This window comes from Pleomorphovibrio marinus (assembly GCF_003347495.1).
GTDB classification, from domain to species: domain Bacteria; phylum Bacteroidota; class Bacteroidia; order Cytophagales; family Cyclobacteriaceae; genus Pleomorphovibrio; species Pleomorphovibrio marinus.
This window is the reverse complement of record NZ_QCXY01000012.1, coordinates 1-57,671: the sequence shown is the minus strand read 5'-3', so window position 1 is coordinate 57,671 and position 57,671 is coordinate 1. Positions and strand designations below refer to the sequence as shown.

Genomic DNA, 57,671 nt, shown 5'->3' with positions numbered 1-57,671 from the left:
AAAAAATGCCAGGCCTATATTGCTCCCTTCGATGTCCGGCTTCCAGTTAAGTCGAAAAAAGACGATAAAATTTTCACAGTTGTACAACCGGATATTTGCGTGGTTTGCGACTTAGACAAGTTGGACGAAAGGGGGTGTATAGGTGCACCTGATCTAGTGGTGGAAGTACTGTCACCCGGCAACAAACAGCTTGAACTCCAACACAAATATGAGGTTTATGAGGAATCTGGAGTAAAAGAATATTGGCTGATGGATCCCGAGGGGCAGACCCTCCTGATATACACGCTGATTCAAGGCACCTATCAACCCTCTCGCTGGATGACTTCCGGTGATACTGCCAAATCCTCGGTTATTTTAGGATTTGAATTGGATTTGGAGGCATTTTTTGATGAAATTAATTGAAAACCTTTTTATAGGTTGGAGTGGAGGAAAAAGTTTCCCCTGTTTTGTCTAAAACCTATAAGTATTCCTTCGAACTAACAGATGTCCCTGATTTAAGTGAAAATTCAAATCCTTTATCAGCGATTCTGTGAGTTTAGACTTTGCCTTGTCAATAATTAGATCAATACAGCGAAAGTGATTGGTCGTTTCAATAAGATAAATCAAGTATAATAATTTAAGTTGTTTGCCGATATTAATGACAGTGCCATTTGACCATTACAATTTACCTTATTCATTATTATCCTAAGTGTTGAAGATAAACCTGGGAAGGGATAAAAAATCAATATGCCCGTCGACGGACGATTTTGTCCGAATTGAATTTGTGTTAATTGATGAAATAAACCAATTAGGCGGTTTTTGGAATTTTTTTGATGGCATGAATGTAGCAGAAATGTTTTTGAAAAATAGATCAATAGAGAATGCTCAAAAACTACCTTAAAATCTCCTACCGAACTCTTTGGAAAAATAAAGTTTTCAGTGCTATAAATATTGTTGGATTGGCTATTGCCATGTCGGCCTGTCTGCTCATCCTCCACTATGTGAACTTTGAGCTGAGTTACGATAATTTTCGGAAACCGACGGTGTATCGCATAGCAGACTACGCTTACTTAAATGGAGAAATGGTCGGGAAACGGGCCCAGACACCCCCTGCATTGGCCCCGGCGTTCCAACGGGAGATTCCGGAAGTGATAGAAGCGGCCCGATTAGTTCATACGGCCCCTCTTATGTCGGATCCCGTTATGCAGGTGGGTGACCGGAGTTTTCATGAAGACAAAGTTTATTATGCAGATGCGGAATTCCTTGACATGTTTTCTTTTAATTTGGTTCACGGAAATAGGGACCTGGCACTTACCCAACCCAGCAACGTGGTAATTTCTAGGGAGATGGCGGAAAAGTATTTTCCCGGGCAAGATGGCTATGGGGAAGAACTTATGTTTTATATGGGGGAATGGGGGAATACACAATTAAAGGTTAGTGGAGTTTTTGAAAATATTCCCGAAAACTCCCATGTGCATACCGATTTTATCATCTCCTTCAATTCTATTCCATGGAACTTGGATGAAAACTGGGATTGGGGCAATTTTTATAATTATGTGGAACTAGCCCCTCAGAGTGATTTGGCAGTAGTTGAAGGAAAATTTTTGGAGGTACTGGAAAAATATCTGGGAGAGAGTTTGGCCGAATGGCGCAAAGCAGGATACACCTCCACGTTAAATCTACAGCCAATCCAGGATATCCACCTAGACTCCCATCTGGAGGCGGAAGCAGCACCTAACGGTAGCCGAAAGATGGTTTGGTTCCTAACTCTTATCGCTATTTTTATTTTGGTTATCGCCTGGATCAATTACGTGAACCTAACCGCCGCCAAATATGTGGAGCGGGCTAAAGAAATTGGCATTAGAAAAGTAGTGGGATCCAGTAAACGGCAGCTGATCGCACAATTTATGACCGACTCTTTTATGGTCAATGGGTTGGCAGCTATTTCGGCAATTATGCTTTCGCAACTATTAATGCCTTTTTTCCAAACACTTACGAAGGTAGAGTTTTCTCCTACTCCTTCCTCTGGAATGAGCATTGGCGTAGGAGCATTGTTTTTGACAGGCACTTTATTATCGGGTCTTTACCCGGCGTTTGTAATGTCTTCCTTTCAACCCTTGCAAATGATAAGGGGCCATTTAAAGAACCCAAGTCAGGGTGTACCAATTAGAAAAGTATTGACTATATTCCAATTTGCCGCCTCTATAGCCCTTATTGCGGGTACCTTGGGTGTAAGCCGGCAGCTTGGCTTTATGCAAGAGCAGGATAAGGGGCTGAATATGGAACGAACGCTTATCGTAAAGGGCCCGGGAATTAAGGATTCAACTTATCAACAGCATTTAGTCTTTTTCAAAAACGAAGTGAACAAGCTTCCCCAAATCCAAAAAGTAAGTGTTTCCTCTAATATCCCTGGCAAGGAACTGAGTTGGGCTAGGCAGTTTTACCAGCCAGCACAGCCAGAGAATGGAAAAGGCATAAATATCATCGCAATTGATGAAGATTTTTTCAAATTATACGGGGCAGATTTCCTTGCAGGCCGTAATTTTTCCCCTAAAGTTACTTCTGATCGTGGTAATTTGATCATTAACGAAACGGCAGCACGCCAGCTGGGGTTTGAAAATGCCGAAGATGCAACTCAAAACACAGTTATTTGGCATGAATCTGATGAAGATACATACGCCAAAATGATTATCGGAGTGATCAGGGATTTCAATCAGGAATCGCTCCATAAGGAAGTGGGACCGATGGTATTTGCTTTAAAGGAATACCTCAATGCACCATGGGCGGGCGAATATTATTCTGTGAAAATAAGTTCTGGAGACTATCCTACTGCCTTGAGCCTAATTGAGGCAAGATGGGAACAAGCCTTTCCCAATAGTCCCTTTGAATACTTCTTTCTCGACGATTATTTCAATAGTCAATACCTTTCTGAACAAAAATTCGCAAGGATTTTCAGCCTTTTTGCAGGTTTGGCCATATTTATTGCCTGTATTGGACTGTTTGGACTTTCCTCCTATATGACCTTACAACGAACCAAGGAGATAGGCATCCGTAAAGTTTTGGGGGCTTCCATCGTAAGCATAGTGGCCATTCTTTCCAAGGATTTTTTCGTGCTCATAGCTTCAGCAAGTGTAATCATATTACCTGTTATCTATGTTGTAATGAAAAATTGGCTTCAAAACTATGCCTATCAAATGGAAATCCAATGGTGGCTTTTGGGGCTGCCGATACTATTGGTTTGGTTTGTGGCCCTTCTTACCGTCAGCCTTCAAACCATAAAAACAGCGTTGGAAAATCCTGTGAACGCACTTCGGGCCGAATAAAATAAAATGGTGCGAACGAAAAGATGAATCTTCCCTTGATGGGAAAGCAGGTAAAATGTGTTGAATCTCTGCAAATTTCTAGCCATCAGCGGAAACTCAATGTAAAAACAGTTCTTTCTCCCGGGACCGAAGAAACCTCCAAGTTTCCTCTATGAAGGTTCATAATCTGCCTCGAAATGGCCAAGCCAATGCCAGAGCCGGATTTCTTCGTGGTATAGAAAGGTACAAATATCCTTTCCAAAGCCTCCGGTACAATTCCTTCTCCATGATCTATGACTTGGATGTAAGGTTGGGAATGGTTGTCTACGCCCCCCTTCAAGAGGATGGTCCTGTTGCTTGCCTTTGCCATGGCTTCCTTACCGTTTTTTACCAGATTGATAAGGATCATTTGTAGAAGTTCTTGGTCCCCTATGATTTCAAGGTCAAGTGGTGAAAGTTCACAGGTAAGGCTAATGTTGGAAATTAATAGGTCTTCGCTAAGTAAAATTCGTATGTTCTCAAAAAGAGATCGTACAGGGAATGCTTTTATGATTGGTTGGGGGATGTTTGTGTAATCCCTGTATGCATTCACGAAATCTACAAGGCCAATACTTCTTTTGGAAATGGTAGCCAAACCTTCGGACAGGTCCAAGTAACTTTCTTTATTTAGAAAGAGGGTTCCCTCTTCTTTCTCTGTGACATCCTCTTCTAAAATTATTCCCAGTGAACTCGCTAAGCTCGCTATGGGAGTCATGGAGTTCATGATTTCATGGCGAAGCACCTTGGTGAGGTTTTGCCAGGCTTCCAATTCATTCTTTTGCAGTTCCGATTTGATATTCTGAAAGGAAAGTAGCGTCCAGCTTTGACCCTCCATTTTAAAGGCTGCAGATTGGACATTCAGGTGGAGTTCCGAATCGATCCTTAATGAAAATGCCCCCCCTGGTTTGAGGCTAAGAACCTCATCCAGAAGCTCCATAGATAGTTTTCCCAGGTCGTGGATGTCTTTGAATTGGGGTATCTGCAGCAATTGCTTGGCGGTGCCGTTAATGACTCCAATCTTCCCAGTGCTGGTAAAAGAAATGATTCCAGTATTGACATGTTGAATCATAATTTGTAAAAAAAGCATCTGTTCCTCTTTTTGGGCCCTGGTTCTTTTAAAAGCTTCAATGACCTCATTAAATGACATGTTTAGTTCCTTAAAGGAGTTGCCCAGGTTGCTGTCCTTTGTAAAGGAACTGGAAAAATCAGAATACCTGATGGATTCCAAAAACCTACTTATTTTTCTATTGGTTCGCGATACGAAGGTTATTAGATTTAAGGATAAAAGAAGCACTGCTCCTGAACATAAAATGGACTGGGGAATGGAACCGTTCTGAACAAATAAATACGACCCTACTAAAGAGACGAGCACGATTAAGATTACCCTTATTGTTACCCCAAGAGAAAAAGATCTAAAGCCCATACCGTTCCAGTCTCCTATAAAGTGATGATCTTGTCAATCCCAATTCCTCTGCTGCCCGGGTGATATGCCCGTTGTGTTTTTGAAGTGCTTTGCGGATAAGGATTTTTTCCACATCCTCAATATTGAGGTGATCCAGAGAGACCAAGTCTTCCTGTTTTTCGGGCGTTTGGTGTTTCTGCATGAATAAATCCTCCGGCTGTAATACGCCGCGGGTGGTCATGATTACTGCCCGTTCAATGCTATGTTGGAGTTCCCGGATGTTTCCAGGCCAATGGTATTTTTGCATCCGCTTGATAAGGGCTTCCCCTGCTTTGCGAATGTCTTTGTTGTATTTTTTTGCATATACCTCTATAAAATGATCGGCAAGAAGGGGAATGTCTTCTAACCTTTCCCGTAAAGGTGGAAGCGTGACTTCAATGGTGTTGATGCGGTACAATAAGTCCTGTCGGAATTTATTTTCATATACCATGGTATGGACAGGCATATTGGTAGCAGAAATCAGGCGGATATTAATAGGAACTGTTTTGTTGGCTCCTACTTTTGTTACCTCTCTATTTTGTAGGGCGGCTAATAATTTGGACTGCAAGGCCAAGGGGAGGTTTCCAATTTCATCGAGGAACAGGGTACCCTTATTAGCCTGTTCAAACCTACCTATACGGTCGTCTTTGGCATCGGTAAATGCACCTTTTTTATGACCAAAAAGTTCACTTTCAAACAAGGAGGAGGTGATGGATCCAAGGTCAACTCCCACGAATGCTTCCCTGTGCCTTTTGGAGTTTCTATGTATGGCTCGTGCTATTAGTTCCTTTCCAGTTCCGTTTTCTCCGAGAATTAGGACATTGGCATCTGTGCCTGCCACCCTTTCTATGGTTTCAAACACCTTGACCATGGATGGGCTTTGTCCAATGATATCTTTGAATTTACTGTCTATATCCTGAAAGATCTGTTGTTGCTGATCCTTTAATTGGCTGATTTCCATTCTGGATTGCCTCAACTGAAGGGCAGCATGCAGCGTTGCCAACAATTTTTCGTTTTCCCATGGCTTTAGCACGAAATCAGTGGCTCCTTCCTTAATAGCCCTAACTGCGGTATTTACATCTCCGTAGGCCGTAATCAATACAACTACCGCCGATGAATCGAGTTCCAGAATCCTGTCCAACCAATAAAATCCTTCCTGTCCGCTGCTCACATCCTTGGTGAAATTCATGTCTAGCATGATGACATCATACTGTTCGTTTACCATCAAAATGGGAAGCAGTCCCGGGTTGGTCTCTGTGTCTACTTGGTAAAAGTGCCTTTTCAGAAAAATTTTGGCGGCCTTTAAAAGATCTTCGTTATCATCAACGATCAGGATCTTTCCTGGGTTTTGCTCTTTCATGCTATTGAATGTGGGGGTTGAAAGGTACGGTTAGCAGCTGAATCCGGGTCATATTTCCAAAGAATAAAAACGACCAATCCTCAATACCTGAATAGTGTCCTGATTTCCTTTTCTCTGCGTTCATGGTGTGATTTTTCAAAAGTATTTTATTCATCTTTTTTTTGTTACTGGGTGTCTTGCAATTCAGAGAAATCCAAAACTTGTACCGAAATGATACAGTCGAACAAGGTTTTCCCAAAAACGGGCAATCCTCTTCAAATGAGCAATTTTTATTTTTTCTTCCTGGGATATCGTACTTTTTTTGACCGCATCCTGCGTTGAATTTTGGTCGCTAGCGGACGATTCTGTTCGAAAATCTGCAGGCATTTTATGGTGAATTAGGCAATTTTGGCAATTTCAGGCTGTTTTTCTCATGGCATGTAATTGGCAAACAGGGAGGAGAGAATTAATGGAAAACATGGATAATGGATAGAAAGCTTGAAAAAAAGACTTGGACTCCCAAGTTCATCGCTCTGATTCTGGGAATTGCTTTGTTACTTGGTTTTGTGATCTACCAGTTGTTGCTAGCAGATACCAGGTCCTCCATGAATGTCAATATGGAAAGAGTGACCATTGCAACCGTAAAGGAAGGGGAATTTACCGATTATATTCCAGTGAGTGGGTCCATTGAACCTGGTGAGGTTTTCTACCTAGATGCCCTGGAAGGAGGCAATATTCAACACATTGTCAGAGAATCTGGCGCTGTGGTCGAAAAGGGCGACACCATACTGCTGCTTTCCAATTCCAAGTTGCAACTGGAGGTAATGGAAAGGGAATCGGGGTTATACTTCCAGATCAACAACCTGCGGCAGGTAAGGTTGCAGTTGGACCAAAATGACCTCAGCCAGCAGGCACAACTGGCGGAAATTGATTATCAGATAAGCTTGTTCAGGCCCCAATATGAAAGGTTTAAGGAGCTTCATGTTAAAAAGTTGGTTTCAGACCGGGAATTTGAAGAGGTGAAGGAACAATATGAGTATAATGTCAAGCGTAAGAAGCTAACCTATGAAGCTTACAGGAATGATTCTATGTCCCGGGCAATTCAGAAAAAACAATTGCAGGATTCGGAAATGAGAATGAACCAATCCCTGGATGGGGTAGGGCATATCCTGGATAACTTGGCATTGAGGGCACCGATCTCAGGCCAGCTTTCAACTGAACAGATTGAAATCGGTCAATCCATAATCCCTGGACAACGGTTTGGTCAAATTGATATTCTCGATAAATTCAAGGTAAGGGTTCAGATAGACGAACTTTATTTGCCTAGGGTTTATACAGGATTGAAGGGCACCTTTAGTTTTTCAGGTGGAAACCACGAATTAGAGATTTCCAAAATTTACCCCAATGTGACGGCAGGAAGATTTGAAGTAGATATGTCGTTTACCGGTGAGGTTCCCTCGGGCATTCGAAGAGGGCAAACTGTAAGGATTAGGCTGGAACTAGGAGAAAGCCAACAGGCAACTCTATTACCCACTGGGGGATTTTACAAGGACACCGGAGGTAACTGGGTGTTTGTGGTGAACCAATCGTCCGGAAAAGCAATAAGGCGAAATATCCGATTGGGTAGGAAGAATCCGGAATACTACGAGGTAGTAGAGGGGGTTCTGCCAGGAGAAAAGGTAATTGTAAGTGGGTACGAAAATTTTGGTAAAAATGAGGTGCTGAACCTGAAGTAACACAGGGGCCAAGGAAGTCGAAAAATTCCTTTCACCACACAATAGTAATAACTTCAATAAAATTTATATCAAGGAATATAACTTCTAACCTAATGGAAAACACCATAAAAACAGTAAATCTTAAAAAGCTCTACGCCACGGAGGAGGTAGAGACCACCGCTTTGGACGAGATCAATATTGAAATCAAAAAAGGGGAGTTTGTGGCTATCATGGGGCCTTCTGGATGTGGTAAATCAACCCTGCTGAATATCATCGGCCTACTGGATAACCCGGAGTCAGGGGAGTATTTCTTCCTCGGGGAGGAGGTGGCAAATTATTCAGAAAGAAAGCGTTCCCAATTGAGAAAGGGGAATATCGGTTTTGTCTTTCAGAGTTTTAATCTGATTGATGAATTGACGGTTTACGAAAATGTAGAACTTCCTCTACTATACCTCAAAACCCCCAGCGATGAGCGAAAAAGAAGGGTGGAGGAGGTGTTGTCCCGCATGCACATTATGCACCGAAGGGACCATTTCCCTCAGCAGCTTTCCGGTGGGCAGCAGCAAAGGGTAGCCATTGCCAGGGCCATTGTGGCCAAACCCGCGGTGATTTTGGCTGACGAACCCACGGGTAACCTGGACTCTGCAAACGGGGAGGAGGTGATGCGGCTTTTGGAGGAACTGAACAATGAAGGAACGACCATAGTGATGGTGACTCACTCACCCCATGATGCCAATTATGCCCATAGGATCATCAACCTTTTTGACGGTAAGGTGGTGACAGAGAATATTAGAGAGCAGTTTCATGTTTAGGGAGGTTGGATGTTAGGGTGTTAGGATGTTGGGAGGTTTGGGAGTTGGGATGTTGGGGCTTTGTGAATTGAGTAATTATTGTAGGGTTCATTGTTTCATTTGTTTTGATTCTTATCAGTTATGGAAAATTTTAAGTTTGAAAAATTGCGGATATGGAAGAGTGCAATGGATTTTGGTGAACAGATATTCATCTTGTCCAAAGATTTCCCCAAAGAAGAAATGTATAATCTGAGCTCCCAGATCTTAAGAGCCTCTGATTCCATTGCTCTCAATATTGCCGAGGGTGCTACAGGGCAATCAAACGCTGAATTCAATAGATTCATAGGATATTCCCTTAGATCCTTGGCTGAAGTAGTAGCTTGCTTACACAAAGCCATTCGAAGAAATTATATCACCAACGAGGTGTTTTCCAAAATTTACAACAACGCATTTGTTCTAATGAATAGCATAGCCGCTTTCCGCAACACCCTTAAACCAAAAGCAATCAAAAAAGGATAACCAACCTCCAAACCTCCAAACATCCCAACCTCTAAACCTCTAAACACCCTTTCCCCCATTCCCATGTACAAAAACTATTTCAAAATCGCACTTCGTGGATTTGCCAAGCACAGGCTCACATTCTTCATCAACCTTTTCGGATTGGCACTAGGGCTATGGGCAGCCATATTAATAGGATTATGGGTCCGGTCCGAGTTGAATATGAATCGGGAATTTGCGGAGATTGATCAAGTCTACCGCATCATGGAACACCAACGATACGGCTCTGATATATTCACCACCACTTCTACGCCTGGTCTGCTTGCCAATGCGTTGAAGGAGGAGTATCCAGAGGTGGAAAGAGCTGCCACCTATTCATGGAATGAGAAGAACCTGTTTGTAAAAGACGAGAAGCGGCTAAACCTAAACGGATTTTATGCAGGAGAGGACTACCTTTCTATTTTTCAGTATCCCATCATGCATGGTGACAGAGACAGGGCTCTTTCAGATAAATCCTATATTGTGCTTACCTCCACAGCCGCTGAGCGAATATTTGGACATTCCCATGTACTGGGAGAAACCATTACCATGAAGGAAACCGAAGGAGAACATTCCTTTATTGTTCAGGCAGTTTTAGAGCCTCTGGCCCATGATCTTGACAACCAATTTGACTATATACTTCCCTACCAATTTATGTTTGATAAACCCTATAATTCTTGGCTTCATGATTGGGGAAATAACGGACCGAGTACGGTGGTAAAATTAAATAAGGAGTCTGATTATCAGGTTTTTTCCTCCAATATCCAAAGTTTTATAAAGGAGAGAAATGAAGGTTCTAATATCGTTTTATTCGCCTATCCCCATCAGGACTTGTACTTATTTGGAAGGTTTGCAGATGGGATGCAACAAGGAGGCAGAATTGAATACGTCAAGCTTTTTTCCATCATAGGCTTATTTGTGCTTATCATAGCCTGTATTAATTTCATGAACTTATCCACCGCCAAATCTCAAAAAAGAGCAAAGGAGGTGGGTGTGAGAAAAGTAGTTGGCGCAGAAAAAGGCGCCCTGATAGGTCAATTCTTGAGTGAATCCTTAATGGTGACCGTTTTTGCAGGGATGTTTGCACTAGTTTTGGTTCAACTTACCTTACCCATTTTTAATAACCTCACCGATAAAACAATGAGAATCCCTTATGATGAAGGGGTTTTTTGGATGCAATTTATCTGTGTTTTGCTGTTTACAGGTTTGCTGGCAGGAAGTTATCCTGCATTTTATCTTTCAGCTACCAAGGTGGTTTCTGTGTTCCGTAGTACTGCCAAATCCGGCTCTGCTGTGGTTTGGGCCAGAAAAGGATTAGTGACCTTTCAGTTTATCTTAGCGACGATCCTAATTGTGGGTACTGTAGTAGTGTACCAGCAAATCAATTATGCACTAAAACAAAACCTGGGGTATGACAAGGATCAACTTGTATTGATACAGTTAGAAGGCAAGTTGATGGAGAATTTTGAGATGTTCAAAAATGCGTTAAGCAACCACTTCGAGGTGAATGCCATAAGCAGATCCAATCATTCTATGATGGGCAGGAATTCCAGTAGTGGAAACATTTCCTGGGAAGGTAAAGATCCTGATTTTACGGCACTTTTTGAAATTATGCGTGTGGATTATGATTATATAGAAACGATGGGGTTTGAATTGATCAAAGGAACTGATTTTTCAAGGGACAAAGGTGCGGACTCAATTCAAGGAGCCTTAATCAATAGACGGGCTTACGAACTGATCACTCAAGACCATCCAGAGGCAGTATCCTTCAATGTCCTTGGGGATGAGCGAGAAATTATCGGGGTGGTTGAGAATTTTCATTTTCAGAGTTTTCATCAGCTGATGGAACCTGTCATTCTGTTACTAGATCCTTCATATGCCAATCATGCCTTTGTTAAAGTCAATGCGGTAGATATGCAAAATACGATGTCCTCCCTACAAAGCACCGCAGAAAGCCTTAACCCGGACTTCCCGTTTCAGTACAGTTTTATGGATGAAAATTATGCCAGGATGTACAGGGATGATGTGCGTACCAGTGAACTGGCGAAGTATTTCAGTATTTTAACCATACTGATATCCTGTTTGGGACTTTTGGGATTGTCCTCTCATATTGCTGAACAAAAAACCAAAGAGATCGGGATTCGAAAAGTCTTGGGCGCTTCTACCTTTTCCATTCTCAACGTAATCAATAAAGAGTTTATCCTGATTGTGGTGATTTCCATAATCATTGGATCAGGTTTAAGTTATTGGCTTATGCAGAGTTGGCTGTCCAATTTTGCCTATAGAGTAGATTTTGCCTGGTGGTTTATTCCTATGGCAGCAGTTGCTATCCTGATTATTGCCTATATGACAGTAACCCTGCAGGCATATAAATCCACTCAAATTAATCCTGCCAGTACGTTGAAGATAGAGTAGCTACCAAGAGCTTGACTTGCCTACATTTGCGGCATTTCAAAGATATATGGCAATTGGATTAAGATTAGCATTGAGAGCTATTGTAATGGGCACTGTAAGTCTTCATTCCAAATAACTAAATGAGAATTTTAATTGCATAGGGTGAAAAAAAATTGATTAATAACCAAAAATAGAATGGTAGTAAATCCTTCTTTGCCCGCTAGCGCACAAAACTGTTCGGATTCAAGAGGGGAATATTCCAAACAGCCCAAAAACACATGAAATCGAGCCTATCTTGACGGCAGTCAGGGCATGACGAAGACGACACACAGAGGGATGATTATTGAACATGCGAGATTCCCCCGGAGCGAGTCCGGGGCAGGCTATGTGACCATTAAAAAAAAATTATAAACACATGAAGTCGAGCCTGTCCTGACGGCAGTCAGGGCATGAGGAGAACCTCACACGGAGGGATGATTATCAAAGCGAGATTCCCCCGAAACAAGTTCCCCGAAACGAGTTCGGGGCAGGCAGGGGCAGGCTATATGACCGCTGAAAAGACAATTATAAACACATGAAATTGAGCCGTTTTTCGTGGCACTATCATGGATAAACCATAATAAGAACCTCCAAGGATATTTGTCCATAGGGGCTTTTCACAATTTAGTCATTTTGATAAAACTTTGCTTTACTGACATGCTAAAAAACTACCTAAAAATCTTTATTCGTAACCTAAGAAAAAACCCTGTATTCATTCTGATAAATATCTTGGGCTTATCGGTTGGAATGGCGGTAAGTATGTTGATCTTTTTATTTGTTCAGCATGAGTTGAGTTATGATGGCTACCATGAAAATAAAGACCGGATATTTAGGGTGTCCAGGGCTTTCAGCACTCCCGATGGGGATACCAATCTTCATCTGGGACATACAGCACCACCCTTTGGTCCCCTTTTGAAATCAGATTTCGTAGGTCAAGTGGCCGAATCGGTACGGGTGATGAACGTCAATGTTGTTGTCAAGGAAGGTGCTAAAATTGTTGAAGAAGAGCGCTTTTTCTTTTCTGACCCGGAGGTATTCCGAGTCTTTTCGTGGAATGTAATAGACGGCGATCCAGATAGTGCTCTTACCTATCCCGACGGCTTGGTGATCAGTGAAACCCTGGCATACAAGTATTTTGGTGAGGAAGATCCCATGGGCCAGTCGTTTACCATTATGATTGGAAGCGAGAAGTTTGAAATGTCGGTCAGGGGGATTATGGAAGATGTGCCGGACAACTCGCATTTTAAACCAGAAATTTTAGCATCTATGGAGCCGGTAGTAGCCTATTATGGAGGCTATGAGTCTATGATGAAAGACTTCGGGGGCAACAATTTTGGCACTTATCTGAAGTTGGAACCCGATGTGGATTACAAAGAATTTGAGTCGCAGTTACCTGATTTTATAAACAGGCATTTGCCAGCTGGTTCTCAGGGTCTTTCTGCCGCTTCTGGTACTAGGCTTCACCTTTGGCCCATTACCGATATCCACTTATTTTCTAACCTGGACTCCGAGATAGCACCCAACAGCAGTATGGAGAATGTATATATTTATTCTGCCATCGCGGTTTTCATTTTGTTGATAGCCTGCATCAACTTCATGAACTTGGCCACCGCCCGATCTGCAAAGAGAGCAATGGAGGTGGGGCTACGAAAGGTCATGGGAGCGGATCGACAACTACTGGTAAAACAGTTTATGAGTGAGACTATTTTGATGTCTTTGATAGCTATGATCATCGCCTTGTTCATTGCTGTGATAGCTTTACCATTATTTGAAAATTTTACTGGTAAATTATTCTCAACCAATTTTTGGGAACATCCCGAGTACATAATAGGCCTTACCGCTTTGGTTTTAATTGTGGGTTTAATTTCAGGAAGTTATCCTTCTTTGTTTTTGTCCGGATTTCAACCCGTGAAAGTCTTGAAAGGCACCTTTAAAATCGGTTCAGTTCATGAAAAACTAAGGTCGATACTGGTGGTAGGCCAATTTGCCATCAGTATCCTATTAATAGTAGCTGTGCTGATAGTAGTGGACCAGCTGGACTTTATGAAAAATAAGGAACTGGGCTTTGAGAAGGATGAGATTGTGGTCTTGCCTGCATATGACGAATTCATAAGCAATTTTGAAATTATGCGTGAAAGACTACTCCAGCAAAGGGGGATTAAAGAAGTGGCTCTTGGAAGTAGAATACCTTCCGGAAGACTGCTGGATGCTCAGGGAACAAAGGCGGAAGTCAATGGTGAGCTAAGCCCAATGGATATTCGGGTGTCGGACATCCATGTGAGCCACTCCTTTATCAGGACCTTTGGCATGCAAATTCAGGCAGGAAGGGATTTTGATGTTGAACTTGCGAGTGATTCCACCCAGGCATTTATCCTCAATGAAGCTGCCGTACGTGCCATTGGCTGGTCAAGTCCAAAAGAAGCAATCGATAAGCAATTGCATTATGGCATTCGAAGGGGATATGTGGTGGGAGTAGTCAAAGATTTTCATTTTGAATCCTTACATCAACCGATTTCTCCCATGGTTTTTTTGATTCCCACAGACCGGATCAATGAAATAGCTATCAAAGTGGACAAGGCTGATTTCGATGCAACTATTGCCTACCTCAACGAAGAGTGGCGGGCCATCCGCCCGGATTTCCCCTTCAACTACTACACGGTTGCTGGGAGGTTTGATCAGCAATATGAAGCCGAAGAAAAAGTAGGAGCCTTGTTCGGGTTTTTTGCAGGTCTGGCAATCATCATTTCTGTTTTGGGGCTGTTTGGACTTTCGGCTTACGCAACCGAACAGCGAACCAAAGAGATCGGCATACGGAAAGTAATGGGTGCCAGCATTTGGAACATCGTTGCCTTACTAGGGATAGATTTCCTAAAGCTGGTGTTTGCAGGATTTGTTATTGCAACCCCTATAGCCTGGTGGCTAATGAGCCATTGGTTGGGAAATTTCGCCTACAGCATTTCTATTTCCTGGATAGTGTTTCTGATAGCGGGACTAGGGGCCACCTTGGTTGCAGCCCTTTCGGTCAGTAGCCAGTCCCTTAGGGCAGCCATGATTAATCCTGTGGATGCATTTAAAGTGGAATAGGGCACTCAAACCCAGACATCAGTTTGGTGAAAGGGCTTCCAAGGACTGCTAATTAGTAACTATAAAGGCGATGATATTCTTTAAAAAAACTGGTGATGTTTTCCTCAGAATTGAATGTACCGCCTGCTCGACCAGCAATTCTATACCGTTCTCCTACACAATGGAGTAAATCGGTGTTTTTTTGCACTTCTTTTTCGAATAATTACTTTTTCAGGATTTTCAAAATCGAAATACTTGCTTATTAGATCGAAGTCTGAACCACATTTTTAGAGGTGTGAGAATATGCCAAAGATACAAGCATTTCAAATGTGGTTTTACCAATATGTATAAGAATTATTGAGCCGACTTACTGATTTTTTGGCGAATACAATTACAAATGTTGTATTAATTTGGCGGATGTATTTGCATTTCTATTTGATTATTTGGTAAATCACATTGATAAAATTGCAGAATCTTGATGATAAAAAGGTACTTGTTTTTTTGCCCGTCAACGAACAATTATGTACGAAAATGCAAGCCAATTATCCCACTTTCTCTGTCATAGGCTATTTTGCGTGTATTTTTACTGGTACAGAAATAGAAAGGAAGTAGGATGATAACTATCTTTTCATTGGTATTATTTCCACGGTATTTACAAATGCGACTCAGAGAAAAAATCCTGCGGGAACTCAGGGAAAGACAGGTTAAAAAAGGTAAGGATAAACTTGAATAGAACCGGTAATTAATCCACCATGATAAAAAACTACTTTAAAATAGCGTTTAGAAACCTGCTAAGCAACAAAGCCTTTTCGGCTATCACTATACTGGGACTGGCCATTGGGATCGCAACTTGTCTGCTGATCCTGCAATTTGTACAAAGCGAACTAGGTTACGACAGTTTTCATGAAAAGGCAGACCGGATCGTGCGCGTGGTCTTTCGAGGATCGGTTCAGGGAGGGTCGATGAATGAAGCACATGTAATGCCCCCAGTTGCTGAAGCGCTTAAGGCAGATTATCCTGAGGTAGAGCAAGCTACCCGGATCAGAAAGATAGGGTATCCTAAAGTCACCCATAACAACAATTCTTTTCGAAATTACGCTGCTGCCTATGTTGATGCCAACCTTTTTCAGGTTTTTACTTTTCCTTTAATAAAAGGGGATCCAGCAACTGCTTTGGTGGAACCCCATACCATTGTTATTTCCGCCACTGCAGCCCAAATTTTCTTTAAAGAACAGGACCCGCTTGGGAAAGAGCTATGGATGAATGATGGCAATGACCGGTTCACTGTTACGGGAGTGATGGCCGATATACCTGTCAATTCCCACTTTCATTTTGACCTCTTTGCGTCCATGTCGACTTTCCCAGAGGCAAAAAACCCTTCCTGGATGGTTTCTGAGTTTTATACCTATTTGTTATTACAACCCGGCTATGAATATAAAAACCTGGAAGCCAAACTTCCAGAAGTAGCTGAAAAATACATAGGTCCACAACTGCAAGAGGCAATGGGAATCAGTTTTGACCAGTTTAAGCAAGCTGGAAACAACATCGGTATCTTTTTGCAGCCACTCACCTCTATTCATCTGCATTCTGATATGATGGGGGAACTTGGGCCTGGTGGTGATGTTCGCTATCTCTACATTTTTGGAGCCATTGCTCTATTTATGCTCCTAATCGCAAGTATCAATTTCGTAAACCTCTCCACAGCCAGTGCCAGCAAAAGAGCCAGGGAAGTTGGTGTCCGTAAAGTATTAGGGTCGGAACAACGACAGCTAGTTTGGCAATTCCTGATGGAATATATACTATTGAGCCTATTTGCTTTATTGGTTGCGATAGTACTGGTCAACTTAGCATTACCGGTTTTTAATGAACTGTCGGGAAAGGAAATAGCCATTCCATATTTTTCCAGCCCGTGGACTTTGCCAACCCTGCTTGCGTTTGGACTGATGGTGGGAATAGTTGCCGGCATTTATCCGGCATTTTTCCTTTCCTCCTTCAAACCTGTTGCTGTATTGAAAGGATCCCAATTTCCCAACTTATCCGGTAAAAGATCAATTGGTTTGCGGAGTGGCCTTGTAGTCTTTCAATTTACAGTCTCAGTGATTTTAATTATCGGAACTATCGTAGTGTATAATCAACTGGAGTATATTCAAAATAAAAACCTTGGTTATGACAAAGAGCAGGTATTGATTCTCCCTAATATCGGTAATAATGCGGAGGTATTTCGGAATCAATTACTACAGGATTCCAGAGTCGAGAACGTCAGCATTTCCGGATATCTCCCCTCGGGGCAATCCTACAATAATAATTTCTTTTTGTTTCCAAATGAAAACGTCAGCAAGCAGATAAAAACCTTGAGATATGACGTGGATAACGCATATATACCGTCAATGGGCATGGAAATAATAGCAGGTAGGAATTTTTCGGACAAATTTGGGAACGAACAGGAGTCCATTATTCTAAATGAGACCGCTGTGAAGGTTTTGGGTTGGGAAAATGAAGCGTTGGGCAAGACACTTACCCACTCGGACAATGAGGGAAACAAGACAACTTACCAGGTCATTGGCATAGTAAAGGACTTCCATTTCAGATCACTGCATGAGCGCATTTTTCCGCTCGTTATGGTTAAGGGCAATGCGGAAGGTGCAGTGATTGCCAAAATCAACACCTCTGACGTAGGTGGGTTGCTTGAAGATGTGAAATTGAAATGGGCTTCCCTTGCAGGCGACGAGCCATTTGAATACTCTTTCTTGAACGACCGCTTTTATCAAACCTATCAAGCTGAGCGGAGAATGGGATATATCCTTTCGGTGTTTGCATCTCTTATCATTTTTGTTGCCTGCTTGGGGCTATTTGGGCTTGCCTTGTTTACCGCTAAACAGCGGCATAAAGAGATCGGAGTCCGAAAGGTTCTAGGTGCGGACGTATCCACTATTGTTGCCATGCTTTCAAGGGATTTTCTGAAATTGGTGGTATTCTCTGCACTGTTAGCCTCTCCTATAGCCTGGTGGCTAATGAGCCATTGGTTGGAAAGCTTTGCCTACCGGATAGATATATCCATCTGGACCTATCTGGGTGCTGGAGCGATAGTGGTTGTGGTGGCGTGGCTAGCTGTTGGCTACGAGGCGATTAAAGCGGCCATGATGAATCCTGTTGAGGCCTTACGCTCCGAATAGGAGTGTAAAGCTGTAGAATTCAGGGTTGATTCCCTCCGAACGAAGTGAGGGCCTGAGCGTTCAGGTTATGTAGTGATCGGTGATCGGTGAAAATGGAGAATGGAGAATTGAAAAAAAACGGAGAATTGGTTTAATTTCAGGCATAGCTGTGTTGGTAATAGCTTGGCTGACCCTTAGTTTTCAATCGGTAAAAGCAGCGTTGGTGAATCCAGTGGACTCGTTGATGTCAAACTGATTTTAAGAATGAAGGAGAATAGATGAAGGGTGAAATAGATTGGAGGAAGTACCTAGGGATAAAGGGAATCCCTATCTTAATCTTCGGATAAGAGATCTATTGAATATGGACTTCTTTAAATTCCAATTTTTGTGTTTAGCAATAATTAAATTATTGACCAATCTTTAAATGGGCATCTACCTCTTCCTGTTGCTTCTTTTTTGTAGATTTACTTCTCATTCTACCAATTTGTCATTATGAAACAGCCTATTCTTTCAGTAGTTTTATTACTTATTCCTTTGATTGTAATTTCCCAATCCGAGGAGTACCATAATTCATTTGTCGAGGATTTTTCGGATACTACTTTTAGTTACTTTCGGTATGGCTCCACAGGAAATAAAGCTGAATTTAAATACAAATCTGGCGTAAATTCATCGGTGGAGCCGGACACAAAAGTACTTTCCTTTAAGATAGATCCACAGGATAGTGCCGGGGCAGGTCGCGGACCGGAAATTATCTCAAAGAATTTCACCCATTTCGGGACCTATGCGGCTCGGCTGAAGGTTCCTGATGTAAGGGATATTCAGCCAAACGTAGGTGCGGTAGTGGGTTATTTTACCTATCATGTGGAAAGCGAACCAGGGCTCAGCGAAATTGACTTTGAATGGCTCCTTGCCGATCCCACGGTTATTTATATAGGTACTTGGACCGGTCAGCCTGGTGAACTGAAACGAGTTGGAAGAATCATCAATTTGGCAGAAGGAATTATCTACAATACCAGCTATAGAGAGAATCATACAGGCTTAAAAACCCCATTAACTAATTTGCAGAATCAGCCGGATACCATCGCTGCCATTGCTGATTATGATGCTTCAGCCAAATTTTACACCTATGGTTTTGATTGGCATGCAGACCGCATCCGTTGGTGGATGCTTCATCCCACGAGTGGGGAAAAAATAGTTTTATGGGATTATCAGGGAACGACAAGGGGTATTCCCCAACATCGCACCCATTACAGAATGAATTTTTGGCATACCAAAGACTGGGCTGTGGAGACAAATCCTCTTTCTATTGAAAAGCCTCTGCAACCTTACGAATTGGAAGTCGATTGGATGTCCTATGAACCTTTCGAAAGTGTTTCTAAATAAGTAGGCCTTGAAATCTCGATTTGATAATCATCCCTCTGTGTGTCTACTGCGGCATGCTCAACTTCTCCGGGATAAATTTTCAAGAAAATCTGGCAAAGCCATAAGATTTCTAAAAGTCTTTTTTCCTTTTACAGTTCAACCAAAAAATCAATGTCACTGACAACATTTGCTTAATTATGAAAATAAGAACCAAAAAGGCAAATTATGTTCACCTCAAAACCTTTTAATTCCTTTTAAATACAAAATTCGGCACTAAGCCTTGGGTGCAGTCCATAAACTATTCCTCTGAAGCCACGGGTTTATTGCTAAAATACACTTTAAACACAGAGCCTTTTCCCAATTCACTTTCAACTTCAATTTCCCCACCGGCATTGGTGATTATCTTCTTTACCAAATACAAGCCTACTCCGGTTCCTTCCACATGGGTATGAGCCCGTTTGAACTTCGCGAATATTTCATGTTTTTTGTTTTCCGGAATACCTAATCCATTATCCTGAACAGATAACACAGTAAAATCAGCCGATTTCTCCGTACTTATTGTTATTTCAGGTATACGGTCAGGGGAAGAATACTTAATGGCATTACTCAAAAGGTTTGTAAGAATGGCCCTTAAATTTTTTTTGGAAAATGGAATTTCGGACACTTTCAAATCCAGAATAACATTGGCCCCAGTCTTTAGCAATCTGTCCTTCATGTAGGATTCCACTTCTTTTATAAGTTGCTTTACATTGATATTTTCGAGCACACCAATCTCATTCTCAATCTTTGTGATATCCGAAAGTTCCTTAATGGTCTCCGAGAGATTGGTTATAGATTGACCGATCAATTCTAGGGTCTCTTTATCTTCATTGGTTTGAAACCCAACGGAATCTTCCAAAAAGGAGGTCAGGGATTTTAAATTGGCTAGAGGACCTTTCAGATCATGAGAAACAGAATAAATAAAAGTATCATGGTCTGCATTTATCTTGGACAGTTTGTCTTGGGATTCTTTTAATTCAGTAATATCGTTAAAAGTGATGATTGCCCCGTCATTCTGATTATTCTGTTGTTTGGTATAAGGGAGGGCCATCATTTGATACCACCTTCCTTCTAGAGTTTGCACCTCCTTTTTTACGGTGTCGAAAGAGGAGATGACTTTGGCTACATCATCCATCAGGGTTGAGAACCTTATATTAGTGGAAATATCACTAAGGGGACGTCCTACATCAGTTTCCTTTAGGTTGACCTGCCTAATGGCTGAGGGGGTGAATTTCCTGAGGACTAAATCTTTGTCCACATAGAGTTGGGCGTTGACTGTGGATTTGAAGTAATTATCCAGATCATCATTCAATTCAGCCAATTCTTTTATTTTCAATTGGTATTCATTGTTTACCGTTTGCAACTCTTCGTTGACCGACTGAAGCTCTTCATTAGTGCTTTGCATCTCTTCGTTACTGGAAATAAGCTCCTCATTGTAGGAAGAAATATTGTCATTAGAGACATCGAGAGCATCATAGCAATCTTTCAGTTTTTGTTTGTTTTCAGCGAGTTCCTCTTTCAAATCTTCCACGTAACGAGTGGTATGCGAATCCATTCCGAAAACTTCAATATCTTTTTCAGCGTTTTTTTTGACTTTCTCTTCGTTGAAAAGTATTAGGGCAACGGTTTGTACAGTAGGTTTTTCGGACAAGAAAGGCTTTACAAAAACATTAACGGAGTGTATAACTTCATTTCTTTTGAACCTTACTTTCTTTATCGCAGCCTCTTTTTTGAGCTTAAATGCCTTTCGCAAAGTGGTTGAAGTGGCTATGGAAAGTTCCTCAGGCAACATTTCGAGTAAGTTGAAATTAAAAATTTTTGGGAGGAGGTATTTCTCATAGTTACCACAGGTTTGTATGATTTCAAAATCGGTGTCTACCCAAATTCCAGCCTCATAACCAGATTCCCTAAGTAATGTCTGATTTGTAAGCTCAGTAAGGTTGCTGTTAATACTGCTTTTTTGAGGAGTAGCATTTAAGTTTGGATTGAACAATTGATTTTCCAAGCCGGGAGTGCTATAGGTTGTGTGCCGCAAGTTACGGGCGACTTCGGTGCTTTTATATATTTTCCATTTCTTGTCCACTTCACTGAAAGATTTCCTCAGCTCACCTAGGCTTTCGCTAGGCCCCAACAATAAATAGCCACCCAAGTTAAGGCAGAAATGAAGGGAAGCAAGAATTTTCTTCTGTAATAGGGGGTTTATATATATCAGTAGGTTGCGGCAGCTTATCAAATCTATTTTACCATAAGGGGGCTGTTTTACAATATCGTGGTCGGCAAAAATGATCATTTTCCTGATGTTGTCCCTGACCTTGTATTTGTCGTTCTGCTTAGTAAAAAACTTATTGAGCCTCTCTTCTGAGACGTCCTTGGAAATAGTTTCAGAATATACCCCTTTGGAGGCATGTTGCAAAGCTGCTTTGTCAATGTCACTTGCAAAGATCTTGACCTCTAGGTTTTTCTTGATCTCGGTAAGATGCTCCATGATGAGAATGGCGAGAGAATAGGCCTCTTCCCCAGTAGCGCATCCCACCACCCAAACCTTCAAAGTATCTACCTGCAATTTGTTTTCAATTATTTCCGGGATTACTTCTTTTTTGATCACTTTAAAAGCTTCTTTATCCCTAAAAAACTCAGTGACACTTATCAGAAATTCCTTGGCAAGGATGTTAATTTCAGAAGGATTGGCCTTTAAAAAATCAGCATAATCCTCCAGTGATGAGGTCTTGGTTTTGGTCATTCTTAAAACCACCCTTCTTATAATGGTGGGACGTTTATAATCCGAAAAATCTAGCGGTGTGTGTTTTTGTATCAGGTTGAGTATTTTGAGTAACGTGGTCTCGTCTCTTTGGGATATTTGTTGAGTAAAATTACTCTCCAATTTATCCCGTCTTAAGTGGGTAATGATTTCTTTGGGAATTGATTCAGGAGATCCGATTACGTCCACATTGCCTGATCCGATGGCACTGTTTGGCATTCCATCAAACTTAGCACTTTCTGGATCTTGTACGATTACATATCCCCCGTTTCTTTTTACGGAGGCAATTCCTTTGGTACCGTCCGTCCCTGTGCCAGAAAGAATAACCGCAATGCATTTCTCCCCCTGGTCTTCTGCCAAAGCATCCAAAAATATGTCTATAGAGGTGTTTGGCTGCAATGGCTTGCTATCGGTTAATAGCAGCCTTCCATTTTTAATCGACATGTTCTTCCCCTGAGGCATCAGATAAACACGGTTCGGCTCTACCTGCATTTCATTTTCGGCAATGGATATTTGCAGCTTGCTGTGTTTGGCAAGGAGCTCTGCCATAAAGCTTTTGTGATCTGGGGAAAGGTGCTGGATGATGACGTATGCAACCCCGTCCTCTAAGGTATGGTCAAAAAGCAAATGGATGGCCTCCATGCCCCCTGCGGAGGCTCCTATGGCTATTATAAACAGGTTTTTTGTAAAGTCTTTGCTGTTTCGTTTCATTCTATTGGGTTTAGAAGCATTAAATGTTGCATTATATTCCTCGGAAGTGCAAGTAAAAAAAGCTTGGTTGGCTACTTGCATAGCCTAGCTTCGAAGGTGCCCCAATCAAAGTTTTTAGTTCCAGAAACCTTTTGTCTGAATCAGGTTGCTAATAATGCAATATACACAAAATTAAACCAAATCTATCCTTTTTTATGCTTTATAAAACTTCGGTTTTAAGAAGCTTCTATTCATTTTCCAAAAAATAATTGTACTGGTGGAGAATAGTTATGATTTTGTGTGTTGAAGTTACCGAATCCCCAAGTAGTTGTCCACTCTTACTATTTTTCTTGTTCTACGTTCAAAAGCCCAAAACCTTTTTTTGTTAGGTGCTTTTTTGCCAATAAATTTTGCCAATCAAAAAGGATGATTTTTTGATTGTCAAAAATATATTCTATATTTGTAGAAGTAAATTTCTATTTGTAGAATGAAGTTGTCTAAGTCCGAAGAAAAATTGATGGAATTGATCTGGTCTTACCAGCCTCTGTTTATGAAAGAATTAATGGAAGTCCATCCAGCACCTAAGCCTGCCCCCAGTACGGTGGCCACATTGCTTAAGCGTATGCAGCTAAAAGGGTATGTGGGGTATAAACTGTTTGGGAACTCCAGGCAGTACCATGCGCTGGTAGATAAGCCAGACTATTTCTCTGGACAGGTGAAAACTATTATTAAGGATTTCTTCTCCGACAGCCCACTTCTGTTTGCTTCCTTTTTCACCAAAAAAGCAGATCTGACCACCAAGGAATTGGAAGAATTAAAAAACTTGGTTGAAACTGAAATTGAACGCAGAAAAAAATGATGTTGATCCTGTTACAATTTATTGGCTTATCAGCTATCCTAATGCTGCTCTTTGCCCTTTTTCTGGCAAGAGAAAAAACCTTCAGGTTAAATCGCTGGGTGCTTTTGGGGTTGGTTCCTGCTGCGATGATCATTCCCTTCCTAAGTTTTCCTGTGTATTTACCCCAGGAGAGTATAAGTCCTATTGACTTTTTACCAGCGCTTGCCCAAAGCCAATCTTCCCTAGTAACTACCCAAGTTGCATCCTCACAGCCTAATTGGTTGCTAAATGGGTTCTTTTTGGTTTACTTTCCTGTATTTATCTTCCTGCTCTACAAAAAACTCAATGCACTTTATAAACTGATAAACTGGACCAAAGCACCTCCTGTTCGGGAGATACAGGGGGCATTTTTGATTCTCTCTGAAAACGTCCGTTCCCCATTCAGTTTTGGAAAATACATTTTTATGCACCCTTCAGACTATACAGAAGGTAATGAAAATACAGAAATCATACTTAAACATGAACTTGTCCACATTACCCAAAAGCACCATATTGACTTGGCCGTTTTGGAATTCCTATCGGTGATTTGCTGGTTCAATCCCGTGGTTTTTCTGGTAAAGAAAGCTATGGTACTAAATCATGAATACCTGGCAGACCAAGAAATGCAACATTTTACCCATCCCTCAAAATATAAAAAACTACTGCTTAAGCTTACCATTAGCAATGATTTGTCAATTTGGACAAGCTCCTTTTCTCCTTCCTCTTTAAAACGCAGGTTGGTAATGATGAATAAACCTTTAAAAAAATCATCTATGCGACTTTCTATCTTCAGTTTCGGTCTTTTTACCACGTTGATCATCCTTGGTTTTGGTTTTAAAATCAATGCGCAACAGTCAGTTCCTAGCTTTATTTCTTCCTTTACGCCAGGTCCTTTGCAAGGAGAGCATTTTACCCAGGTAGAGCAGCAACCTGAGTTTAAAGGGGGAATGGCCGCATTTTATAGTTATGTGGAAGGAGAATTAAAGTATCCCAAGGAAGCCCGCCAGAAGGGGATTGAGGGACAAGTTCATATCCAGTTTGTGGTAGAGGAAGACGGATCCTTATCCAACGTGTCTGCCAAAAGCGGAATAGGAAGCGGTTGTGAGGAAGAAGCCGTAAGGGTGGTAAAAAATTCCCCTGCTTTCCTCCCTGGCAAGCAAAGGGACAAGCCTATAAGGGTACGAATGGTATTGCCAATTATCTTTAGTCTGAATCCTGCCAGTCGGGATTACGACAAACTTCCCAAGGGAAATATTTCAGTGGAGGAGGCCGATCCTAGAAGCGCAGAGCTAAAAGTAGAGGCCAGCTATACCAACGGCAGATGGGAAGGGTACGTCCTTAACCAAGAAGGAAATGTGCTTCCAGGAGCCAATATTGTAGTGATGGAGACGAATACAGGTACGGTGACTGATGTAAATGGCCATTTTATAATAGAAACAGACAGGTTTCAGCGCCTTGTCATCAGTTTTGTGGGATATAAGAACGTGGAACTGGAGGTAAAATAAGTAGAAGACAATTTGAATGACTATTTTTCCATTTTTTGTAAATTAGGGGATTATTTCATGATTTTTCTATGCCCAATTTACTGAAGACTTCCTACTATCTCCCCCTTCAGGTCACCATCGATGACAGGGAACCTGCCACATTGGAAGAAGAATTCCGGAAGATGGGAAATATGATTATCTGCCGCAAGCGTATGTTGGCAGGGGACTATCTTTTTGACGAGGAAGTTTTGGTAGAAAGAAAGACCATACCAGACTTTTGTCGCTCCATAAAAGACGGAAGACTGTTCAAACAGGTAAAGGAACTGGCAAGTTGCCAAATACCTTCCTACCTCATTTTGGAGGGAAGAAACAGGCTTTTCAGGGAAACGGATTTTTCCTTGCAGGCCATTCAGGGGATTTTGATCTCTATTTCCATCGCTTTCAGGATTCCGGTCCTCAAAACCAAAAACACCAAAGAAACCGTGCAGGTAATGCTGCAAAGCTACAAACAGCTTACCAAGGAGGGACTGGATGACCAACGCTTTTTTCCAAGGCCTGCTTTCTTTAAAAAGAAGAAGGACCCCATGCTTTCCCAAAAGGTCCATATCCTGGAAGGGTTTCCTGGAATAGGGGCTGATAAAGCCGAAAAACTGCTGATGAAATTTGGTAATCTTCATGCTGTGTTTACAGCCAAGGAAGAGGAATTTCTTCAGGTGCCGGGGTTCGGAAAAAAAACAGTGGATAGGCTTAAAGAAGTATTACATAAATAAAATAACTGGTTTAAGCGAGTTTAACATTCCCAAGCTTTTGTAGGGCTCCTCTAACAACCCCACCTCGACCCTCAGGAGTATAGTGTGGAATGGTACAACAATGAGGGGGATAAGGTAAGATGTATGACAAGGCTTGAAGGTTAAAGGAACGGGTATTTCCACAGGGAGTTGCCACACTTTCCGTATAAGCCAATCCAAAGCAAACCATAAACCAATGCAACAGGTTGAATTCCTTAGACAAATTGCCCTATCCTTACCGGAAACCACAGAGGAGCCCCACTTTGAAAAAACTTCCTTTAGGGTGAAAAAGAAAATATTCGCTTCTTATGATGCAGGTAATAACAGGGCTTGTTTGGCATTCTCTGAGGTTGATCAAGACCTTTTTTCCCTTATAGACAAAGCTGTTATCTATCCAGTTCCTAACAAATGGGGCAAAAAAGGTTGGACTTTTATAGAACTTGACAAGTTGGATAACGAAATAATAGAAGATGCCTTGAAGGCTGCCTATTGCAAGGTCGCACCAAAGAAGCTGGCGGAAAGATATTTGCCAAAACCGGGTTTATAAACGACCCGTTTATCACATTTATTTTTTACTCCAGCTACCTACTACATTTGATTGAAAATGTACTAATGGGAGGGGTTGTTAACATTCTTGTGTTTGGAGGCAGGGTATTTCAAGTGTACAGCAGCGAGAGTAATTGCCCATTTGCGAACAAAATTGTCCGAAATTTAGGTGTTAAGGGTAGGAAACAACCCTGTATGCTGCGTAAAGTTGCTTTTTGCTTGGCACGTTGCTTGGCTTTCAGAAGAAAGGAGAATTCTATCAGATTATAATAATCTTGAAAATTCTACTCCAAAAAAACATACCAATGATAAAAAACTACCTGATCATTGCCCTTAGGAACATCAAGCGAAACAAACTCCGGACTTTGGTGCATGTCTTGGGATTGTCCTTGGGTATTGCCATCTGCCAGTTGATTTTTAACTTGGTCTGGTTTGCCCACAGCTTTGATCAATTCCATTCCGACGCCGAAAGGATATTCAGGATCACTACCAAGGCAGAATGGGAACCTGGGTATCCCTTTCAGACCTCGGCGACGAATGGCCCCTTGGGTGAGATCCTTGACGAAGAACTGGTTTTGGTAGAGGCAAAAGGCAGACTGTATACCCTTAATGAGACCATGGTGATTCTTCCTGAAGAAAACAGAGTGTTAGGTAGAAATAACCATACGGCTTTTGCCAGTCAGGGTTTTTTTGAAATTTTTCAAAGGGAATGGCTTGCCGGAAATCCCCTGTCCGCTTTGGAGGAGCCAAATTCGGCTGTCATTACTGAATCCAGCTTGAACAAGTATTTCCCAGGCATGCCGGCAGGGGAAGTGTTGGGAAAGGAAGTGCTGTGGATAGATGCAGATTCCATTTATGCTCAGGTCAAAGGGGTGGTGGCGGATTATACCGAAAATACGGATTTGATATTTACGGATTTTATTTCATTCAGTACCATTGACAAAATTGAGAAAAAAGAATGGTATGGCTTGCACAGTTGGACAAACCTCAATACAGCCAGTCAGCTTTTCGTGAAAGTAGGGGAGGGGGTAAATAAATCAGCACTTGATGAGGGGCTAGCAGAAATCGCAAAGATAAATCTGAGTGAAGAAGATAGCCATACTAAATTTATCGGGGAACCCTTGTCCGAGTTGCATTTCAGTGAAAATTATGACGACTCTGCCATATCCAAAACTTTATTAAATGGGCTTATTTACATAGGCATTATTATCCTCTTACTTGCTTGCCTCAACTTTATCAACCTAGAAACCGCATTGGCCATCAACCGGGCCAAGGAAGTGGGAATCCGTAAAACCTTAGGATCTGACAAGGGGCAGCTGATCTTCCAATTCCTGAGTGAGACGTTTGCTTTTGTGGTTATTGCTTCGATAGTTTCTGTTTTCGTGGCGAATTTGATCCAAATCTACTTTTCGGATTATTTCCCAGCCAATTTTGACCCATCCTCCTATAGCCAATTGAGTTTGATTTTCTTTGGGGCAAATGCCATTTTGCTCACCTTGGTGTCGGGCTTGTATCCTGCCTTTGTTTTGGCCAATTACCAGCCACAACGGGCCCTCAAAGGAGAGCTGCACCATCCAAAAGGGTTTTCAATAGGGGTGTTTTTGAGAAAAAACCTGGCCGTTTTACAGTTCACGGTTTCCATTGCCTTTATCATTTTGGTCACCGTAGTCAGCACCCAGCTAAAGTACATCAGCTCTCAGCCACTTGGTTTTGAAAAAGATGCGGTAGTGTACACTAGTCTTCCCTTTTTGGGAGATGGTGCACTACGGGATCAATTGGCCGAAAGGATCCGGAATGAAAGCTTTGTCGAAAGTGTGAGCTTGAGTGGAAACCTGGCTTCTTCCAATAGTGTTTGGACATCGGATGCCTATGCCATGGTCGATTCAGCAGAAAAGCAACTGAACGTACAGGTGATGAATGTGGACTCGGCCTTTGTTGTTGTTCATGACATACCCTTATTGGCAGGGCGTAAAGCTAGAAATGCGAGGGATGAAATACTAGTAAACCGTAATTTCCTCAGAGAGATCGGCAATCCTGATCCCATTGAAGCGCTGGGGCTCATGGTAAGGACAGGGGGTGACCAAAAGACCATCATAGGGGTTGTAGAAAACTTCAATGCCAGAAGTCTTAGAGAGGAAATCATGCCCATGATTTTGATCTATAGGCCAGATTACTATTACCTCTTAATCGCAAAGGTATCCAGTCAACAAAACCTCACTTATGCTAAAAACAGACTGGAGTCCATGATGAAGGAGATGTATCCTTTTGAGAATACAAATTTCAGCTTTATGGACGAGCAATTGGAGCGGTTTTATGAAGAAGACAAAAAAATCCAAGGTGTGCTTGGCTTCGTCTCTTCAATGGCTATCCTGATTTCTGTACTGGGATTGTTTGGGCTTTCCTCTTTCACCATTGCCCAAAGAACCAAAGAAATAAGCATAAGGAAAATCCTAGGTGCCGGTGTTGTCCAACTTATTACCTTGGTTTCAAAACAATACATATGGCTGGTGGCGATATCATTTGCTTTTGCAGCATACCCCGCCTATTACCTTAGCAGCCTGTGGCTGCAGGAGTATGCCTATAGAATTGACATGCCTTATTTGTTGTTTGCAGCGGTCAGTTCAGGGGTATTGTTTTTGGCCCTTCTGGTGGTGGGCTTCCATTCCTTAGGGGTGGCTCGCACCAATCCTGCAGACATCTTAAAAGATGAATAGGAAGGCAAATTCCCGTTCGGTTTGATACCGTCGTTTATCCGCTCTTTTACTGATGCGATTTTCTAGTGGAGGCTAAAAACTCACTTTCATAAGTGGTTTTATGCCCGGTCTGCATATTAGCTAGTCTGGCTGACCTACTAGGGTAATTGGTTGGATTTCGTCCGCATGCGGACAAAGGTGTTCGAACAAAATATACCTAAAACGACCCAAAACACCCAATTTAGGGTTTTGTTAGGGATTTATTGTGGCATAGGAATGGAATAAAGCGAAGAAGAATTGGAGGGTAAAATTCGGCAAATAAGAAGAAATTCTCGCGAAATTCACCACCAGAAAATGAACAAATAAATTTTTAAAATGATACGACTAGCACAAATAGACAAGTACATAGAATCCCGCTTTCAACGGGTTTTTATTCTAAAGGGAATTGACCTTAGCATTGAACAGGGAGAATTTGTGACCTTGATGGGGCCATCGGGAGTAGGTAAGTCCACCTTGCTCAATATCATAGGCCTGTTGGATGAGGAATATGAGGGGCATTATTTTTTCGATGAAAAACCCATCCATAGCATGAAAGACAGGCATAGGTCAGCACTTCATAAGTCCGAATTTGGCTATATTTTTCAGGCGTATCATCTGATCGATGAACTTACAGTTTACGAAAACATTGAAACCCCCTTGCTTTACAGGAATGTGTCAGGATCCGAAAGAAAAAGCATCATTGCCGACTTGCTGGACAGATTTAACATGGTTGCTAAAAAGGATCTATTTCCAGAACAGCTGTCTGGTGGGCAGCAGCAATTGGTGGGAATAGCCAGGGCCATTGCCGGCAAACCCAGGGTATTGCTGGCGGATGAGCCCACGGGCAATTTGCATTCCACACAGGCCAAGGAAATCATGGAGGTGTTCAGGGAATTGAACAAGGAGGGTACCACCATTATTCAAGCCACCCATGCAAGGGAAAATGCAGAATTCGGGACTCGGTTGATTGAAATGCTGGATGGTAAAATTGACAAGTATATCGCAATATAGAATGAAAAAGCCACTGATCATATGCGTGCTGATGGGTTGTGTTTTGGGGAAAAATTTTGCCCAGGACACCATTCCTTTTACATTTGACCAGGCAGTTAAGCATGGTTTAAGTAAAAACGTGAACCTTCTTACCTTGCAAAACCAACAGGATCTGCTGACTATGGAAAGAAGGAATGCCCAACTTAGCCATCTCCCCGACTTAAATGTGAATACTGCCGCATTACAAACCAGAGGTCAACAATTCCAGCAAGTAGAGGGGCAGTTGATAGTAGTCAATCAAGTGAACAACATCATAGAGGGTGGATTAAATGCCCGGATGCCTGTGTATAATGGAGGGTTAAGGATTAAAACCACAAAAGCCAGCCAGTATTTTGAAGAGGCTGGTAAACACGGGTTATCCAGGGCATCCCAAGAACTTACGTTCAATGTTTCCCAGCAATACCTCCAGGTATTGCTCGATGAGGAATTATACCGGATAGCCTTAGAAAACCTTGAAAATCAAAAAAAACAATTGGAACAGATTGAGGGCTTTGTGGAGGCAGGGTTGAGGACGCTTTCCGACCTGTATAATCAGCAGTCTGAAGTGGCAAGATTGGAAACTGTTGCCCTCGAGGCCAAAATTCAGTGGGAGACTGACCTTTGGGAACTTGCCGAAACCCTTCAACTGGAACCCAACCAAGTGCCCTTGCTGACTCCCGTGAAAATGGAGAAGGTGGAGAGCATGTTTTTTGGAAGGGATTTGGAGGAATTGTATGATTTGGCCTATGAAAACCGTCCCGATTTGGCACAGCAAAAGCTACTAGAAGAAGGGAACCACAAAATGCTGGCAGCATCGAGGTCAGCAATGCTCCCTCAACTTAATGCTTTTTTTAATTACAACACTTTTTTTACCTCTCTGGACGAAAGGGGGATTCGAGATCAATTGGCTATCATTTATCCAAGAAGGACCTACGGGTTCTCGCTCAATATCCCGATTTTCAATAACTTCAGCAACAAGGTGGAGGTGGCCAGGAGAAAGGTAAGTCTCCAAAACCAACAACTTGAAAGGGGGGCATTAGAAAGGCGGGTGGCACAAGAGACCAAACTTGCCTATGAAAATTACAGGGCAGCCATCAAGCGCGAGGAGGCCACAAAAGTGCAGTTGTCTGCCGCTGATGAAGCCCAGCAGGCTATTTCTGAGCGGTTTAGACTGGGTGTTTCCAACTTTGTGGACCTTTCCCAGGCCAACCAACAACTGGTGACCGCACAGTCCGCCTATGCACAGGCCCAATTCACTCTTTATTTTCAGGAAGTGATGTTAAGGTTTGCTTTGGGGATATTGGAGGTGGATTTGTAAGTAGTACTCAGGTTTATTCCCAAAATATAAGGTATGTACCCCTCTGCAATTTTTCTAAATTTGGGTTTTTTGAGTTAAATTGGAAAAATAACCGGCAGCCATGCCTAGTTAGGTATTTCTGTATGTTGTTATTTGGCCTATTAAACCTAATTATTTACCCAATGAACCATCTTCGTTATTTATTTTTAAAACATACCGTTTTAATCTTGCTTACATTTCTGTTTATATACAAAGGTTTTGGACAGAAAATCGACAAAGAGGCTCCCCTTGGTTTTGATCAAGAGAGAATAGGGATAGTGCGGGGAAAAATCGACACGATTTCCTATTTCTCCACAACCGTGGACACCACACGAAGGGCATTTGTCTATACGCCACCATCTTATTCCGCATCCAACGACTATCCCGTTTTATACCTTCTGCACGGTATAGGAGGCGATGAAGAAGAGTGGTTAAAAGGTGGAACTCCACATATCATTTTGGACAATTTGTACGCAGATGAAAAGGTAGAACCTATGATAGTGGTAATGCCCAATGGGAGGGCAATGAAGGAGGATAGTGCCATGGGAAACATCATGGATCCCGACAAGGTCGAGGCCTTCGCCACCTTTGAAAGGGACCTATTGGATGACCTTATTCCTTTTATTGAGGAAAATTACCCAGTCTTAGCAGACAGGGAAAGCCGTGCCCTTGCAGGGCTATCCATGGGTGGAGGCCAATCCCTGAATTTCGGGCTTGGCAACCTCTCTGAATTTGCTTATGTGGGTGCTTTTTCCCCTGCACCCAATACCAAGGAGCCAGAAATACTGGTACCCGATCCAGAGGAAACCAGTGAAATGCTTAAGGTTTTGTGGATTTCTTGTGGAGATGAGGATAGGTTGATCCCGTTTAGTGAGCGCACCCATACTTATCTCGAACAGCAAGAAGTGCCCCATATCTATTATGTGGAACCCGGAGGTCATGATTTCAAGGTATGGAAAAATGGGCTGTATATGTTTTCAACGTTACTTTTTAAACCAGTTGATCCATCAATTTTCAAAAAGTATACGCTAAACTAAACCTGTCATTATCAGCAACGACCCAAGTAGATGTGGACCTGAAAATAGGTGTCGTTTTTTGAAGTTGTAATTATTCATGGTAAGCAAAGTTAATTTCCCAAATCTTATTCTTCTACCGCATCTATAAAATCCATGGGCACCTCTTCATTGTAAAGTCTTCCCTGTTCAGCCCGGACTTTGGAGGATGGGCAACCTATACTAGGCGTATCCCTCTCTCTGATGGCCTGGTCAGTTGCAGCTTTGGCAATTTTAGTGGCTTTGATACCATCATCCGCCGTTGGCATATCTCCTGTGGTTCCCGTTTGCAAGGCTTTTAAAAGCTCCAAGTACATCCCGGTAAAACTTTTTTCAGGATGCCATGGAAGATGTTGGGTACCATGGGAGTTTCTCAGTTCAAAGGAATGCTCCTCTCTATTGTACCTTATCACCCCGTCAGTACCGATTATCTCATATTGAAAATGGGTTCTTGGTTCCTTAGAGGTGGTGTTGTAGGAAAAACTCATTTCCACCATGGAGTGAGCCCCGCATTTATGTGCCATGTGAAGGTACATATGATCCGGTGCCTCATAGGTATCCAACCAAACCCCAATTCCATGCTGCCACTCTACTTCAGAGTTTAACCACCATCGGGCAAGATCGATCTGGTGAACCCCACAGTCCACCATTGGGCCTCCCTCTTTCATCCTTCCCACCCTGAGGGCGCTGTCCACCCTTTCCCCATTTTCATTCCATTCCCACTTGCCATGCAGGTGCCAGTTATAAATAAGTCGTAACAGCCTCACCTCCCCAATGGCCTTTTCACTTATCAGTCGGTGTATATCCATGGCGCTTTGGCTGAACCTGTAATTGAACCCTGTGAATAACATCAGTCCGGCATCTTTCATAACTTTTTCCATTTCCAGCATTTCTTTCTCACTCATACCTAGGGGCTTTTCACATAAAACATGCTTTTTATGCTTGGCGGCATCCATTACGTTTTTGTAATGGATGGGAGCAGGGGTACAAATGACTACCGCGTCGATACCAGAAGAAAAGAACTCTTCTTCCGAGGGGTATGCATGGGGGACATGGAACTGTTGCTGAAGATGGGTGGCCCTTGAGAAATCATGGTCATAAAGGGCATAAAGCTGAAACCCAGCAACTTTTTGAATGGCAGGTATATGGCCGAATTCTGCGATCATACCACAACCAATGATTCCTATTTTAAGCATATGATGTTGTTTTTATAAAAATACAATATTTCCAGTAATTTAAGTAAGAACCCTATTCGGCAACAATATTGCTCTATCCATGATCCTTTACAAAAAATAGGTAAAGATTAGATTTTTTTACATAAAAATTTTGTTTTATGTATTTAATTGCTATATTTATTCTATAATTTGTAAGTTATACGAAAGTTAACTTTGAAGTGCTTGCTTGGAATGCAGGTTTTCTAGTTATCAAGGTCTTTGGAGACTATATCCGCATTGGAATTACTTTTTAGGGTTTTCAAGGGAAAGCAAAGCTAATGCAACGTACACTTTCACAGAAATTCAAGCATCTAACACCAAATATCACTACACAGATTCAGGGTGGTAAATGCTTGCTTGAATGTGACAAGGGGTTTACTTGAGTTCCTGTAATGCTTATGTATCCGCCTTTTAACAAGAATGTCTATACCCACCTTTAACCTTATTATTATGAAAACCACATTCACGATTGCCTTACTGTTTTTGGTCACATTGCTTTTGGCCCAAACCTCAGAAGAAGAAGCCATCAAAAATGCCCTTAAAGGTGAAACCACCTCTTTTTTTAACCGGGACTATAATGCCTGGGCCAGTCACTGGGACCACAATAGCAATGTTAATTTTTTAGTGACTAGTAGTGGAATGAGATCCAATAACTGGGAGGAAATCAGCCAATCCATCAAGGAATATATGGAGTCAAATCCAGATCCTGGAAAAGTAACTTTATCGAATTCTGATTTTGATATTTCCATTAATGGAGACCAGGCCTTCGCAGTATATGTCCAACACCTTAAACTGGCGGATACAGAGATCAAATCTTATGAGGTTCGGAACCTTCGTAAGGTGAGTGGACAATGGAAATTGGTAAGTATGATCACCAGCCCGCTGGATCACGACTAGCAGAAAAAAGGTTAGGAATGGATGCCTTCTAACTATCTCAGAAATCAACTTGCAATGCAATAAGCCAGGAAGCACCCCATCAGAGAATCCTGATGGGGTCCTATACCCGATTACCTGCCTGCCGTGCTTACTTATTCCAGTCATTTCTGCTTCTGGTTGATATTGCCTTAGGAAGTCAGGGCAATAATCCTTATCATTTGGCCAATAATCCCCCCGCCTGTACTCATAAAGCTTACCTTTGTGAAAATATGCAGGACCAGACAGTGGTTTACCTATTTTAATTTATCTTTTCAAAAAAATGGTGTGAAATCGATTGTTTTCTCCGTAAAGTCACTGTAGTTGAAGTGAACTTTCTTTTTTTCCAGCAATTTAAGTGTTGTTATTCTTGTCCTATTATTCCAATGGCTCTATTCTATCAAATGTATCATTACTCCACAACCTGAAGGTTTTAATCTTTGAAGATAAATCCGGAATCTGCCTATTGTGAAGAAGGTCTAGAAAATTTATCCTACCCTACAAGAAGGTCCAACAATCTGGTATCTCATCTGAAACCTTATGGAAGTTTCCCCAATGCAGCTATGCTGCAGCAGCAGATAGCGCTCATTGGGATAGAGAGCGTCTGGAGAAACAGTTTTCTGATAGGTAAGGGGGGAAAGCACTAAATTTTTTGCGAAGACGGCAACCATCTATATGGGGTACTACGTTTCTGTTAGAAATTTCTTTAACCCATGAAAGCTTGGCTCCTAAGGATATCAATTTCGATTTTTCTGCTATTCGCGATCGTATTGGCTTTCGCAGTTGCACTACTTACCATTCAACAGGAAACTCTTACAAAGAAGGCACTTGAAATGGCCAACAGACAATTTACAGGTCAACTTACAGTTGAAAAAAGCAGAGTATCCCTATTTCAGAACTTCCCCTATATATCCATAGACTTGAGGGATGTGGCTTTTTATGAAACCAAATTAATGGACAGCAGACCCTTTTACAAAGCCGGCCATCTTTATTTAGGTTTTAATTTTTGGGACATCATCGAAGGAAATCATAAGATTAAGAGCGTTCTAATAAGTGATGGGCATCTAGATGTGGTTAAAAATCCTAATGGAGAGTTTAACCTGCTTGCAGCCAAGGGTATAGAGAAAAAGAACTCAGAGAGTGAAGGTATAGTGGACTTTGCCCTAGCTAAAGCAAAAGTATCAAATTTCACGGTTTCCTATAAAAATCACTTGGATGCTTCTGCATATCTGCTTGCTATAGATTATTGGGGGGCAAGTATGCGTAAGCGAGATGATGTCCTTGCACTTGAGGTAGATGCTGAATTCAAGGTAAATGTCCTAATTAGGGAGGATACCACCTTCTTTTCCAACAAGCAAGTTCGACTGGCCCTGAATTTAAATTATCATACCCAGGAAGAGAAAATAAATATTGAACCCTCCCGCATACAGTTGGAAGAAGCTTTGTTCGCAGCCTCAGGCATTGTTGGAGTTTTAGATAATGGCTTGGATGTAGATGTCCGGGTGGAAGGTCAAAAGCCTGATTTTAATTTATTCGCTGCTTTTTTGCCCGAAGGGACAGCCGAGGCCTTGAATGCTTACAGGAATGAAGGGGAGGTGTTTTTCAGGGGTGGCATCAGAGGAATGATCGCTGAGGGAGTATTACCCGCAGTGAGTGCGGAATTCGGATGTGAAAATGCCTTTTTCCAGAGAACGGACAATAATCTTAAAGTAGATGAGCTTAGGTTTTTTGGTTTCTTTACCAATGGGGAGGAACAGAGTCTCAAAACATCCGAATTGCATGTTCAAAATTTTAATGCCAAACCTGAACAAGGAAATTTTCAGGGGGATTTGGTCATAAGAAACTTCGAAGAACCTCATGTAAAGGTTAAATTGAAGGCCGATATAGACTTAGGTTTTGTGGGGGATTTCTTTGGCTTGGACAAGTTTCAAGGAATCAGCGGTAAAGTAATTGTGGACATGGATTTTGATGAACTTGTGGAACTGGAGGCATCTGCCTTGGATATGGCTACTGCGAAGCGAAGTTTACAGTCCACCTTGTCTTTGAAGGATTTGAATTTTTCCCTTAGGGATTACCCTCACCTTATTCAAGGTGTCAATGCTAATGCCATATTGAGGGCAGGAGAGTTCAGTCTGGACAGTCTGTACTTCCGGATCGGGAAGTCGGACTTTAATTTCAAGGGTCAGATTAGTGACTTTCCTGCTATGCTTCATCGGCTTCCAAAACCCGTTAATTTTTCTTTGACCACCAAATCTTCACATCTTCACCTGCCGGAACTCCTCCTGAATGCAGAAAAAAAAGAGAAAATCCGAGACCTAAGGTTTGAGTTAGGTGTTGCTTCTATGGCTGACGAGCTGTTTAATTTCGAGTACCTTCCCAAGGGTATTTTTCAGATCAGGGGGTTGAACGCCATGCTGGAAAACTACCCGCACAAATTTCACGACCTGAACCTTGAATTGGAGATCGAAGAAGATAACTTGGAAGTGAAAAAGCTCAGTGGACAAATCGACCAATCGGACTTTAATTTTCAACTTTCCATGGAAAATTACCCCAAATGGCTCAGAGAGGAATTTGCCGGGTTTTCGAGCATTTCTTGGAAGATGCAATCCAATAAACTACTGATCAATGACCTTTTGACCTACAATGGGGTTAATTATTTACCTAAGTCCTGGGCCGAAGAATACTTTTCCTCACTTGACATCAGTGGTAAAGCTACTTTGGAACTCCAGGATGGTCTACCATCCTCCGAGCTTTTGTTAGAAAACCTTAGCGGACGTACCCAACGCCATCCGCTAAAACTGGAGGGGTTTAAAGGAAAGGTAAAATGGGAGAATTCCTACTTAAGCATAGAGAACTTCGGCGGCAAAATGGGGGTATCTGAATTTGACTTTGACCTGGGGCTGAGCCTCGAAAAAGAAAAGAAAACCAAAAAGGATTTTTTTCATTTCCGTGCCAAGGCATTGGACTTGGACGCCCTTATGGGGTTCAAGGGATATGAGGGGGAGGAGGACACCAATCATGCCGAAGCATCCAATGTGTTCAAACTACCTTTTAGAGACATGGAATTCAAGGCCGATATAGCAAAGCTGAATTACCACAGGTATTGGTTGGAGCAGGTGAGGGCGGAGCTTAGAACAACACCTAATCATTTTCTCCACCTCGATACCTTGGGACTTAAGGTCGCCAATGGAAGCTTGGGGCTCAGGGGGTATTTAAATGGAAGTGATCCTGAGGAGATTTACCTGCACTCTAGGATAGTGGCAGACCAAGTGGACTTAGATAAATTGTTGTTCAAATTTGAAAACTTCGGTCAGGACGTGCTCATCAATGAAAACTTAAAGGGTAGAGTCTCTGGCACCATAGATGGAAAATTTAGGATTTACCCTGACCTCACGCCAATAATTGAAAAGTCCGAAGCCAAAATGGACCTTACGGTATATGAGGGAACCCTGGTGAATTTCTCTCCATTTTTATCCTTATCCGATTATTTTGCGGATAGAAACCTGCGTAGGGTAAGGTTTGATACCCTATCCAATACCTTTGACCTCAAAGGAGCAGTGCTGCATATTCCTCGTATGAATATAAATTCCAGTCTTGGGTTTATGGAAATTTCAGGCAGGCAGAGCTTAGATAAGGAAATGGATCTTACCATTCGCCTCCCCCTAAGCCTGGTTACCCGAATCGGTTTTAGGTCCTTGTTTGGGGGAAGGTCTCGAGAGGAGGTAGACCCTGATCAAGAAGATGCTATTGTGATTAGAGATACCTCAGCTAGAGTGAGGTTTATAAATATAAATATGCAGGGAAAGCCAGATGATTTTAGGGTTACTTTGGGTAGGTTTAGGAAGTAGTTCCTTCAAGGCTGGTTTTGTCCAAAAACATTCTTAATATCGAAGGATGTAATGATTACTATCCCCGGAATGGGAAATTTGGCAACAGGATTTTGAAAGGGTCGAACCAAACTACCTACACTGAGGTTAAAAAACACAACGTCCAATTTATGATGAATCAAAATATCCGCCCTGCCTGGCCTAAGCTTCAGGAACCATCCAAATGGCAGGAAACACTCGATACGGTACACCTTTGGTCCCAGATCATCGGGAAGATCCGGCTGGAAAATACGCCTTGGGTTAACCATTCCTGGCATGTGACGCTGTATGTCTCCTCACGCGGCTTGACCACCTCCCTGATCCCGCACCCCTCGGGAGGATTCGAAATCGAGTTCAACTTTATTGACCATCGATTGGAGATTAGCACAGTAAACGGAAGTCGGGTTTCCTTTGAGCTGAAGTCATTGTCCGTGGCAGATTTCTATCACCAGACGATGGACAAACTCCAGGAACTAAATATCACCACCACTATTTACACAAAACCAGTGGAAATCCCCGACCCGATCACTGCCTTCCCCGATGATACCACCCACGCCAACTATGACGCTGAACCAATGCACCGCTTTTGGTTGGCCCTGACGCACATTCACAGGGTTTTCTCTCGTTTCAGGGCTGACTTTTTGGGCAAAGTGAGTCCGGTTCATTTCTTCTGGGGAGCATTTGACCTGGCGGTGACCCGTTTTTCCGGTCGGCTTGCCCCAAAGCATCCTGGTGGTATTCCAAACTGCCCGGATTGGGTTGCAGAAGAAGGGTATTCCCATGAGTTGTCAAGCGCCGGTTTTTGGCCAGGAACCGGGCTAGGTGAGCCGGCCTTTTACGCCTATGCATATCCCGAGCCGGAAGGGTTCCGCACGGAAGCAATTGAGCCAGATGCAGCCTTTTATCATACGGAACTTGGGGAATATATACTTCCATATGAGTCGGTAAGAAGCTCTTCAAACCCGGATGAAACACTGCTGCGTTTTCTTAAGACTACTTATCAGGCAGCAGCAGTAAATGGTAACTGGAATCAGAATGCGCTAGAAAGTAGAGGAGGTAGGCCCGGAGCCCTTTAAGGGATAAGGAAAATTTATGTAATAGATGTTATCAGCCACTGTGGCATTTGTCCATCTTCCTTGGATGAATTGTCTCTCCATGCTTTCCCATAGTCCATTAAACCAAAATAAAAGACAAACGCATAGTTGTAAAGCTAATCCCTTAATTATAAGTCAGTTATCTCAATGGGCTTTAATTTCCCGTTCAATTTACTATAATTTTCACTACCTGCCCTCGTCCATGGAAATGTCATTTATACCGTATTACGTAATTAGGGGCTGTGAGTGCATTGGTGCATGTGAAGAGTTTTGATAACCTCAAAACCCAGAGACAAAATCACTCTGTTTGTCTACGGTGGGTACATGCGTTCCATGCGATGCAAAAGCGGTTCAATGAAACGCTCAGCCTGCGGCAAGCAGTATAGCAAGGGGGACATGCGTCAGGTTCATCCGCTATAGGATGGTCTATGTATTGATTTTAGTTATTTTTCAATTCCTGTATATTTTTTATAAATGGCTCTATACCCAAACATCCTTGCTATCGGTCCTATGGTATTTATTAACACATTTTGCAGTCCCATAGGTATTGCTGCAAGCCTTGACGGGCTTTCCAAATACCTTGCGGTTACCATAGCTTGTAAAAATGGTAATTTACCCTCTTTGACTTTACAATCATTTATCATTCCAAATAGGTTTTCGATAAATAAATCCACATCTATTCCTGGTGTTATAGTTTGGATAAATACTGCTGGTTCATCAGAAGTATTGTAGTGGTTATGAGGTTTTTTTTTGGGTAAAACAACTTCTTCTCCAGCACTTATGTAGTTCTTCTCCCCGTCTCTGAGATAGGTCATTCTACCTGATAAAACTTTAAAAGTTTCGTCTTGTAAAATATGGATATGATCATCTACAGTTTGACCTTTGCTTTTTAAGGTCACTTTTAAAGTAACCCTTTCTCCATTCGTATCTGAAGAAGTTTCGATGAATTCAATTGTATCTCCAGTAAAGTTGTCGAGTAATATTTGTCCTTTGGTTGGCATGACGTAGTTCCGGTTATTTACGTTTGACAACCACACCTACTTTTTACTGCCTAGATTTCCGCTTTAGGTGTAGGCTTGGTGCAGCGCCTAAAACTTTGAGTGAAAAACCTGTTTTACACAATATATCACTTCCCGCCTAAATATCAAAATTACCCACTATACTTTTCAAGAAAACAAAACTTTTTGTGGGCATTAAAGTGTATGCCTGTGTGGCCTTTGGGCTATCGTCACTTTAAGGATTCGAGACAATCTGAAAACTACCATGCGGTCCTTGGACATTCTGCAAGAAAATTTGATCGTAGTTTTATTTTATTGTGTAATTCACATTGTGTCCTCTTTCTTGTTTTCAGCGACTTTTCTACCTTTTAGTACATCAATTTTATCCAAAATTATTAAACAGCTGGTATCTGAAAGGATACTATCAGAATTGTGCTGCATCTTTTGGAATATCCCAAGGTGGATAGTTGATTAAAGAAACATCATAATCAGCCAAAATCTCCGAAAATGCCACTTTTGACAACCCAGCCAATTCTGCGGCCTGACCGAGTGACAGCCTTCCGGATTCATACATTTTTGCCGCGAGGAATCTTTTTGTCTCCCTCTCATCCAGGTCAAGATGATCAGGTAAAGTTAAATGCTTCATAGTTTAAATTTATCAAAATTCAGGATATCGACTTCATTTTAAAACATTATTTTGCTGGAGCTTAATAATAGATAAAAATCGCTTATCATCAACCCTTTTGATCTTAATCGGGCTTTCTCTTTTGAGTTATCGAATAGTATTTTACTTATTGAGTAAATATTTTGTCGTTTGTTAGTTTGTTCAAATAATTGGTCAATCTCTAGTTTTGATAAACATTTGAAAAGTGGCTTTTTGCCTATCACTGTATCTTTATCTAAAAACAATGTGTCAATTTTGTTGAAATATTGCACCTTCCATTGGGCACTAAAGTCTTGATTTTCTTCATTATTATTCCATTCAGAAATAACCCTTGAAGGAACTGTTAATCCGGTTGCCTTCTCAAACGAAACTGAGTCATACCAAAAGTAAGTTTTTGTTATTATGTTTTCCATAAAGATTGTGTCCTGATGAAAACCAAACAGGTCGAAGAGGATTTCATTTATTATTTGTTCATCAGTTTGAGCATTCAAATTATTGAATGTCATCAATAAAATCATTGTAACCATATTTTGCACATGGTCTTTCTAATTTTGCACACACGGGATTCGGCTTGGACACGGTGGGTTCTTCCGGAGCCTTACCCTTTCTTTTCTGAACGGATATTATTAAAAGTACAAAACAAAATCTTTACCGGGACCCCCAGATGGATCCAAGGTGTGTTATGGACATTAGTTTTTTTGTCTAAGTAAAAGTGTCGTGCAGATATATTCATTTTCTAGTTCTTCACATTCGTCAATCTGATTTTGTAAGTATTCATTGAAAATTTCTTCCTTGTCAGGATATAGAGAGATTAATCGTTTCACATTCTCTTGAATGACTTCCGTATTTTGTCTATTGGTTTGTTTTAATGTTTCTCTGTTCCAATCAATTCTGTCCGATATTCGATAGCCTGTTTGCTCTATAATATTTGTCATTTCTTTGTTGTTTACCATCTCTTCGGTCAATTGTTCTGCAAACATAAATTCAAGTAAAATGTAACCGTCTTCCTTGACACAGTTCTTCAGGTGTCTTAATGTGTTAACCAAATCTCCTAAAACGTCAGAGTCATATCCGTAAATCACAATGTCTTGTTTAGTGGTTGTTTTTAGTGTTTCTATTATATTTTCTGTTTTGAATTGTACCATTTCAGAAACTGCAAATTTCTTTGCATAAATGTTAGCTTCTTCAATGAAGTCTACAATTATGTCAACGCCAATAGCTTTTATGTCAAACCGTTGAGCGAGTTTTACCAAAACAGCACCTTTACCGCAACCAAGGTCAATAATACTCTTGTTTTTTCCCAAGTCGTTTCTGGCAATAAGTTCAATAATATATTCAGGAACACTGCCAAGTTCCCAAAGTCCTTTTAGCAATTCAGGAATATATCTTTCAAGTTCATCACTTGTTAGGTCAAGGGAATTTTGAAACTCTTTCCGTTTTATATTTTCCATTTTCTTGTTTCGATCGTTGTTTTATACCATTGTGCATAACGGGATTCAGCTTGGAGACTGCTGGCCTTCGGAGCCTTTCGCTTCCTACTTTCTCCAAACTTCTTAAAGATAGTAAACTTTCATTTTACTCTGAACCGCCCTATGTATCCAAGGTGAGGTGTGTGCCCACCATGGGCATCTGGTATCGAAGATACCAAATATTCCATAGGGTGAAAACCTGTGCCGAAGCATTTCGGTAGCCTGTGCCGATCGCCATCGGTAGCCTGTGCCTACGAATTACGGCATCCTTTGCAGGCAAGTTGGTGAAGACTGCTAGTAAGTCGCCCTGTATTTCCACAGGGCTCGTTTGCCGTGAGGCATACAATGAAGCCCTGATGGCTCAGGATATACTAGAAGCGAGACTGCAAATCCCGGTTCCAACGAATAGGGACCGAGCACGTGAGTGCAAGGAGCCGGGCAGCGGGAAGCATGGCTATCAGGACATTGTGGACATCGACCTCAAAGGGTTCTTTGACGAAGTCGACCACTGCACCCTGCTCCAACTCATCTACCAAAGGGTAAAATGCACGACCACTCCCGCATTGGCGGGACAGGCACTGCGGCTCATCCTTGGCTGCGGCAGGCGAAAATGGCTGCGTGCACCCATCCAGATCAACGGAAAACTGCACAGGCGTAGAAATGGAGCATAGCGGAATTCATGAACACCGATAAAATCAAACACAAGTGAATAAAAGGCGTTCCTCAGGGCTCCCCGCTCAGCCCCTTATTGAGTAACATCCTGCTGGATGTGCTGGACAAGAAACTGGAAAGGAGAAACCTGAAGTACGTCCGGTATGCCGATGATTTCAGCATCTACACCAAATCAAAGAAGGAGGCCAGAAAGGTGGGTAACGAGATTTACCTCTTTTTGAGGGACAAACTCAGGTTGCCCATCACCAGGGACGCCCGAGCACGGGAGTGCGAAGGGGGCGCACGCAGTGCTGCGGCATCCGAAGACCCTCTAACTTCGAACTGCTGGGACATGCATTTGTCCCGACATATCAGAAGGAGTCTAAAGGAGGACTGAGCGTTAAGAAAATGTCCCTATGGACATTTTTAGCGAAGGGCCAGGCCGCGGGTGGCATTGGTGGTGAAGAAGAGCAGTTGGGAATCTCTCAAGCACAAGCTCAAACAGATTACCAAGAAAACCAGACCGTATAGTTTCGAGGAACGGCTTGGCAAACTCAGGGAGGTCTGGATGGGATGGGTGAACAACTACCGCCCCTGACTGAGTCAGGACAGATTGGTAAGTATTCAGGCCAAACTCAAACAGATCGACGAGTGGCTGAGGAACCGACTTCGCTACTGTATCTGGTCCCGATGGCGATCGGGAGAAGAAGCCTGAGCGGAAACGTAAACCTGCCTGCCACTTTTAGGCAGGAACCTGATCAGATTAGGGGTAGACCAAGACCATGCCTATGCTTAGGACTGAGCGTCAAGAAATCTTTTTGTAAAAGATTTTAGCGAAGGGCCGGAAAGCGGGGGAGATACTGCCTGCCCCTGCCAGCCCCGAACTAGATTCGGGGAACTTGCTTCGGGGAGACCCGTACACTCTGTGGTGTGAGAGGCGCACCTCGTCAACTTAACGGTTGGCGAGGCCGTCTACTCGATTATGAGCTGGCCCGGCACAATTCACCGTAGCTCTAATTTGTCAGGATCTTGTCTTGGATCCCAAACTGTTAGTATATTAATTATTTCTCCGTCTACCTCGTAGAAAATTAAATAATCTCGGACTAATTTCTGACGAACATTTTCAATGTCTGTTGATCGACCCATTTCTGGAAAATTGGCAATCAGCTCTGTGGCGTCCTCAAACAAATCAATTAATTTTTCACTAAAGGATTCTGATTTGTTTCGGTTAGTCCAATACTCTAGAATTTCATCGAATTTCCTTTCGGCTAGAGGAGACCATTTTACTTTTTTTGCCATTTACGCACTTTTTTGAAAACTTCTTCTGAATCAATTCCTTCTCCGTTTTCAATTTGTTTTCTGGCTTCAGCTATTTCAGCTTTTTGTTTTTCATTTGTCACATAAACCGTATCGTCAAAGTCAACCTCAAGAAGCCTATAAATTTCATCAATGATATCCTTGTCATCAATTGATTTGATTTTTTCGATTAGCCTATTTTTATGTTCGTCAGTTACCATATTCTAAGATACTTTAATTTTTTGAAAATAGTTCGAGAATCTTCACTTGTACGGGGCTTGCTCATAACGGTCAGGGCTTGTGGGCGGCGGGTTATTTCGAAGCTGTTATCTTGTTGCCTTCTGATCAATATTAAAGTACTGAACTTTTATTTTTCCGGGAACCGCCCGCTGACCCCAAGCTAAGGTTATGCTGCGTGATCTTCAATCTGTTTTATTTTATCGAGTTCAGTTTGTTTTGAAATATTCTCTTCTTCTAGATCGAAATCGTCCTGGAGCCCTAGCCAGAACTTAGCTGACGTCCCGAAAAATTTTGAGAGCCTCAAAGCAGTGTCAGCCGTTATCCGACGTTTTCCTTTTAGGATTTCGCTTACTCTTGTCTGGGGGATAAATGTTTCTTTGGATAGCCGGTAAGCAGTTATTTCAAGCGGGGTTAAAAATTCTTCCTTTAGTATTTCTCCTGGATGTATGTTTTTTAATTTTTCCATTTCTTACACTTTATTAATGATAGTCTACAATTTGTGCTTTAAAAGCTGTGTCATTTTCCCATATGAAGATGATTCTCCATTGTTTATTGATCCTTATGCTATAATAGCCTTCCAATTTTCCACTTAACTTTTCTAGGTGATTTGCTGGTGGTATACGTAAATCATTAATGATTTGGGCGTTGTTAATCATCCTTAATTTCCTTCTTGCAACATTTTGTATTTCTCCGGGTAGCTTTCTGGATTGCATGCCATTCCAGATTTTTTCGGTTTCCTTGTCTCCAAAAGATTTTATCACTAGTTATTCTGTTTCACGTTACTAACGCCAAAGATAAGTAAAAGTTTCCGATTTGAAAAATTTAAAATGCAGCATAAAGGTCCGCAGCTAAGAAACGTGGGGCATTTCGGTGCAATTACCTGACCACCGTAGCAAAAGTTAATTCAGGGAACAAACCTTCTGTTACTGCTGACCGCCCCATATTTTCTTAGGTGCTGTGTGTGCCCAGCATGGGCATCTGGTATCGAAGATACCAAATTATTCCAGAGGGTGAAAACCTGTGCCGAAGCATTTCGGTAGCCTGTGCCGACGAATGACGGCATCCCTTGTGTGCGGGGGTAACACTGACTGTGTCAGGGCAGGCTGCCCCGAAGCACTAGCAAGTCGCATAGCCTGCCCTGTATTTCACAGGGGTGGTTTGTCGTGATACATGCACTGAAGCCCTGAAGTCTCAGGATATACTAGAAGCGAGACTGCAAACCCAGGTTCCAACGAATAGGGTCCGAGCACGTGAGTGCAAGGAGCCGGGATGCAGAAGAGTGTTAACAGATTAATTTATGATAGAAAAAGTACTCAACCGTAAGAACCTTTACAAAGCCTACCGACAGGTAGTTCGGAACAAGGGTTTGGCAGGGGTGGACGGCATGAAGGTAACCGAACTGTTTTCCTATCTGGAAAACAACAGGGACAGGATTGCCACCTCCATCCTGAACCACACGTATGTACCAAAACCTATCAAGGGGGGGGACGAAGCGGGAGCTTCGGGCCAGGCTGTGGGGAGCTCCCCAAGAGCAACGGAAAAACCAGATTGCTGGGAGTTCCCACCGCAGTGGAAAGGTGGCTGCAACAGGCGGTAAGCCAAGTGTTGATGAACAAATACGAACTCACGTTCGAGGAACACAGCTACGGCTTGGAAAAGGACATCCACCACACAAGCCCTGAAAAATAGGGCCGAGCGTCAAGAAAATGTCCCTTAGGACATTTTTAGCGAAGGAACCGGGCAGAGGGAAGCATGGCTATCAGGACATTGTGGACATCGACCTCAAGGGGTTCTTCGACGAGGTCGACCATTGCACCCTGCTCCAACTCATCTACCAGCGGGTAAAATGCCCGACCACCCTGCGGCTTATCCCTGGCTGCGTGCACCCATCCAGATCAACGGAAAACTGCACAGGCGTAGAAATGGAGCGTAGCGGAATTCATGAACACCGATAAAATCAAACACAAGTGAATAAAAGGCGTTCCTCAGGGCTCCCCGCTCAGCCCCTTATTGAGTAACATCCTGCTGGATGTGCTGGACAAGAAACTGGAAAGGAGAAACCTGAAGTACGTCCGGTATGCCGATGATTTCAGCATCTACACCAAATCAAAGAAGGAGGCCAGAAAGGTGGGTAACGAGATTTACCTCTTTTTGAGGGACAAACTCAGGTTGCCCATCACCAGGGACGCCCGAGCACGGGAGTGCGAAGGGGGCGCACGCAGTGCTGCGGCATCCGAAGACCCTCTAACTTCGAACTGCTGGGACATGCATTTGTCCCGACATATCAGAAGGAGTCTAAAGGAGGACTGAGCGTTAAGAAAATGTCCCTATGGACATTTTTAGCGAAGGGCCAGGCCGCGGGTGGCATTGGTGGTGAAGAAGAGCAGTTGGGAATCTCTCAAGCACAAGCTCAAACAGATTACCAAGAAAACCAGACCGTATAGTTTCGAGGAACGGCTTGGCAAACTCAGGGAGGTCTGGATGGGATGGGTGAACAACTACCGCCCCTGACTGAGTCAGGACAGATTGGTAAGTATTCAGGCCAAACTCAAACAGATCGACGAGTGGCTGAGGAACCGACTTCGCTACTGTATCTGGTCCCGATGGCGATCGGGAGAAGAAGCCTGAGCGGAAACGTAAACCTGCCTGCCACTTTTAGGCAGGAACCTGATCAGATTAGGGGTAGACCAAGACCATGCCTATGCTTAGGACTGAGCGTCAAGAAATCTTTTTGTAAAAGATTTTAGCGAAGGGCCGGAAAGCGGGGGAGATACTGCCTGCCCCTGCCAGCCCCGAACTAGATTCGGGGAACTTGCTTCGGGGAGACCCGTACCCTCGGTGGTGTGAAAGCCCGACCTGAGCCGTTTGGCTCAGGTCGGGCTACTCATTGTGGCATCGTTTTTTATTTTCACGTAGAAATTGGATTTATTCTTATTTGTCCACCTACAGCTTTTAAAACTTTCATTATTGTTTCAAATTGAGGCTTTGCACCATTTGATAATGCTTTATACAAACTAGGTCTGCTCATTCCAGTTTCTTCCGCTATTTTTGTCATTCCAATAGCTTTTGCAATGTGTCCTATTGCCGCAATCACATCATCATTATCTCCTTCCTCCAAAACAGAATTCAGATATTCTGCAATCATTTCTTTGCTATCTAAATAATCTGCTATATCAAATCTTGATGTTTCCATTTTTTACTTTTTTAATTTGTTCCAAATTTCTTTTGCTTTTTCGATGTCCTTTTGTTGAGTTGATTTTTCTCCACCCACGAGAAGGATAATAATTTTTCCATCCCTTTCCTTGAAGTAGATTCTGTATCCTTTTGCATAGTTTATTCTCAATTCATTAATTCCGTCCCCAACAGGTTTGCAATCTCCAAAATGTTCATCATTTTCAAGTTTTTGGATCCTGAACAAAATTTTCGCTTTTGCCCTCAAGTCCTTTAATTTTCTCAACCATTTGTCAAATTCAATCGTCTTCTCAATAAAGTACATCTATTTTTATGTATTCATTCGGATACAATATTACGTGGATTTTTTAGATTTTAAAAGTAGTTTTGTACTTACATGTCGTTTTTTCAAAATGTGTCACAACGTGATTCAGCTTGGAGATGGTGGGCATTCGGAGCCGTATTCTTCAAGCTTACTCCTAACTTCTTAAAGATGCTAAACTTTCTATTTACTCTGAACCGCCCGCTGTATCCAAGGTGAGGTTGTGGTGTCGTGATTTTTATTCTTGAGAAATGAATTCCGTCCATGAGACTATTTGTGTATTTTCTATCTTCTCCAAAACTAATAAATCAGAATCTCCTGTTACTAAAAAATCTGCTTTACCATCAATCGATAGACTCAATAAGAAATTATCTTTTGGATCTCTACATTCATTGAATTTTGATTCTACCTTTATTAATTGCCCAAAAGTTTCAATTTGGGTCAAAAGTGTTTTGATATCTGATTTTTTAAAAAATCTTTTGAATTTGGGTCTTTCCGAAACATCTAAAAATTCTTCAAGCAATTCTTGGGAAAAAATCAGGGTTACTGCTCCAGATTCAAGAAGTTCATCCAATTCCTTTTGTCTCTTTGAGATCAAAAAACTTATCCACAGGTTAGTGTCTAGAATTACCCTTCTATTTTTCATACCGGGCTTTGCGAACTGCTTCAACCTCTTTTGTAATTTCTTCTAAACTTGGGGCTTCATCTGACTTACTCCTGAATTTTTTTAATACCTCAGAAAAAGTATTCTCAGAATTTTCTTTTCTAATCCTTATCAAATCCAAATTTGCTAAGTCTTTTAAAAGGGCTTTAGCTTTGGGATTCAGTATATCAATTCTAATAGTTTCCATTTTTTTAAATCTTTTTTAAAGATACGAATTTTTTAAATCGGAGGTCATTTTATCATGCACCATAACGGGATTCAGCTTGGAGACGGCGGGCTCTCGAAACCTTTTGATTTAAGTTACATGGTTCCTCCCGCTGGATCCAAGGTGATGTGTGTGCCCAGCATGGGCATCTGGTATCGAAGATACCAAATTATTCCAGAGGGTGAAATGCCTGTGCCGACGAATGACGGCATCCCTTGTGTGCGGGGGTAACCCTGACTGTGTCAGGGCAGGCTGTCCCGAAGCACTAGCAAGTCGCATAGCCTGCCCTGTTTTTCACAGGGGTGGTTTGCCGTGAGGCATGCAGTGAAGCCCTGAAGACTCAGGATATACTAGAAGCGAGACTGCAAACCCCGGTTCCAACGAATAGGGGCCGAGCACGTGAGTGCAAGGAGCCGGGAAGTGCGGTGGGCATACGGAGGCCTGGCAGGTCGGATGAGAGGACTGAGCGTTAAGAAAATATCCGGTGGATATTTTTAGCCAAGGGCCGGGTGGCGCGTGGCAGCATACTGACGTCCAAAGGGTGGGAAACCATCAAGTACCTGTTCGGTAGATCCAGTGGATATTGGGGGAAGGAATATGCCCTTACCTGGGGAGATCTTGGAATAGATTCGGATTCTATGAGCCAAGAAGTCAGCCGAGGTCATAGTAGCTGGAGAAACGAGCAGGGAATGCTAAAACCATACCCCTGATGGTCTCACGGAACAGCGAAAGCCTGTCCCGGACTTGATACGGGAGACTGAACGCTGGATTACGTCCAAATTCGATGGGGAGTACCATATCGGTGCAGCCCCATCTTAAGCAGGACCGAGCGTCAAGAAAATATCCGGTGGATATTTTTAGTGAGGGGCCAGAATGCAGGGGAGGGTTAACAGATTTATTATGATAGAAAAAGTACTCAACCGTAAGAACCTCTACAAAGCCTACCGACAGGTAGTGCGGAACAAAGGTTCGGCAGGGGTGGACGGCATGAAGGTCACCGAACTGTTTTCCTATCTGGAAAGCAACAGGGACAGGATTGCCACCTCCATCCTGAACCACACGTATGTACCAAAACCTATCAAGGGGGGGACGAAGCGGGAGCTTCGGGCCAGGCTGTGGGGAGCTCCCCAAGAGCAACGGGAAAACAAGGTTACTTGGGGTTCCGAAGTTGCTTTCATACTACTTTATTACAGTTAGTTGTCGGTATGTTTTTGCCATAGCAAATATAAGGATGGATTTCATATTCCGGTTTGATTGATGGGGGTTTAAATAGAATAAATGCCTGTCCCGGGAAGTTTGGTGACTTATTGCCAAAAGCCCATAATTATAGCCCTATGGCGGCAACATCCTTGAACTTGCTTTGTGGGAGTTTTCGATCATCTGACGCAGTTCAGCTGCTTTGGTTGTCGGTATTTCAACCAGGATATGGTTTTTAAGTTTTCTGGATTGGACATATTTTCTATTTACCCAGTAATAGACCATGTGTTTTGATACGCTGAATATTTTCATTGTTTCGGCGACCGTGAACTCATATTCATCCCTGATCAGCGGCCTGTCTATCTTGTGTTTGAATCTGATCCACTCGACCATATCCTTGGTAAAAGGTTTGCCTGTAGCGCTTAATTTACCTTCACTGTTGAGTATGTCAACTGTTTTACAGTCATCTCCGTGAAGTAGGGTGAGTGTGCGGACCCGGTCTACCATTGCTTCGGGATAGCGGATGTTGTCAAATACATTTTGGGGAAGCGGTACGGTGAACTGCTGTAGCTGGCCTGTCTGCCAGCGCAGGTTGAATGCCAATGTTTTGGCGACGGCATCCCTTGTTACGGTAATGTCGCTGACCAGGAGCCTTACTATACGCTTTTTATCCTTTACGTTGGAAGTTTTTGTCCAGAGATCGGGAATACGGGAGGCTAGATCCGTGATCTCTTTTTTTCTGGAAGCGGGGAACTCTTTCTCCTGTTTGGCCATGTACTCCCTGTGTTCCTTTTCGGCATCAGCAAGTTTTTCCAGTTCCATGTTCCAACTCTTTTCCAATGAAGCGGCAACAAGCCTGTTGGCGGGATCTACCTGTTCAAACCTTCTTTGCGCAAGATCAGCCCGGTATTGACAACGCTGGATGTTCATCTCACCCTGTCTGTTCAGCGTGGTATTGCGCTTTTCAATCTGGTTTAAAGCATTGAGGGCAATGGATAGGTTGGCAGGTGTAAGCACATCGACAACCATCTTCCCCACAACCGGGTCGGCAAGGGAAGCTTTAAAGCTGAAGCAGGGACTATGGGTAACTCCCTGCCGCTTTCTCCAGTTGCATTCGTAGGTGGGCGTACACTTGCCGTTCATGGTGTAACGGACAGTCATTCTCCGGCCACAAACGCCACAGTAAACCAAGCCTTGCAACAAAGTCATTCCTTCCCGCGGGGGGCCGCCAAGGATGTTATCGGGGTTTTTTGTTTTGTTCATCCGGGCCTGTGCCCTGTTGTTTTCAAAGTCCTGAAAGGTAATGTAGCCGCAATGGTGGTCTTTGATCATCACCGGCCATTCTTCCATGGGGACCAGACGCTGTTTGGTAACGATCTCCCCGTGCCCGTTGACGGACTTGAAGCTTTTGTGCCTGCCCCATGCGTATACCCCCGCATAAAACGGATTGCCAAGAACGGAGATTATCCTTTCATAGGTTACTTTCCCCCAGACCAGTTTTCCTTTCCATCTGCCACCGTAAGCTCTTTTTGGGAACGCGATGTTGTTCCTGCCAAAATGCTGAATTACGGCATAGGCACTTTGCTTTTCGCGGTACAGATCGAATATCATCTGAATAACATGGCACACCTGTGCATCGGGATCGAAAGTGATATTGCCGTCCGGGTCGTGCACATAGCCTACGGGTAAGGGGAAGCGGAGTTCACCTTTCTTTGCCTTGTTGATCTTCGCCCCGTAAAGGCGGGCCCTTATTAGATGAAGTTCCGCCTGTGACATGGTACCCTTCAGCCCTAGCAGGAGCTGGTCGTTGAATTCCGAGGGGTCGTAGCAGCCGTCCTGATCGATGATCAGGGTTTTGGTAAGGGAGCAAAGTTCCAATAAGCGGTTCCAGTCGGCGGAACTTCTGGACAACCGGGAAGCCTCCAGTACAAATATCGCCCCCACTTTGTCCATGGATACTTCCGCTACTATTGTTTTGAAGTCTTCCCGTCCCGCGGTATTGCTGCCCGAACGGCCAAGGTCCCCGTCCAGGGTCCGGACCATGGATGGGTTCCATCCATAGTCGGTGGCTTTCTGCCGCAGCGCATACTGGCGCTCGGTGCTCTCCCTGTTGTGCATCACCTGGTGCATGGTCGATTGGCGCAGGTAGACAAAGGCTGTTTTCTGCAGGTGGTGTGGTCGGATCTTGCTGTTCATGGTCATTGGTGTTTAAGTCATATTGAAATTGGATATCTGTATCCAGGCAACAATCCTGTAACAGGTTTGCGAATAGTATTCCCAGTTCTTCTATTTTATCCGATATGTCAATGACGGGCAGATCCATCTTTTCCCCTTTATAGTTCCTCCCTCCGTTTTAGTATCTCCCGGTTGATCATGCAGATCTGCTCGAGGATTTCCTTGAGCCGTTGGTAGTTGGAGACGTATTCCTTTACCTGTGCCACATAATCAAGCGGGATATAGTCATTCTCCGGTTTTCGCTTGGGAAAATTGACCGTCATGGAATGTTTTGGTCCATGGCCGTTTCCCGTGGCACATTTACATCCAGGCTTTCCGCATTTTTTATAACTCTCTATGAGAGAACCCCGGAGAATCTTTCCGTCAAACGCCGCAAGCTGTGCGGTCAGATCCGCCCTGGTTTTCTTGAGCTCATCAGTTGATATTGTCATTATATATCGGTATACTTATTTAAGTAGTCCGAAAATAACAATTAAATATCGGAAAACGAATTATTGATCAGTTTTTTTTACCATATCGCAAAGTGCAAGGAGAGCCTGGAGTGAGATATATTCGTCCGGACCACTTAATAAAGGAGGCTCTGATGGGAAATAGTCTGTCCAGTCTGCCTGTATGCTGAAACTGCCACTGTCAGTTCCCTGAAGTGATAAGGTCAGTTTTCCGGAGCAATTCCTGATTTTCAGGACCTGGAATTCCTGGTTGTACTGCGGATGGAAAGGATGGATTATCCTTACAGATCCCAACTCCTGTCTGTGAAGGAGTGCAGTTAAGAAGGGGGTTGCCCACAGCAGTGGAAAGGTGGCTCCAACAGGCGGTAAGCCAAGTGCTGATGACCAAATACGAACTCACGTTCGAGGAACACAGCTACGGCTTCCGCCCCGAAAAGAACATCCACAAGGCCGTAACACAAGCCCTGAAAAACATCAATGATGGCTATCAGGACATAGTGGATATTGACCTCAAAGGATTCTTTGACGAAGTTGACCACTCGGTCCTACTTCAACTGATCTACCAACGGGTAAAATGCCCGACCACCCTGCGGCTTATCCGAAAATGGCTGCGTGCACCCATCCAGATCAACGGAAAACTGCACAGGCGTAGAAAAGGGGTTCCTCAGGGCTCCCCGCTCAGCCCCCTGTTGAGCAATATCCTTTTGGATGTGCTGGATAAGGAACTGGACAGGCGAAACCTGAATTACGTCCGTTATGCTGACGATTTCAGCATCTACACCAAGTCAAAGAGGGAAGCCAAGAAAGTGGGCAACGAGATTTACCTCTTTCTGGGAGATAAGCTAAGGTTGCCCATCAACAGGGACGCCCGAGCACGGGAGTGCGAAGGGGGCGCACGCAGTGCTGCGGCATCCGAAGACCCTCCGACTTTGAACTGCTGGGACATGCATTTGTCCCAACATACAAGAAGGGGGTCAAAGGAGGACTGAGCGTTAAGAAAATGTCCCTATGGACATTTTTAGCGAAGGGCCAGGCCGCGGGTGGCATTGGTGGTGAATAAGAGCAGTTGGGAATCACTCAAGCGCAAGCTCAAACAGATTACCAAGAAAACCAGACCGTATAGTTTCGAGGAACGGCTTGGCAAACTCAGGGAGGTCTGGATGGGATGGGTGAACAACTACCGGTTGGCAAGTATTCATGCCAAACTCAAACAGATCGACGAGTGGCTCAGAAACCGACTTCGCTACTGTATCTGGTCCCGATGGCGATCGGGAGAAAAAGCCAGAGCGAAAACGTAAAAACCTGATCAGACTGGGCGTGGACCAAGACCATGCGTATGCGTGGAGTCGTACCAGAAAAGGTGGATGGGCAGTAGCCCAGAGTCCAATTCTGATTACTACAATCACTTTGTCCCGCTTAAGAAGAAAGGGTTACGAATCTATGCTTTCTTATTACCTCAAATCCTGCCCGACTCTGTCATTCAGGCGGGCGCAACCTACAATCCAGTGAACCGCCGAGTACTGCCTGCCCCGAACTTGCTTCGGGGAGACCCGTACGCTCGGTGGTGTGAGGGGTGCTCCGCAGGCTTATGGCCTGCGGCCATCCACTCGATTACCAGCGGGTTTTATTTTATTTCTACCTTTTGACTTGTTTTTGTGACCAATTCATTTGTAAAAATCAAATCTTCTACTCCGACTGATATTTTCATTTCTAAATCAGTACCGTAATCTTTCACAAAGTTGAACTTGGTATTATAAATGGCTTTTCCAGTTCCTTTTCCGTCTGCTGTAATTTCTGCTGATTCTTGATCCATATTTAGTTTAATTTCCTGATATAGGTTAAAATAAGCAAAATCATTATTTATTTCTTCTAAAGTATAAGTAGTCGAAATTATTACATTAACGCTTGCTAAATCTGCCACAGGAATTGTCATAGGTATAACCTGATTGAATGAGTCGCCAATTTTCATTGGCTCTTCTGGAAAAGGAATACTTTGCGTGACTGTTTCTAGAGAGGATTTAATTATGTTTTTTGTAGCATCATTTACTTTATCACTTATTATATTCAAAACTTCAACTTGACCACCTGGTTTGTATTTTCCTTCCACAACCAACCCTGTCATTGGGTTTTCTTTTTCTTCTTTTTTTCCATTTTGTATAGTTGTTGTATTTATGGACTTATAAAGCATTGTATATAAAAAGCTTTCATCATCTTGTTTCTCCCCGTTTTTCATTTCGGTTTGAATTTGAGTTTGAGTAATGCTTTTAATAGGGAAAACAAACCCATTTTCCTTCATTTTCAATATTCTTTCTTCGGGACCTGATACATTCAGGATGTTTTTTGAATCAGTCGAGCTTGATGTAAAATACTCTTTTTCAGGTAAAAACCTTGACTTAAAAATGACTTCCTGACCTTGAGTGCAGGATGTAATTGCCACTAATAGCAAAAGGGAAATAATTTTCTTCATATGTGGTTTTTTAACTCGCTGGTAACGGGATTCAGCTTGGAGTCGGCGGGCATTCGAGGCCGCTCTCTTCCAACCTACTCCTAACTTTTAAAGATACTGATTTTTCTATTTACACTGAACCGCCCGCTGGATCCAAGGTGATGTTATGGCACGTTATTCCTTTCATTCTCTATCTTTTATTACGTTTAAATTCGTTGAAAAATCGGAATATCGGTCGTCTTCTAATAGTTGTATCCGAACTTCTTTTAACTGTTCAATCAATGGGTCAGGTATATTAAATCTAGCTCCCAAACTTCTTCTTCTTTCTGTTTCTGTGAAGTTTTGATATTCTTCCCCATTTATTTCTGGCGTATTCACTAAGTCAATCATTTCTCTTAATATCTCGAAAAGTTCTTTTGTCTCGTTTGAGCTACTGTCAAAATAGTCAAGTTGCTTCAGAATGTCGTAAGGAAGTGCATATCGCCAATTTTCTATTGAGTTCCTTCTGTAATAATACCAACCACCTTCTTTGTAGTTTCTGATTATTATCTTTTGAAGAATTATCGTGTCTAATGTAACTGGGTTGTCAACAGAAAATGCTTTTTTAATACTTTCAATCTGTCTGACAGAACTTTCTGTAATCTGTTTTTTCAAAATTTCAACAGTCTGTTCATTATAGTCAATTCCATATTTTTCTTTGGCAATCTTTATTTCTTGGTCGATATAGTTGTATTCGCTTTCAAACCTTTGATGGTATGCTCGATTGAGTTTTTCTTGATTTACTGACGTTGTTAATTGAAGTGTAAATGCAGTCATTATACAAAATAGAAGAGATAAGAAAATCCATTTTCCTGATTGATAAACAAGTCGAACCGTAAACCAACTTTGCAGAAATACCACAATTGGTATTAGGACGAAAAGTATCCAAAATTCTTCATACAGGTTTAAATGGTTGTCGTAACCTGGATGCCCAAATAAAATGATTGGAAGAACTGAGCCAAAACGAGATATTATCATCAAAATGACCCAAAAAATTAAAAGTGCATTGGTATTTGAAAGCTGTTTGTAAATTCCGTTTTTTCTCCGATTGTGTCTCCTGTTCTGCATCCAAATCCATATTGTGATTGAAAGTCCCAAAACAGTTGAAAGGAATGAGAAGAAATAATTAAAAAATAGAAGTTCATTGTCTTTTAAAATCAGTAAGTCCGCAGACATACTTGTTAAAAGTCTAAGCGATTCTCTTGATTGATTGAAAAAGAATGAAATTGAAATTACTGAAATCAGTCCCGCAACAATTCCAATCCAAAATCTTTGTCGACCGATATTCTGAATGGATATTTTTTCTTTTCTAAATCGAATGTTTGTCATTTAGCTCAGTCTTTCTATAATGTGCCATAACGTTGTTCAGCTTGGAGACGGCGGGCATTCGGAGCCGTACTCTTCAAGCTTACTCCGAACTTCTTAAAGATACTAATTTTCAAAGTTACTCCGTACCGCCCGCTGTATCCAAGGTGATGTTATATCTCGTTGATTTATCAATAACTTCTGTTTTCAAACCAATTGCTCAGGGCTGTTTTGTATTTTTTTATTGTCTGATCATCAAATTCGTTTGATTCTTGTTGGAGAAATTTATCAACCTTTTTTTGAATTACTTCATGGTTGAAATCATTAATTATTTCTATTTGGTTTTCAGATTTAATCAGGAGATACACATCTGCATGGCTTGAAATTCTACCAAATCTATAAATTCCGTTTTGATTAAGGTTATCTGGATTAAAAATATCAATTACATAAACGTTTTGAAATATATTTAACATTCGTTCATCAACTTCAGATTTTGTTAACTCCCCATTTTTTATCAAATAATTCAATACTTCAGTTGAGAATTTCTTGTCTATCCTAAAAGCATCTACCAATTGGTAGTTCAAGGTGTCTTGAGCTTTAAGATGGGAAATCGATAAGATTAATACTATTATCAGGAAAATATTTTTCATGGCTGAAGCTCTTGTCTATCTTTTTCGGTAATACTGTTAAAATCGTGAATCAAGTCATGCTACTTTATAAGGGTAATCGAGAATCTTTTTATAAATGAGA

Annotated in this window: 52 protein-coding genes (1 of these 52 running past the window's edge); 29 read left to right on the top strand and 23 right to left on the bottom strand. The window is 42.3% G+C overall.

The window, feature by feature from the left end; all coding sequences use genetic code 11:
• Nucleotides 1-402 carry the 3' portion of a Uma2 family endonuclease gene (locus DB520_RS22885; protein ID WP_114752111.1) on the top strand. Its footprint begins 210 nt before the window's first position, so the window shows 402 of its 612 coding nt (coding positions 211-612); its start codon lies beyond the left edge, outside the window; its stop codon occupies nucleotides 400-402.
• Nucleotides 403-860: 458 nt separating this feature from the next.
• Nucleotides 861-3,302, top strand: coding sequence for an ABC transporter permease (locus DB520_RS22870; protein ID WP_114752109.1), 2,442 nt, complete (start codon nucleotides 861-863; stop codon nucleotides 3,300-3,302).
• 85 nt (nucleotides 3,303-3,387) lie between these two features.
• On the opposite strand, the gene DB520_RS22865 is transcribed toward DB520_RS22870, so the two are convergent.
• Together DB520_RS22865 and DB520_RS22860 are read right to left on the bottom strand one after the other, a co-directional pair.
• Nucleotides 3,388-4,548 (bottom strand): sensor histidine kinase, encoded by a 1,161-nt coding sequence (locus DB520_RS22865; RefSeq protein WP_232835120.1) that lies wholly within the window; start codon nucleotides 4,546-4,548, stop codon nucleotides 3,388-3,390.
• A 184-nt stretch (nucleotides 4,549-4,732) separates the two neighbouring features.
• Complete coding sequence (locus DB520_RS22860) at nucleotides 4,733-6,121, bottom strand: sigma-54-dependent transcriptional regulator (RefSeq protein ID WP_114752107.1); 1,389 nt, start codon at nucleotides 6,119-6,121, stop codon at nucleotides 4,733-4,735.
• A 464-nt stretch (nucleotides 6,122-6,585) separates the two neighbouring features.
• Here DB520_RS22860 and DB520_RS22850 point away from each other — a divergent pair, with 464 nt between their 5' ends.
• The 7 genes from DB520_RS22850 to DB520_RS22820 all read left to right on the top strand — a co-directional run bounded on the left by DB520_RS22850 (nucleotide 6,586) and on the right by DB520_RS22820 (nucleotide 19,174).
• Nucleotides 6,586-7,836 (top strand): efflux RND transporter periplasmic adaptor subunit, encoded by a 1,251-nt coding sequence (locus DB520_RS22850; protein WP_114752105.1) that lies wholly within the window; start codon nucleotides 6,586-6,588, stop codon nucleotides 7,834-7,836.
• A gap of 92 nt (nucleotides 7,837-7,928) precedes the next feature.
• Nucleotides 7,929-8,627: an ABC transporter ATP-binding protein gene (locus DB520_RS22845; RefSeq protein WP_232835119.1), complete on the top strand. Its 699-nt coding sequence runs from the start codon at nucleotides 7,929-7,931 to the stop codon at nucleotides 8,625-8,627.
• A gap of 120 nt (nucleotides 8,628-8,747) precedes the next feature.
• Nucleotides 8,748-9,125, top strand: a complete 378-nt coding sequence (locus tag DB520_RS22840; protein WP_114752103.1) for a four helix bundle protein — start codon at nucleotides 8,748-8,750, stop codon at nucleotides 9,123-9,125.
• Between the two features lie 63 nt (nucleotides 9,126-9,188).
• Nucleotides 9,189-11,558 (top strand): FtsX-like permease family protein, encoded by a 2,370-nt coding sequence (locus DB520_RS22835; protein ID WP_114752102.1) that lies wholly within the window; start codon nucleotides 9,189-9,191, stop codon nucleotides 11,556-11,558.
• 675 nt (nucleotides 11,559-12,233) lie between these two features.
• Complete coding sequence (locus DB520_RS22830; RefSeq protein ID WP_114752101.1) at nucleotides 12,234-14,660, top strand: ABC transporter permease; 2,427 nt, start codon at nucleotides 12,234-12,236, stop codon at nucleotides 14,658-14,660.
• Between the two features lie 731 nt (nucleotides 14,661-15,391).
• Nucleotides 15,392-17,812, top strand: a complete 2,421-nt coding sequence (locus DB520_RS22825; RefSeq protein ID WP_114752100.1) for an ABC transporter permease — start codon at nucleotides 15,392-15,394, stop codon at nucleotides 17,810-17,812.
• 471 nt (nucleotides 17,813-18,283) lie between these two features.
• Nucleotides 18,284-19,174: a glycoside hydrolase family 16 protein gene (locus DB520_RS22820; RefSeq protein ID WP_114752099.1), complete on the top strand. Its 891-nt coding sequence runs from the start codon at nucleotides 18,284-18,286 to the stop codon at nucleotides 19,172-19,174.
• Between the two features lie 277 nt (nucleotides 19,175-19,451).
• Here the strand turns inward: DB520_RS22820 and DB520_RS22815 are convergent, their stop codons facing one another.
• Nucleotides 19,452-22,661 (bottom strand): CheR family methyltransferase, encoded by a 3,210-nt coding sequence (locus DB520_RS22815; protein WP_198675429.1) that lies wholly within the window; start codon nucleotides 22,659-22,661, stop codon nucleotides 19,452-19,454.
• Nucleotides 22,662-23,127: 466 nt separating this feature from the next.
• On the opposite strand from DB520_RS22815, the gene DB520_RS22810 reads away from it, so the two are divergent.
• The 8 genes from DB520_RS22810 (at nucleotide 23,128) to DB520_RS22775 (ending at nucleotide 32,469) form a co-directional block, all read left to right on the top strand.
• Nucleotides 23,128-23,499 (top strand): BlaI/MecI/CopY family transcriptional regulator, encoded by a 372-nt coding sequence (locus DB520_RS22810; protein WP_114752097.1) that lies wholly within the window; start codon nucleotides 23,128-23,130, stop codon nucleotides 23,497-23,499.
• Nucleotides 23,496-25,022, top strand: coding sequence for a TonB family protein (locus tag DB520_RS22805; protein ID WP_114752096.1), 1,527 nt, complete (start codon nucleotides 23,496-23,498; stop codon nucleotides 25,020-25,022). Before DB520_RS22810 ends, DB520_RS22805 begins: the two co-directional genes overlap by 4 nt.
• A 68-nt stretch (nucleotides 25,023-25,090) precedes the next feature.
• Complete coding sequence (locus DB520_RS22800; protein WP_114752095.1) at nucleotides 25,091-25,771, top strand: ERCC4 domain-containing protein; 681 nt, start codon at nucleotides 25,091-25,093, stop codon at nucleotides 25,769-25,771.
• 214 nt (nucleotides 25,772-25,985) lie between these two features.
• Nucleotides 25,986-26,336, top strand: a complete 351-nt coding sequence (locus DB520_RS22795; protein WP_114752094.1) for an MmcQ/YjbR family DNA-binding protein — start codon at nucleotides 25,986-25,988, stop codon at nucleotides 26,334-26,336.
• Nucleotides 26,337-26,640: 304 nt separating this feature from the next.
• A complete protein-coding gene (locus DB520_RS22790; RefSeq protein ID WP_114752237.1) occupies nucleotides 26,641-29,049 on the top strand; it encodes an ABC transporter permease in 2,409 nt (802 codons plus the stop codon).
• 354 nt (nucleotides 29,050-29,403) lie between these two features.
• Nucleotides 29,404-30,078 (top strand): ABC transporter ATP-binding protein, encoded by a 675-nt coding sequence (locus DB520_RS22785; RefSeq protein WP_114752093.1) that lies wholly within the window; start codon nucleotides 29,404-29,406, stop codon nucleotides 30,076-30,078.
• 1 nt (nucleotide 30,079) lies between these two features.
• Entirely contained in the window at nucleotides 30,080-31,414 is a 1,335-nt protein-coding gene (locus tag DB520_RS22780; RefSeq protein ID WP_114752092.1) for a TolC family protein, read from the top strand.
• Between the two features lie 161 nt (nucleotides 31,415-31,575).
• Nucleotides 31,576-32,469 carry an alpha/beta hydrolase gene (locus DB520_RS22775; protein WP_114752236.1) on the top strand — a complete coding sequence of 298 codons (894 nt, stop codon included), beginning with the start codon at nucleotides 31,576-31,578 and terminating at the stop codon, nucleotides 32,467-32,469.
• 104 nt (nucleotides 32,470-32,573) lie between these two features.
• Here DB520_RS22775 and DB520_RS22770 read toward each other — a convergent pair whose 3' ends face one another.
• Complete coding sequence (locus tag DB520_RS22770) at nucleotides 32,574-33,680, bottom strand: Gfo/Idh/MocA family protein (RefSeq protein WP_114752091.1); 1,107 nt, start codon at nucleotides 33,678-33,680, stop codon at nucleotides 32,574-32,576.
• A 468-nt stretch (nucleotides 33,681-34,148) separates the two neighbouring features.
• Between DB520_RS22770 and DB520_RS22765 the strand changes: the two genes are divergently transcribed.
• The 4 genes from DB520_RS22765 to DB520_RS22750 all read left to right on the top strand — a co-directional run bounded on the left by DB520_RS22765 (nucleotide 34,149) and on the right by DB520_RS22750 (nucleotide 39,552).
• Complete coding sequence (locus DB520_RS22765) at nucleotides 34,149-34,595, top strand: YybH family protein (protein WP_157972213.1); 447 nt, start codon at nucleotides 34,149-34,151, stop codon at nucleotides 34,593-34,595.
• Nucleotides 34,596-35,050: 455 nt separating this feature from the next.
• Complete coding sequence (locus DB520_RS22760) at nucleotides 35,051-35,257, top strand: hypothetical protein (protein ID WP_114752089.1); 207 nt, start codon at nucleotides 35,051-35,053, stop codon at nucleotides 35,255-35,257.
• A gap of 66 nt (nucleotides 35,258-35,323) precedes the next feature.
• Complete coding sequence (locus tag DB520_RS22755) at nucleotides 35,324-38,458, top strand: AsmA-like C-terminal region-containing protein (RefSeq protein WP_114752088.1); 3,135 nt, start codon at nucleotides 35,324-35,326, stop codon at nucleotides 38,456-38,458.
• A 149-nt stretch (nucleotides 38,459-38,607) separates the two neighbouring features.
• Nucleotides 38,608-39,552: a DUF5996 family protein gene (locus DB520_RS22750; protein WP_232835118.1), complete on the top strand. Its 945-nt coding sequence runs from the start codon at nucleotides 38,608-38,610 to the stop codon at nucleotides 39,550-39,552.
• Nucleotides 39,553-40,013: 461 nt separating this feature from the next.
• On the opposite strand, the gene DB520_RS22745 is transcribed toward DB520_RS22750, so the two are convergent.
• From DB520_RS22745 to DB520_RS26835, 5 genes are all read right to left on the bottom strand, one after another.
• Nucleotides 40,014-40,571 (bottom strand): cupin domain-containing protein, encoded by a 558-nt coding sequence (locus tag DB520_RS22745; protein ID WP_114752087.1) that lies wholly within the window; start codon nucleotides 40,569-40,571, stop codon nucleotides 40,014-40,016.
• 421 nt (nucleotides 40,572-40,992) lie between these two features.
• Nucleotides 40,993-41,214 (bottom strand): UPF0175 family protein, encoded by a 222-nt coding sequence (locus tag DB520_RS22740; protein ID WP_114752086.1) that lies wholly within the window; start codon nucleotides 41,212-41,214, stop codon nucleotides 40,993-40,995.
• Between the two features lie 38 nt (nucleotides 41,215-41,252).
• Nucleotides 41,253-41,759, bottom strand: a complete 507-nt coding sequence (locus tag DB520_RS22735) for a hypothetical protein (RefSeq protein ID WP_114752085.1) — start codon at nucleotides 41,757-41,759, stop codon at nucleotides 41,253-41,255.
• A 162-nt stretch (nucleotides 41,760-41,921) separates the two neighbouring features.
• Entirely contained in the window at nucleotides 41,922-42,683 is a 762-nt protein-coding gene (locus tag DB520_RS22730; RefSeq protein ID WP_114752084.1) for a class I SAM-dependent methyltransferase, read from the bottom strand.
• A 139-nt stretch (nucleotides 42,684-42,822) separates the two neighbouring features.
• The gene (locus tag DB520_RS26835) at nucleotides 42,823-43,020 is read right to left on the bottom strand and encodes a hypothetical protein (RefSeq protein WP_157972211.1); all 198 of its coding nucleotides are present in this window, start codon (nucleotides 43,018-43,020) and stop codon (nucleotides 42,823-42,825) included.
• A gap of 429 nt (nucleotides 43,021-43,449) precedes the next feature.
• On the opposite strand from DB520_RS26835, the gene DB520_RS27380 reads away from it, so the two are divergent.
• Nucleotides 43,450-43,749, top strand: coding sequence for a hypothetical protein (locus tag DB520_RS27380; RefSeq protein WP_232835116.1), 300 nt, complete (start codon nucleotides 43,450-43,452; stop codon nucleotides 43,747-43,749).
• 11 nt (nucleotides 43,750-43,760) lie between these two features.
• Nucleotides 43,761-43,883: a hypothetical protein gene (locus DB520_RS27510; RefSeq protein ID WP_262511331.1), complete on the top strand. Its 123-nt coding sequence runs from the start codon at nucleotides 43,761-43,763 to the stop codon at nucleotides 43,881-43,883.
• A 471-nt stretch (nucleotides 43,884-44,354) separates the two neighbouring features.
• Here the strand turns inward: DB520_RS27510 and DB520_RS22720 are convergent, their stop codons facing one another.
• From DB520_RS22720 to DB520_RS22705, 4 genes are all read right to left on the bottom strand, one after another.
• Nucleotides 44,355-44,651, bottom strand: a complete 297-nt coding sequence (locus DB520_RS22720) for a type II toxin-antitoxin system RelE/ParE family toxin (RefSeq protein ID WP_114752083.1) — start codon at nucleotides 44,649-44,651, stop codon at nucleotides 44,355-44,357.
• Nucleotides 44,636-44,869, bottom strand: a complete 234-nt coding sequence (locus DB520_RS22715) for a hypothetical protein (protein ID WP_114752082.1) — start codon at nucleotides 44,867-44,869, stop codon at nucleotides 44,636-44,638. The genes DB520_RS22720 and DB520_RS22715 overlap by 16 nt, the downstream gene beginning before the upstream one ends.
• 185 nt (nucleotides 44,870-45,054) lie before the next feature.
• The gene (locus tag DB520_RS22710; RefSeq protein ID WP_114752081.1) at nucleotides 45,055-45,354 is read right to left on the bottom strand and encodes a HigA family addiction module antitoxin; all 300 of its coding nucleotides are present in this window, start codon (nucleotides 45,352-45,354) and stop codon (nucleotides 45,055-45,057) included.
• A gap of 13 nt (nucleotides 45,355-45,367) precedes the next feature.
• Nucleotides 45,368-45,649: a type II toxin-antitoxin system RelE/ParE family toxin gene (locus DB520_RS22705; protein ID WP_114752080.1), complete on the bottom strand. Its 282-nt coding sequence runs from the start codon at nucleotides 45,647-45,649 to the stop codon at nucleotides 45,368-45,370.
• Nucleotides 45,650-46,185: 536 nt separating this feature from the next.
• Here DB520_RS22705 and DB520_RS27370 point away from each other — a divergent pair.
• The 3 genes from DB520_RS27370 to DB520_RS27505 all read left to right on the top strand — a co-directional run bounded on the left by DB520_RS27370 (nucleotide 46,186) and on the right by DB520_RS27505 (nucleotide 47,332).
• The gene (locus DB520_RS27370; protein ID WP_232835117.1) at nucleotides 46,186-46,485 is read left to right on the top strand and encodes a hypothetical protein; all 300 of its coding nucleotides are present in this window, start codon (nucleotides 46,186-46,188) and stop codon (nucleotides 46,483-46,485) included.
• Between the two features lie 413 nt (nucleotides 46,486-46,898).
• Nucleotides 46,899-47,198 carry a hypothetical protein gene (locus DB520_RS27365; RefSeq protein WP_232835116.1) on the top strand — a complete coding sequence of 100 codons (300 nt, stop codon included), beginning with the start codon at nucleotides 46,899-46,901 and terminating at the stop codon, nucleotides 47,196-47,198.
• A gap of 11 nt (nucleotides 47,199-47,209) precedes the next feature.
• Nucleotides 47,210-47,332, top strand: a complete 123-nt coding sequence (locus tag DB520_RS27505) for a hypothetical protein (protein ID WP_262511331.1) — start codon at nucleotides 47,210-47,212, stop codon at nucleotides 47,330-47,332.
• 464 nt (nucleotides 47,333-47,796) lie between these two features.
• Here the strand turns inward: DB520_RS27505 and DB520_RS22695 are convergent, their stop codons facing one another.
• From DB520_RS22695 to DB520_RS22680, 4 genes are all read right to left on the bottom strand, one after another.
• Nucleotides 47,797-48,081, bottom strand: a complete 285-nt coding sequence (locus tag DB520_RS22695; RefSeq protein WP_114752079.1) for an addiction module antidote protein — start codon at nucleotides 48,079-48,081, stop codon at nucleotides 47,797-47,799.
• A gap of 3 nt (nucleotides 48,082-48,084) precedes the next feature.
• The gene (locus DB520_RS22690) at nucleotides 48,085-48,384 is read right to left on the bottom strand and encodes a type II toxin-antitoxin system RelE/ParE family toxin (protein ID WP_114752078.1); all 300 of its coding nucleotides are present in this window, start codon (nucleotides 48,382-48,384) and stop codon (nucleotides 48,085-48,087) included.
• Between the two features lie 235 nt (nucleotides 48,385-48,619).
• Complete coding sequence (locus DB520_RS22685) at nucleotides 48,620-49,027, bottom strand: putative toxin-antitoxin system toxin component, PIN family (protein ID WP_114752077.1); 408 nt, start codon at nucleotides 49,025-49,027, stop codon at nucleotides 48,620-48,622.
• Nucleotides 49,017-49,232, bottom strand: coding sequence for a hypothetical protein (locus DB520_RS22680; protein ID WP_114752076.1), 216 nt, complete (start codon nucleotides 49,230-49,232; stop codon nucleotides 49,017-49,019). The genes DB520_RS22685 and DB520_RS22680 overlap by 11 nt, the downstream gene beginning before the upstream one ends.
• Before the next feature lie 918 nt (nucleotides 49,233-50,150).
• On the opposite strand from DB520_RS22680, the gene DB520_RS22665 reads away from it, so the two are divergent.
• The gene (locus DB520_RS22665; protein ID WP_232835115.1) at nucleotides 50,151-50,447 is read left to right on the top strand and encodes a hypothetical protein; all 297 of its coding nucleotides are present in this window, start codon (nucleotides 50,151-50,153) and stop codon (nucleotides 50,445-50,447) included.
• Between the two features lie 135 nt (nucleotides 50,448-50,582).
• On the opposite strand, the gene DB520_RS22660 is transcribed toward DB520_RS22665, so the two are convergent.
• The 3 genes from DB520_RS22660 to DB520_RS27725 form a co-directional block, all read right to left on the bottom strand.
• Nucleotides 50,583-52,643, bottom strand: coding sequence for a recombinase family protein (locus DB520_RS22660; protein ID WP_198675428.1), 2,061 nt, complete (start codon nucleotides 52,641-52,643; stop codon nucleotides 50,583-50,585).
• Between the two features lie 137 nt (nucleotides 52,644-52,780).
• Nucleotides 52,781-53,113, bottom strand: coding sequence for a DUF6788 family protein (locus DB520_RS22655; RefSeq protein WP_114752072.1), 333 nt, complete (start codon nucleotides 53,111-53,113; stop codon nucleotides 52,781-52,783).
• A gap of 60 nt (nucleotides 53,114-53,173) precedes the next feature.
• The gene (locus tag DB520_RS27725; protein WP_157972210.1) at nucleotides 53,174-53,425 is read right to left on the bottom strand and encodes a DUF5372 family protein; all 252 of its coding nucleotides are present in this window, start codon (nucleotides 53,423-53,425) and stop codon (nucleotides 53,174-53,176) included.
• 17 nt (nucleotides 53,426-53,442) lie between these two features.
• On the opposite strand from DB520_RS27725, the gene DB520_RS27355 reads away from it, so the two are divergent.
• Both DB520_RS27355 and DB520_RS27350 read left to right on the top strand, forming a co-directional pair.
• Complete coding sequence (locus DB520_RS27355; RefSeq protein ID WP_232835114.1) at nucleotides 53,443-54,120, top strand: reverse transcriptase domain-containing protein; 678 nt, start codon at nucleotides 53,443-53,445, stop codon at nucleotides 54,118-54,120.
• A 63-nt stretch (nucleotides 54,121-54,183) separates the two neighbouring features.
• On the top strand, nucleotides 54,184-54,429 hold the full coding sequence (locus DB520_RS27350; protein WP_232835113.1) for a group II intron maturase-specific domain-containing protein: 246 nt from the start codon (nucleotides 54,184-54,186) through the stop codon (nucleotides 54,427-54,429).
• A gap of 326 nt (nucleotides 54,430-54,755) precedes the next feature.
• Here the strand turns inward: DB520_RS27350 and DB520_RS22645 are convergent, their stop codons facing one another.
• The 3 genes from DB520_RS22645 to DB520_RS22635 form a co-directional block, all read right to left on the bottom strand.
• Nucleotides 54,756-55,598, bottom strand: a complete 843-nt coding sequence (locus DB520_RS22645; RefSeq protein ID WP_114752071.1) for a hypothetical protein — start codon at nucleotides 55,596-55,598, stop codon at nucleotides 54,756-54,758.
• A gap of 162 nt (nucleotides 55,599-55,760) precedes the next feature.
• Nucleotides 55,761-56,945, bottom strand: a complete 1,185-nt coding sequence (locus tag DB520_RS22640) for an MFS transporter (protein ID WP_114752070.1) — start codon at nucleotides 56,943-56,945, stop codon at nucleotides 55,761-55,763.
• A 167-nt stretch (nucleotides 56,946-57,112) separates the two neighbouring features.
• The gene (locus DB520_RS22635) at nucleotides 57,113-57,571 is read right to left on the bottom strand and encodes a hypothetical protein (protein WP_114752069.1); all 459 of its coding nucleotides are present in this window, start codon (nucleotides 57,569-57,571) and stop codon (nucleotides 57,113-57,115) included.
• Nucleotides 57,572-57,671 lie beyond the last annotated feature (100 nt).

What these genes read in the sequence shown, in the direction of transcription:
- DB520_RS22870 (WP_114752109.1), top strand. Translation starts at nt 861, where the DNA reads ATGCTCAAAAACTACCTTAAAATCTCCTACCGAACTCTTTGGAAAAAT.
- DB520_RS22860 (WP_114752107.1), bottom strand. Translation starts at nt 6,121, where the DNA reads ATGAAAGAGCAAAACCCAGGAAAGATCCTGATCGTTGATGATAACGAA.
- DB520_RS22850 (WP_114752105.1), top strand. Translation starts at nt 6,586, where the DNA reads ATGGATAGAAAGCTTGAAAAAAAGACTTGGACTCCCAAGTTCATCGCT.
- DB520_RS22845 (WP_232835119.1), top strand. Translation starts at nt 7,929, where the DNA reads ATGGAAAACACCATAAAAACAGTAAATCTTAAAAAGCTCTACGCCACG.
- DB520_RS22840 (WP_114752103.1), top strand. Translation starts at nt 8,748, where the DNA reads ATGGAAAATTTTAAGTTTGAAAAATTGCGGATATGGAAGAGTGCAATG.
- DB520_RS22835 (WP_114752102.1), top strand. Translation starts at nt 9,189, where the DNA reads ATGTACAAAAACTATTTCAAAATCGCACTTCGTGGATTTGCCAAGCAC.
- DB520_RS22830 (WP_114752101.1), top strand. Translation starts at nt 12,234, where the DNA reads ATGCTAAAAAACTACCTAAAAATCTTTATTCGTAACCTAAGAAAAAAC.
- DB520_RS22825 (WP_114752100.1), top strand. Translation starts at nt 15,392, where the DNA reads ATGATAAAAAACTACTTTAAAATAGCGTTTAGAAACCTGCTAAGCAAC.
- DB520_RS22820 (WP_114752099.1), top strand. Translation starts at nt 18,284, where the DNA reads ATGAAACAGCCTATTCTTTCAGTAGTTTTATTACTTATTCCTTTGATT.
- DB520_RS22815 (WP_198675429.1), bottom strand. Translation starts at nt 22,661, where the DNA reads ATGAAACGAAACAGCAAAGACTTTACAAAAAACCTGTTTATAATAGCC.
- DB520_RS22810 (WP_114752097.1), top strand. Translation starts at nt 23,128, where the DNA reads ATGAAGTTGTCTAAGTCCGAAGAAAAATTGATGGAATTGATCTGGTCT.
- DB520_RS22805 (WP_114752096.1), top strand. Translation starts at nt 23,496, where the DNA reads ATGATGTTGATCCTGTTACAATTTATTGGCTTATCAGCTATCCTAATG.
- DB520_RS22800 (WP_114752095.1), top strand. Translation starts at nt 25,091, where the DNA reads ATGCCCAATTTACTGAAGACTTCCTACTATCTCCCCCTTCAGGTCACC.
- DB520_RS22795 (WP_114752094.1), top strand. Translation starts at nt 25,986, where the DNA reads ATGCAACAGGTTGAATTCCTTAGACAAATTGCCCTATCCTTACCGGAA.
- DB520_RS22790 (WP_114752237.1), top strand. Translation starts at nt 26,641, where the DNA reads ATGATAAAAAACTACCTGATCATTGCCCTTAGGAACATCAAGCGAAAC.
- DB520_RS22785 (WP_114752093.1), top strand. Translation starts at nt 29,404, where the DNA reads ATGATACGACTAGCACAAATAGACAAGTACATAGAATCCCGCTTTCAA.
- DB520_RS22780 (WP_114752092.1), top strand. Translation starts at nt 30,080, where the DNA reads ATGAAAAAGCCACTGATCATATGCGTGCTGATGGGTTGTGTTTTGGGG.
- DB520_RS22775 (WP_114752236.1), top strand. Translation starts at nt 31,576, where the DNA reads ATGAACCATCTTCGTTATTTATTTTTAAAACATACCGTTTTAATCTTG.
- DB520_RS22770 (WP_114752091.1), bottom strand. Translation starts at nt 33,680, where the DNA reads ATGCTTAAAATAGGAATCATTGGTTGTGGTATGATCGCAGAATTCGGC.
- DB520_RS22765 (WP_157972213.1), top strand. Translation starts at nt 34,149, where the DNA reads ATGAAAACCACATTCACGATTGCCTTACTGTTTTTGGTCACATTGCTT.
- DB520_RS22755 (WP_114752088.1), top strand. Translation starts at nt 35,324, where the DNA reads ATGAAAGCTTGGCTCCTAAGGATATCAATTTCGATTTTTCTGCTATTC.
- DB520_RS22750 (WP_232835118.1), top strand. Translation starts at nt 38,608, where the DNA reads ATGATGAATCAAAATATCCGCCCTGCCTGGCCTAAGCTTCAGGAACCA.
- DB520_RS22745 (WP_114752087.1), bottom strand. Translation starts at nt 40,571, where the DNA reads ATGCCAACCAAAGGACAAATATTACTCGACAACTTTACTGGAGATACA.
- DB520_RS22740 (WP_114752086.1), bottom strand. Translation starts at nt 41,214, where the DNA reads ATGAAGCATTTAACTTTACCTGATCATCTTGACCTGGATGAGAGGGAG.
- DB520_RS22735 (WP_114752085.1), bottom strand. Translation starts at nt 41,759, where the DNA reads ATGGTTACAATGATTTTATTGATGACATTCAATAATTTGAATGCTCAA.
- DB520_RS22730 (WP_114752084.1), bottom strand. Translation starts at nt 42,683, where the DNA reads ATGGAAAATATAAAACGGAAAGAGTTTCAAAATTCCCTTGACCTAACA.
- DB520_RS27510 (WP_262511331.1), top strand. Translation starts at nt 43,761, where the DNA reads ATGTCCCTATGGACATTTTTAGCGAAGGGCCAGGCCGCGGGTGGCATT.
- DB520_RS22720 (WP_114752083.1), bottom strand. Translation starts at nt 44,651, where the DNA reads ATGGCAAAAAAAGTAAAATGGTCTCCTCTAGCCGAAAGGAAATTCGAT.
- DB520_RS22715 (WP_114752082.1), bottom strand. Translation starts at nt 44,869, where the DNA reads ATGGTAACTGACGAACATAAAAATAGGCTAATCGAAAAAATCAAATCA.
- DB520_RS22710 (WP_114752081.1), bottom strand. Translation starts at nt 45,354, where the DNA reads ATGGAAAAATTAAAAAACATACATCCAGGAGAAATACTAAAGGAAGAA.
- DB520_RS27370 (WP_232835117.1), top strand. Translation starts at nt 46,186, where the DNA reads ATGATAGAAAAAGTACTCAACCGTAAGAACCTTTACAAAGCCTACCGA.
- DB520_RS27505 (WP_262511331.1), top strand. Translation starts at nt 47,210, where the DNA reads ATGTCCCTATGGACATTTTTAGCGAAGGGCCAGGCCGCGGGTGGCATT.
- DB520_RS22695 (WP_114752079.1), bottom strand. Translation starts at nt 48,081, where the DNA reads ATGGAAACATCAAGATTTGATATAGCAGATTATTTAGATAGCAAAGAA.
- DB520_RS22690 (WP_114752078.1), bottom strand. Translation starts at nt 48,384, where the DNA reads ATGTACTTTATTGAGAAGACGATTGAATTTGACAAATGGTTGAGAAAA.
- DB520_RS22685 (WP_114752077.1), bottom strand. Translation starts at nt 49,027, where the DNA reads ATGAAAAATAGAAGGGTAATTCTAGACACTAACCTGTGGATAAGTTTT.
- DB520_RS22680 (WP_114752076.1), bottom strand. Translation starts at nt 49,232, where the DNA reads ATGGAAACTATTAGAATTGATATACTGAATCCCAAAGCTAAAGCCCTT.
- DB520_RS22665 (WP_232835115.1), top strand. Translation starts at nt 50,151, where the DNA reads ATGATAGAAAAAGTACTCAACCGTAAGAACCTCTACAAAGCCTACCGA.
- DB520_RS22660 (WP_198675428.1), bottom strand. Translation starts at nt 52,643, where the DNA reads ATGAACAGCAAGATCCGACCACACCACCTGCAGAAAACAGCCTTTGTC.
- DB520_RS22655 (WP_114752072.1), bottom strand. Translation starts at nt 53,113, where the DNA reads ATGACAATATCAACTGATGAGCTCAAGAAAACCAGGGCGGATCTGACC.
- DB520_RS22645 (WP_114752071.1), bottom strand. Translation starts at nt 55,598, where the DNA reads ATGAAGAAAATTATTTCCCTTTTGCTATTAGTGGCAATTACATCCTGC.
- DB520_RS22640 (WP_114752070.1), bottom strand. Translation starts at nt 56,945, where the DNA reads ATGACAAACATTCGATTTAGAAAAGAAAAAATATCCATTCAGAATATC.
- DB520_RS22635 (WP_114752069.1), bottom strand. Translation starts at nt 57,571, where the DNA reads ATGAAAAATATTTTCCTGATAATAGTATTAATCTTATCGATTTCCCAT.